This window comes from Mesorhizobium sp. CU3, assembly GCF_006442965.1.
Taxonomy (GTDB): Bacteria; Pseudomonadota; Alphaproteobacteria; order Rhizobiales; family Rhizobiaceae; genus Mesorhizobium.
This window is the reverse complement of record NZ_VFWX01000004.1, coordinates 1-57,671: the sequence shown is the minus strand read 5'-3', so window position 1 is coordinate 57,671 and position 57,671 is coordinate 1. Positions and strand designations below refer to the sequence as shown.

Sequence of the window (57,671 nt, the reverse complement as noted above, 5' to 3'; positions counted from 1 at the left end):
GCGGATGCTCGGCCGGCAGCGGCTCGGTCGCGAAGACATCGAGCGCGGCGCCCTTTATCCGTCCGGCGTCGAGCGCGGCCAGAAGCGCTTTCTCCTCGACGACGCCGCCGCGCGAAATGTCGATGAGCACGGCGCTTGGCTTCATCGCGGCGAAGGCCGCCTCGCCGAGCAGGCCGCGCGTGGTCGGCAGCAAAGGCACGCAGCAGACGATGAAATCGGCGCGGGCAATCAGCGGCAATAGCGCGTCGACGCCATGGACCTCGTCGAGGCATGGAGTCGGTTTCGGCCGCGCGCGGATGCCCAGCGTGTGCAGGCCCATCGCCTGCGCTCGCCGTGCGACGGCCTCGCCGGTCTTGCCGAGGCCGACGATGAGGACGGTCTTGCCTTCGATCGGCTCGACGCGGCCGCCGCCCCACTGCCTGGCCTGCTGGCGGCGCTCGAAGCCGCGCAGGTCGAGCGAGAAGGAGAGCATGGCGCCGAGCGCATATTCCGCCAGCATGCCGGCCGCGACGCCGGCCGAGTTGGTCACCGTCACATGCGCCGGATCCCAGCGTCCGAGATGATCGGTGCCGGAGCCGCCGATCGACACCCACTTCACTGTTGCGCTCTCGGTGAGCGCCTGGCGCGGATAGCGCGGCGTGCCGTCGAAGCGGATCGAATAGACCACCTCCGCGCCGGTCTGCTCGATCAGCGCGGGAAGGCCAGCATAGGTCTCGCAGGCATGGACTTCGAGGTCCGGATGCGTCTCGGCCAGCAGGGCAAGCGCGCCGGCTGGCTTGTCGGTGTGCAGGATGACGATCGGGCGGGCCGACATCGGGGCCTCAGCCGTGGCCGATATGGTCGGCGGCGCTGCCCAGCGCCGCAATCAGCGCCTTGCCGTTTTCCAGTGTTGCATTTTCATGCGGCGCGCGCAGGTTCAGCCAGCGCCGGTCGCCGGATTTGACCGCGAGCACCGCCTTCATCGCCTGGATCAGCCCGGCATCCTGGATCACCTTGCGGAACGCCTTGATGGCGGCGTCCGCGTCCGTGACGTCATCGCCGTTGCGTGCCGCTTCATAGAGCCGGCGGATGGCGGCGGCGTTGAGATTGACGGTCGCCGAGATGCAGCCCGCGGCGCCGCTGGCGAGGCCCTTGGTGAGCTGCGCCTCCGAGCTCGGGAAGACGGAGATATCGGGCGCGGCGGCGATGACGGCGGCGGTGTTGTTCCAATCGCCGGCGCTGTCCTTGTAGGCGACGACGGTGTCCGGGAACGCCTTGCTCAGCCGCGCCGTCAGAGCGGGGCTGACCGGCACGCCCGAGTTCTGCGGGATGTGGTAGAGGATCACGCGCAGCTTGGGGTTCGCCACCTTCTCGATCAGCTCGCTGTAGTAGCGCGCCTGACCATTGTCTCCGGCGCCGGTGTAGAAGAAGGACGGCAGCACCATCACGGCGGCGCAGCCGAGGCCGACAGCGTGCTTGGATAGCTCGACCGTCTCAGGTAGCGCGGTAACGCCGGTGCCGGGCATCATGCGGTCCGCTGCAATGCCTGCCTCGACCAGCCATTCCAATGCTTGCATGCGTTCGCGCAATGAAACCGACAGCGCTTCGCCCGTGGTGCCGAAGGGGGAGAGAAAATGCGCGCCCTGATCGAGCACCCATTTGGCGTGGGAGACCCAGAGATCGCGCGCGATGCGGCCATCGTCCTCGAAGGGCGTCAGGATCGGGGCGATGGTTCCTTGCGGGCGGGTCATGATGGTCCTTTATGCATGATGCTGGTCTGCGCGCTGTCTTGCCATCGTTGCCACGGCCTGTCGCAAAGCGGCACTCAGTCCTGAGTCTGGGGCGGATCGTAGAGCAACGCGGCGAGATCCGAGAAGCGGCTGTCGCGATCGTCGAGCGAGAGCACTGCGTCGCGGATCGCCGCGGCGCGGTCGGTTCCGAGCACGGGCGCCGCGAACTCCATATATTTGGCCTCGACGTCCTGCAGGCTCATCGGCGCTTCCGGGCCGCCACGCGCATGCACGTCGCCGGACGCCAGCACGCGCCCATCGTTGGTGGTGATGACGACGTCGGCCCAGCGGCCGGCCGGGAAGCGGGCGCTGTGGCGTTCGCTTTCGGTGATCGTGATGCGGGCGAGCAGGTCGGCGACGGCCGCGTCCTTGAGCCCGGCACCGGAAATATGCTCCAGCCCGATGCGACCATGGATGACGTAGGTCGCGACGGCGAAGCGCAGGCTGTATTGCGCCTTCGAGGTGGTGTCCGGCATGCCGTCGAACAGCGTCGCCGCGTAGTGGAAGCTGTTGACCTGAACACTCGCGATGTCTGAGGCGCCGAGGTTATGCGCAAGGCAGAGCCCGCGCACGGCGTCGATCGCGGCATGCGCCCAGCGGCAGATGGGATAGGGTTTCACGTATTGGTGCAGCGACTGCCAGAAGACGCCGAGATCGCGCCAATACTCAGTGACTTCCGGCGCCTCGACGGTGATCGCCGGCGCGCCGGTGAAGCCGCGCTCGGCAAGCACCGCCGCCGAGAGGCCGACAAGGGCGCCCATGCCGGAGCCGTCATGCAGCATGGTCGGCGTCGCGATCTCGCGCATCATCTGGCTGCGCGGTCCATGATATTCGGCGATGCCTAGCGCCTCGCGCAACTGCGTTTCGTTCAACCGCCGCAGCCGCGCCGCGACCGCCGCCACGCCCAATGCGTTCCAGGCGCCTGAGGTGTGGTAGTCGCTCACCGTCGCATGCAGGGCGATGGCGGCGCGGCCTGCGACTTCATAGCCGATCACCAGCGAGGCCAGCGCTTCCGGTCCGGTGAGGTCCGGCCTTGCTTCGGCAAGTGCCGCGAGCGCCGGCACCACCGCGACGCCGATATGGCCCTTGGTCGGGCTGTAACCATCATGGCCGTCGAGATTGTCGGTCTGCGTGGCGACGGCGTAGGCCGCACCCGCGATGCTGGCGCGGCGGCCGTCGAAGAGCATGCGCGCCGCATGCTGCGGATCGCTGGAGCCGTAGAGCAGGACGGCGACGTCGCGAGCGATTTTCCCTGCTTCCATCGGCCCGGCCGCGATGGCGATGCCCAGCGTATCCAGGAGAAGATAGCGCGCCTGCTCCAGCACCGGCTGGGGGAAGACGGAGGCAGGGCGCCGCAGCACGAAATCGGCGAGGCGCGCGAACGTATCGGAATTGACGACAGGCCCTTCACGCCGATGCGACGGCACAGTCACTTGGCGTATCTCCCCTTCTGCTCACATCATCAATAAATTGGGTTCATCGCGCAGGCACGCGATTAGTTTGGCGGCTTTGACCAAAAATATTGATGCCATGTCGCCTGTCTGCGATTGAATGCCTGTTTGCCCATGCGATAGCTATGGCTGCTATGTAGCAGGAGACCGGGATGAAGCCGCCACCCCCCTTGAACTATATCCGCTCGTTCGAGAGCTCGGCCAGGCATCTGAGCTTCACTCTCGCCGCCAAGGAGCTGGGCTACACGCAGGCCGCCGTCAGCACGCATGTGCGCGCGCTCGAGCATTATATCGGTCGGCAACTGTTCATCCGCTATCCGCGCAGCCTGAAGCTGACCGAGATGGGCGAGGCCTTCCTGCCGACATTGCGCCAGGCGCTCGACCAGATCGATCAGGCGACCGAGGCGATCGTCGCTTCCTCGCGCAACCGCACCGTGGTCGTCTCATGTCCGATGAGCCTTGCGGAGAACTGGCTGGCGGGCTGCATGGCGGCTTTCCGCAAGAAGCACCCCGAGATCGAGATCGTGCTGCACGGCACGATCTGGGAAGATATCAGCGAACAGATCGCCGACATCACCATTTCGACGCGCCGGTTCGACGACCGGCCGCCGGCGGCGATCCCGCTGTGGAACGACGAGTTGGTGCTGCTTTGCGCCCCCGGCATGCTCGAAGGCGAGCACGCGCTGAAGACGCCGCAGGACATGCTCAAGGTCGACTGGATCTTCGTGCATGGCCGCCAGGAATACTGGCAGGTGGTCGCCGACGCGCTCGGCGTCGACCTCGAGGAGCACGACAAGGGCCTGTCGACCAATGCCTCCAACATCGCGCTCGAACTGGCGGCGATGGGGGCCGGTCTGGTCGCCACGCAACGCTCTCTCTCGCACGCCTATATGGATCGCGGGCTGCTCGTCGAGCCGTTTCCTGTGCGGCCGCCAAGTCCCTGGAATTACTATCTGACCGAGAGCCAGCTCTCGAAGGGAAACATCGCGCGCACGGTCAGGGAATGGATCCTTTCCAGGGCCAGGGAAGACGCGGCCAGGCCATAGCTCCAGCGCCCCCTTCAAAAATTTGACGAGCCAATGGCATCGTTTTTTTAGGCCTTAAGGGCCGGTTTTCTGCGGTTTGTGACCGTTCGAGCCCTTCCGGGATTTTTGCATCGCCCCTAACATGCGAAGCCGCAAGGGGAATGTAACGGGCAAAAAGCCCTGAACCGGAGAACAACGATGACAATGTTCAAAAGCAACGGTGACCGCGTCCCAACGGTCATCGAAAGCTACGCAGCCGAAGTCAAAGGCGGCAAAATGGACCGCCGCGAATTCCTGGCCATGGCCAGCGTGATGGGCGCTTCGACGGCGCTCGCCTATTCGATGGCGGGCCTCGAGCCGGCCAAGGCTGCGGCGATCGTGCCCGGCAAGAAGGGCGGCATTCTCAGGATGCAGATGATCATCAAGGACATGAAGGACCCGCGCTCCTGGGACTGGTCCGAGATCGCCAACGTCATGCGCCAGTGCAACGACTACATGATCCGCTACACCACCGATTTCACCTTCGAGGGTCATCTGGTCGAGAGCTGGGAAGTCAGCGACGACGCCACCGAATACACGCTGCATCTTCGCAAGGGCGTGAAGTGGTCGAACGGCGACGACTTCAACGCCGACGACATCGTCCACAACATCACCCGCTGGTGCGACAAGGCGGCCGAGGGCAATTCGATGGCCGGGCGCATGAGCTCGCTGATCGACGCCGCCACCAAGAAGGCGGCCGCCGGCGCCATCACCAAGGTCGACGACCATACGGTGAAGCTGAAATGCAATCAGTCCGACGTCACCATCATTCCGGGTTTCTCCGATTATCCGGCGGTCATCGTCCACCGCGACTTCGACAAGAACGGCGCCGACATGCTGAAGACGCCGGGCACCGGTCCGTATGAGCTGATCTCCTACAAGGTCGGTGAATCGGCCTCTGTGCGGCGGCGCAAGGACTTCACCTGGTTCGGCGGCGAGCCCTATCTCGATGGCGTCGACTGGACCGACTATGGGTCGGACGCCTCCAACCCGGCGATCGCCAGTGCCTTCGAGGCAGGGGAGATCGATTGCAACTATCAAACCGTCGGCGGCACGGTCGACCTCTATGACAGCATGGGACTGATCAAGGAACCGGTCGTCACCGCTGGCACCATCGTGCTGCGCACCAACGTGACCAACAAGCCCTATGACGACAAGCGCGTGCGCAACGCGATCCAGCTCGCGGTCGACAACGAGACGGTGCTGAAACTCGGCTACAGTGGCCTGGGGCAGGTGGCGGAGAACCACCATGTCTGCCCGATCCATCCGGAATATTACGCGCTGCCGAAAGTGCCGCGCGATCTCGCCAAGGCCAAGGCGCTGATGGCCGAGGCCGGCCTGACGGATCACGAGTTCGAGCTGATCTCCTACGACGCCGACTATGTGAAGGACCCGGCCGACGTTGTCGCGGCGCAGATGCGCGACGCCGGTTTCAAGGTCAAGCGTACCATCATTCCAGGCTCGTCCTTCTGGAACGACTGGACGAAATATCCGTGGTCGACCACCGATTGGGGCATGCGGCCGCTCGGCGTCCAGGTGCTGGCGATCGCCTATCGCAGCGGCGAGGCCTGGAACGAGTCCGGCTACGCCAATCCGGACTTCGACAAGAAGCTCAACGAGGCGATGGCCATCGCCGACCCCGCCAAGCGCAAGGAGCTGATGAAGGAGGTCGAGTTCATCCTGCAGGATTCCGGCATTCTGGTTCAGGCCTTCTGGCGCTCGCTCTACCGTCACCACGCCGCTTACGTGAAGAACCTCGGCATGCATCAGACCTTCGAGCTGCAGCTCGATAAGGTCTGGCTGGACAAGGCATAGGCTGGATCGATCGCGACAAGTATCTCAGGGGCGCGGCTCGCGCCCCTGAATTCACCGGCGACTGCGATTGATCGGTCAGCTAAACAAAATCCCATAGCGCTTGGAAAATGCGCGGAAACGAAGTCGCCGAACCAAGGGAAGAAACATGCGTACTCATGCACAAGCCGTTGTCATCGGCGGCGGTCTGATCGGCTGCTCGATCCTCTATCACCTCGCCAAGTTCGGCTGGACGGATGTCGTGCTTCTGGAACGCAGCGAGCTGACCTCCGGTTCGACATGGCACGCGGCCGCCAACATCCACGGCCTGCATGATTCCACCAACATCAGCCGGCTGCAGCACTACACGATGGCTTTGTACAAGGAGCTGGAGGCCGAGACCGGGCAGGGCTGCGGCATCTTCCAGCCGGGCTCGCTCTATCTCGCCCAGACCGAGGCGCGCGAGCATCAGCTCAGGCTCCAGGAAGCCAAGGCGCGTCGCTACAAGATGAATTTCTACGAGGTCGGCCGCGATGAGGCGGAGCGGCTGCATCCGCTGGTCGATTTCGACGGCATTCGCTGCATCATGTACGAGCCGGAAGGCGGCAATGTCGATCCGTCGGGTGTGACGGCGGCCTATGCCGCCGGCGCGCGCCAGCGCGGCGCGGAAATCCATCGCTTCACGCCGGTCACCGCGACCGAGGCGCAAGCCGACGGCAGCTGGATCGTGCGCACGCCGAAGGGCGACATCCGCACGCAATGGGTGGTCAACGCCGCCGGCCTCTGGGGCAGGGAGGTCGCCGCCATGGCCGGCCTGCAACTGCCGCTGATCCCGACCGAGCACCAGTATTTCGTCACCGAGACCATTCCGGAAATCGCCTCGATGGGCCGCCGTCTGCCCTCGGTAGCCGATCGCGACGGCGAATATTACCTGCGCCAGGAAGGCCTAGGCCTGCTCATCGGCGCCTATGAGCGCAACATGAAGTTCTGGGCCGAGGAAGGAACGCCGCTGGATTTCGGCCACGAGCTGTTTCCCGACGATCTCGACCGCATCGAGGAAAACATGATGCGCGCCGTCCAGCGCGTTCCGGCCGCCGCCACCGCCGGCGTCAAGAAGGTGATCAACGGCCCGATGATCTGGTCGCCGGACAGCGCGGTGCTGTTCGGCCCGGCGCCGGAGCTCAGCAATTATTTCTGCTGCAACGGCATCATCCCCGGCTTCTCGCAGTCGGGCGGCATGGGCAAGCTCGCCGCCGAATGGATGATCGAGGGGGAGCCGACGCTCGACATGTTCGGCTGGGACATGGCGCGCTTCGGCCACTGGGCCGGCAAGGCCTTCACCAAGGCGCGCGTGCAGGACCAGTACAGCCACCGTTTCAAGATCCATTTCCCCAACGAGGAGCGCGCCGCCGGTCGTCCGGTGCGCACCCGGCCGGTCTATGAAATGCAGAAGGAGATGGGCGCCGTGTTCGGGCTCAATTTCGGCTGGGAGCATCCGCTGTGGTTCGCTGCCGCCGGCGAGCCGCGCGAGGAGACGATCGGCTTCACCCGCCAGAACTGGTGGGGACCGGTCGGCCGCGAGGCGCGCATGCTGCGCGAGCACGCCGGCATCATAGACATCTCCAACTTCGCCAAATACGAGGTGAAAGGTCCGGGCGCCGAAGCCTGGCTGAACGCGCTCTTCGCCAACCGCATGCCGACGAAGGTCGGCAATTCCTGTCTGACGCCGCTGATCGGCAAGCGCGGCGGCATTGCCGGCGACTTCACCGTGACCAGGCTGGCGGATGACGAGTTCATGGTGATCGGCTCCGGCATGGCCGAGCGTTTTCATCAGCGCTTCTTCAAATCGGTGCCGCTGCCCGAAGGCACGACCTTCCGCTCGCGCACCGAGGAACTCGGCGGCTTCAACGTCGCTGGGCCGAAATCGCGCGAGCTCTTGCAGCGGCTCACCAATGACGACCTGTCGAATGAGGCGTTTCCGTTCATGCGCTCGCGCCACATCACGGTCGCCGGCGTCGATGTGGTGGCGCTCAGGGTTTCCTTCACCGGCGATCTCGGCTGGGAGCTGCACTGCAAGGCCGCCGATCAGGTCGAGCTCTACCGCGCGCTGCTCAAGGCAGGCGCGGAAGTCGGCGCTGGGCCGGTCGGCTCGCGCGCGCTGATGTCGCTGCGCGTCGAGAAGGGTTACGGCAGCTGGAGCCGCGAATATTCGCCGGAATACTGGCCGCAGGAGGTCAAGCTCGATCGGCTGATCAAGACCGACAAGGACTTCCTCAACCGCGATGCCTATCTCGCCGTCGCCGACAAACCGCCGCGGGACGAGCTGATCATGCTGTCGGTCTCGGCCAAGGATGCCGACGCGACCGGCGGTGAGCCGATCTTCCTGCCGGACGGCACGCCGATCGGCCAGGTCTCGTCCGGCGCCTATGGCTACTTCGTCGATCAGTCGCTGGCGATGGGCTATGTCAAGGCGGGAACCGCCAAGGCTGGCGACAAGGTGACCGTCGCCATCCTTGGACAGCCGCACGATGCGGTGTTGCTGCCGCATCCGCCCTTCGATCCGGATGGCAAACGGTTGCGCTCCTAGCCGCCATCCAGGACCGGACATTCAGATTCAAAGAAGGACTTCAAGCAACTCAAAACAAAGGGGAATCGCATGATCAAACGGCATTTGCTGGGCACGATGCTTGCCCTTACGCTCACGCCCCTCGCGCAGGCGGCCGACGTCAAAGTGGTCAACAATGACGCGTGGTTCGCCGAAGGTCCGATCTGGTATCAGGACAAGCTGTTCTACGTGGAGTATGGCCGCGGCTCCGTGGACGTGTGGGACGGCAAGAAGAACGCGATCTTCTGGAAGATGGATGGCTGCGGTCCATCGGCCGTGCTGCCGACGACATCAGGCGAGTTCCTCGTCACCTGCTACGACAACAACACGATTGGGCGCATCTCGGCCGACGGCAAGACGCTGCCGGCCTATGACAAGGACACCGACGGCAAGCCGTTCAGCGGCCCGAACGATTTCGCGCCCGACAAGGATGGCGGCATCTATTTCACCGGTTCCGGCAAGGGCGGCCCGCTGATCGATGCCTCGGCTTACTACATCGGCAAGGACGGCAGCGTGAAGAAGGTCGCCGGCGACCTGCACAATGCCAACGGTCTCGTCATGTCGAATGACGGAAAGGTCCTCTATCTGGTCGAGACCGAGGACAACCGGATCATCGAATTCGACGTCGCGTCCGACCACACCTTGAGCAACCGCCGCGTCTTCCTGCGGCTCGACGATCTGTTCCCTAACCAGCCGCATATCTGGCCGGACGGCATCAAGATGGACAAGGAAGGCGAGATGTATATCGGTCAGAGCCCGCGCTCGCTCGATGCTCCGGGCAAGATCCTCGTCGTCGACAAGGACGCCAAGCTCTTGCGTACGCTTTCGGTGCCGTCGCCATCGATGCCGAACTTCGCCTTCGGACCGGACGAGAAGGAGCTTTACGTGATGGCGCTCGACCAGATCGATGCCGCGCCCTGGCACGGCAAGGTGTACGAAGTGCCGAACAAGTAACGTAGACGGGATAGAGGTTCGGCGGCTCTCTCTGTTTTGACGCAATTTCGGACGGAAAACCGCTTCGCACTTTTCCTGGAATTGCTCTAGCCGCCAAACCGACCGAGCCAGTGCCGCGCGAGGTCGGAGCGGCGGCAGACCCAGATGTCGGGATTGGCGGTGATCTTGTCGAGGAACCGCTCCAGCCCGATCATGCGGCCGGGGCGCGCCGCCAGCCGGCAGTGAAGCGACACCGTCATCATGCGCGGCGTCCTTTCGCCTTCCTTCAGCAGCCAGTCGACGCCGTCGCTGACATATTCGAAGAACTGGCTGCCGGTCTCCAGGCCCGAACCGCGCGAAAAACGGCTGTCGTTGTTGTCGAAAGAGTGCGGCACGACCAAATGCCGCCTGCCGTCGACATCGACGAAATAGGGCAGGTCGTCATTGTAGTCGTCGCAGTCGAACAGGAAGCCGCCATGCTCGACGACCAGGCGACGCGTGTTGAGGCTCGGCCGTCCGGTGTACCATCCGGCCGGATCGATACCCGTCATGCGCTTGATGGTGTCCACGGTCATGGCGATGTGCTGGCGCTCTTCCTCCTCGCTTAGCGGGGCGTAGTCGATCCAGCGCCAGCCATGACAGACGATGTCGCTGCCGAGCGCCGCGATCGCCTTGCCGGCGGCCGGATTGAGCTCCAGCGCGCGCCCGACGACATAGAAGGTCGGGATGACGCCCTTGTCCTTGAACAGCGAGGCGAGCCGCCAGACGCCGACGCGCGAGCCGTATTCGTAGAGCGATTCCATGTTGCGGTTGCGCAGGCCGGGCACGGCCGGCGACACGGCAAGGTCGGAGAGGATCGCTTCGGAAACGCCGTCGCCTTCGCCGATCGAGTATTCCGCGCCTTCCTCGTAGTTGACGACGATGTTGAGCGCCAGCTTGGCGCCGCCGGGCCATTCGGCGAGAGGCGGCTTTTCGCCATAGCCGATGAAATCCCGGGCGGGCAGATAAGGCGTATCCGATGTCACTTGATTCCCCTCAGTCAGCCGTCACCAGCAGCGTCTTCCGCGCATGCTTGTCAGAATCTGCAGCGTGCGGCCCATGATCTCTTGCGGACCGATCGTGACGCGCAGGCAATCGGTCAGGCCGTAGCCGTTCAGACCGCGCACGACGATACCGGCGCCGCGCAAGGTCTTGTCGGCGGTCTCGACGGCGGCCGCGTCGGGGAAGCGGACCAGCACGAAGTTCGTGCGGCTCTCAGGCACCGCATAGCCGGCGGCCCTCAAATCGCGCACGAAGCGGTCGCGGATCTCCGCCGTGCGCGCCACGGTGGCGCGCATATAGGCCTGGTCCTCGACCGCGGCGAGCGCCATGGCGAGGCTGACCGTCGAGACCTGGTTGGAGTTCTGCATCTTGCGCAGCTCGGCGGCGATGCGCGGCGAAAACAGGCCCCAGCCGACGCGCGCGCCGGCCAGCCCATAGGCTTTCGACAGGCTGCGCAGCACGATGGTGTCGCCGCGGCCGGCCAGCGCGAAGACCGGCTCGGGGTCCTGGTCGTCGAACTCGCCATAGGCCTGGTCGATGACCAGAAGCACGTTTCCCGGCAGCGCCGCGCGCAGGCGCAGCAATTCGGCATTGCGGATGAGGGTGCCGGTCGGGTTGCCGGGATTGCAGACGAACACGATGCGCGTCGCCGGCGTCAGCGTAGCCAGGATGGCGTCGATCGAAACGGTGAAGTCGCGCTCCGGCGCCTTGACGTAGGTCGCACCGACGCGCGCGGCGGCTGAGGCGATGAAATTATAGGCGTAAGCCGTGCCCAGGACCTCGTCGCCCGGACCGGCAAAGGCGGCGATGGTGCAGGCGATCAGGTCCATCGAGCCGGCGCCGCACAGGATCAGGCCGCGCTCGACGCGATAAATAAGGGCAATCGCATCCTTGAGCAGCGTCCAGTCCGGATCGGGATAGAGATGGCTGCGCGCCACGGCATCGCGGCCGGCCTCGATCGCCTGGGGGCTGGGCGGAAAAGCGCTCTCGTTCTGGGCCAGCGTCGCCTGGTCGTAGCCGCCGAAATTGGCAAGCGCGAAAGCGGACATGGCCTCGATATGGGCGTTGGCTTTCGGGGTCATGGTCGGTCCATAGAGATCCGGCAGTCAGGCATCCTCGCCGAAGGCAGGCTAAGGCACGCCAGCAGCGGCACAAAGCAAAATCTAGCCGCGCAATGACCTCGAAAATCTGGCCCATGAGAGGTTCGCTAGAGCGTTTCACCGTGTCATGGAAACGGCGATCCGCTCTATCCTTTTTGTTTTGACGCAATTCCGGACGGAAAACCGCACACACTTTTCCTGGAATTGCTCTAGCCCGCGATGATCCGCGTGACCTCATCAGCTATCGCCAGGCTGGAGGTGAGCCCGGGGCTTTCGATGCCGAACAGATTGACGACGCCCGGGGTGCCGTGGGTCGCGGGGCCTTGGATGACAAAATCGGCATTGGCCTCGCCCTTGCCTGAGATTTTCGGTCTTATGCCGCTATAGGCGGGCTGCAGGGTGCCGTCGGCAAGCGCCGGCCAGTATTTGCGGATTTCCGCGTAGAAGCGATCGCCGCGCGCCGGGTCGACGCTGTAGTCGAGCGTGTCCGTCCATTCGACGTCAGGCCCGAAACGCGCCGTGCCGCCGAGATCGAGCGTGAGGTGGACGCCGAGCCCGCCCGGTTCCGGCACCGGATAGACAAGGTGCGAGAACGGCGCGCGGCCGGCCACCGAAAAATAGTTGCCTTTGGCGTAATGGAGCTTTGGCAGGAACCGCCGGTCGAAGCCTTCGAGGGCGTCGGCCAACGCGACCCCGCCGAGACCGGCGGCGTTGATGAGGCGCGACGTCGCGATCTCGAATTGTCCGCCAGTCGCCGTGTCGGTCGTCTGGAGCACGATGCGTCCCGCCTCGACGCGGCCCGCGACGATGCGGGTGTTGAGCGAAAGCATCGCGCCGTTCTCTTCGGCATCGCCGAGCAAAGCAAGCATCAGCGCGTGGCTGTCGATGATGCCGGTCGACGGCGAGAGCAGTGCGGCCGTGCAGTGGAGCGCCGGTTCCAGCGCCAGCGCTTCATTCGCCGAGAGGAAGCGCAGATCCTCGACACCGCAGGCCGCGGCGTTGGCGCGGATCGAGGCCAGAACCGGCTCCTGCGCGGCATCGGTCGCCACGGTCAGCTTGCCGGAGCGGCGGTGCGGGACCGCGTGCTCGGCGCAATAGCGGTAGAGCATATCGCGCCCGGCGACGCAGAGCCGGGCCTTCAGCGAGCCCGGCGGATAGTGGAGGCCGGCATGGATGACTTCCGAGTTGCGGGAACTGGTCTCGGTGCCGATGGCATCGGCCGCCTCGAGGATCAGCGTTTCGAGACCCCGCGCGGCCAATGCGCGCGCAATCGCCAGACCAATCACGCCGGCGCCGGCGACGATACAATCGACCTGTTCCATGCTTCAATCCATCTCTTGCTCCAGCCGCCGCGACCACCGCGGGCGAGGTTGTGGAGCTATCGATCCCGACATTGCGGCCCTTGCTATCAGCAAGCGCGATGGGGCATCAACCGCGACAATGCAAAGCCGGAATGTCGACCTCCCTGACAGGAGTGCGGTTTCCGCCTTGGACACCTGCACTCAGGAGCTGCCCCATGGACGCCACACCGAATTCCCCCGAAGCCCGCGACATCCGCTACCATATGCATGCCTACACCAACGCCCGCAAGCATCAGGAAACCGGGCCGCTGGTGATCGAGAAGGGCGACGGCGTCTATGTCGAGGACATCGCCGGCAACCGCTATATCGAGGCGATGGCCGGCCTGTGGAGCGTCGCCGTCGGTTTTTCGGAAAAGCGGCTGGTCGAGGCCGCGACGCGGCAGATGTCGAAGCTGCCCTTTTATCACGAATTCGGCTCCAAGGCGCATGTGCCGCTGATCGATCTCGCCGAAAAACTGGTGCAGATGGCGCCGGTGCCGATGAGCAAGGCCTATTTCACCAATTCCGGCTCCGAGGCCAACGACACGGCGATCAAGATGATCTGGTACCGGTCGAACGCGCTTGGACAGCCGGCGCGCAAGAAGATCATCAGCCGCAAGCGCGGCTATCACGGCGTCACCATCGCTTCGGCGAGCCTGACCGGCCTGCCCACCAATCATCTGTCCTTCGACCTACCGATCGCCAACATTCTGCACACCTCGACGCCGCATCACTGGCGCGACGCCGAGCCCGGCGAAAGCGAGGAGCAGTTTTCCGCCCGGCTCGCCGACGATCTGGAAAGGCTCATCCTCGCCGAGGGGCCTGAAACCATCGCTGCCTTCATCGGCGAGCCGATCATGGGCGCCGGCGGCGTCGTCGTGCCGCCGCCCGGCTATTGGGAAAAGATCCAGGCGGTGCTGGCGAAGTACGACATACTGCTGGTGGCCGACGAGGTGATCTGCGGCTTCGGCCGTACAGGCGAGATGTTCGGTTCGCAGACTTTCGGCATGCGTCCCGACATCATGGTGCTGTCGAAGCAGATTTCCTCCTCCTACCTGCCGATCTCGGCGCTGCTGATCAACGATCGCGTGTTCGAGCCGATCGCCGACGAGAGCAATCGCATCGGCACGTTCGGCCACGGCTTCACCGGCGGCGGCCATCCGGCCGCCGCGGCCGTGGCGCTGGAAAACCTCAAGTTGATCGAGGAGCGCGACCTCGTCGGCAATGCGCGCAAGGTCGGCGCGCATCTGCAGGCGCGGCTGCGCAAGCTCGCCTCGCATCCGCTGGTCGGCGAGGTGCGCGGCGTCGGCCTCATCGCCGCTGTCGAGTTAGTTGAGGACAAGGCGAGCAAGGCGCCTTGGGGCAAACCGGCGGCGCTCGGCGCTTTGGTCAACGGCCTCCTGCAGCAGAACGGCGTCATCTCGCGCAACATGGGCGATGCGATCGCCTTCTGTCCGCCGCTGATCATCACCGAGGCGCAGATCGACGCCTTGGTCGATGCGTTCGAAAGGTCGCTCGAAGCAGCATTGCCGCAGGTTCATCCGCAGGGCTGAACGGCCGGTCGAGACAGGCCCAGGATTCAATCACTACTGATGGCGAAACGACTTGGCTCAGTGCCAGTCGCGCGCATGGTTGAGATGCACATCGGTCAGGCCGTTGCGGAAGAAGCGCTGGTAGTACTCGATCTCGACATGATGCACCTGCAGCCAGATGCCGGGCACGTGGATCGCGTCGCAATGCGCCGGGAAGCGGCCGTGGGTCTCGTAGATATAGGTGCAGATGTCGCGCACGCAGTCGATGACGTCCTGCGTGTAGACGGCGGCTTCGCTGAGATAGCGATGGCCGTAATCGCCCTTGTAGATTTCGGCGAAGAGTTTTTCGTCCGAGAACACGCCATTCTTGCCGAATTTTTCCTCGACCACTTCGGCGACGGCGTCGGCCATACTGTCGTAATAGGGCGGCGACATGCCCTTGATCAGATGCTCACCCTTGAAGCGTAGGCCGATCGGATTGCTGCGCAGGTTGGAGTATTTCGGCAGCGGGACCTGCCAGCGCAGGATGTCGATCAACCGCCAGCGCGGCACCTGGACGTCGAAGCCAAGCATCGGGCCGTAGGTCTTCGAGAATTTCGGATCGCCGACGAGCACCGGCGGGCTGATCGAGCCGTGAATCCAGGCGCCGAGGCCCATGGCGTCGGCGACGAGGAAGAGGTTCTGCACCAGAAGGTCGGCCTCGATCTGCGTGCGCAGCGAACCGATGGCGCCGAGCGGGACCTTGAGGTCCTTGTTGAGGAAGCCGTTCTTGACCCAGCGCTTGACGCCGGCCGAGCGGTAGAAGTTGCGGTCGTCGACGATGTTTGGGCGCGCGCCGTCCGGCTGCGTCAAAAGATACATCATGCCGTTGATGTACTGGCGCGAGAGGTCGACGACGGGAAGCAGGATCGTCGTGCCCGGCAGGTTGGACAGGAAGCGGTTGGAATCGAGATAGGCCGGAAAATCGCGCAGGCCCTCGGCGACGTCGAGCCGCCTGTCGAGAATGCGCACCTTGGCCTCCTGCGCGCGCTCGATCAGCCGTTCCGGCGTGAAGGCCGTGTTGCCGTCGGCGGGTGGTGGCAGCTTGCGCAAAAAGTAGGTGCCGGTGTCGTTGATCAGGAAGAAATGCGTGCCTTGCGCATTGTCGGGACTGCCGGCGGTGCGGCCGGCCATGGTCAAATTGGGTTTGGCCATGATCGGCTTCTTGGTCGCCGGGTCCTCGAAGGGGCGGTCGGGCATGGTCAGGCCGGTGCAGCCGGTCATGGCGATCAGCACCGCTTCCTCGAGCTCCGACAGCGGCTCGCGCGGCTGGTCGGAGACGTAGCTCATGCTGCCGGCAAGCACCGAGCTGCCCTGGCTGACGCGATGGGTGCGGCGACGGAAGATCGTCTCGACCAGCGGCCGCTTCAAAAGCTGATCGAGCCCGGACGCGATGCTGTCGTTTACTGCGGGGACTGGCTTGACGGGCGCCGTCATGACTTTGCTCCCGCCATGGCCGGATCGGTCGATGCGGGCACGATCGGCCGCCAGGGCGCGAAGGCGCTCTGCGTCCTCGGCAGCACCGAGGCAAGGTCGGGACAGTGGCGCAGGATCAGGCTGGTCATGCCGTTGTTGGCGATCCAGTCTATGCCGAAAGGCGAATAGATCTCCGGCCGATAATCGACGGTCAGGAAGCGGTCGCTTTGCAGCCGCCGCGACGCCATCAGGATAAAGATGCGGAAAGCGGTGTCGCTGAAGCCGAAGCCGGCCGGGGCCGGCTCGGAGAGCAGGCCGACCACGGTGTCGATTTTGTCGACATCGCCATAGAGTTCCTTGAGCAGCCGCGCGTCGTCGGGGCTGGTCGTGACCTCCTCGAAGCTCCTGATGCGCGGCCGATGCAGGCCGGCGCGGAAATCATTGTAGCGCGGTACGCCGCGCCGTCTGGTGCGTACGATATCGACGACCGAGAGATCGATGATCTCGTTGTCGCGCTCGAGCTTGAGCAGCGATTTCGGGAAGTTGTGTAGCGCTATGGCGCCCGGATGGGCGATGCCGAAGGAATAGAGCGTGTTGCGCAGGCCGAAATTGCGCATGATATCGTCGGCGCCGGCGCCCTGGATCTCGAGGAAGCCCTTTTCCGCGATCTTCTCTCCCGACCTGTGGTGATAGAAACAGTAGTCGTCCGGCAAGAGCGGATGCATGCGGTAGACGGTGGTGAAATCCTCGGTCAGCGAATAGGGCGCGGCATGGTGGTCGGGCATCGTCTTCGGGATGCCGACCGAGGCATGCTCGTCGAGCAGCCACAGGCCGAATTTGGTCACCCAGTCATTGGCCGGCGGGCCGTTCCAGTTGCTGGACAGGCCAACCTCGATGGCGCGGGTGGCGAGGATCGCCGGCGTCCATTCCACCGTGTGGATCTTTGCGATCAGCGCCGACACGATGAGCCGCGCGGTCTGGTAGATGCGCTCGTCGTCCCAATTCTTGTAGCGCAGCCTGAGCTCGTCGCAGAGCAGATTGTGCTCGCGGGCGAACAGCGTGTGCATGGCGCTGAGGCCCAGCCACCAGCTCTCGTTGAAACCGGTCACTTCGAAGCCGTGGATGTCGGTGGGCAGATGGTTGTCGACCAGCCTGATCTTTGCGCCTTCGCGCAGCATGTTGGCCTTGGTGCTGTCAGGACCGTAGACCTCCGAGCCGTCCCACCAGTGCGAGGCGGCGTTGCCGAAATAGATCGGCGGCTGGCCGGGGCCGCGGTCGAGCGCCTGGTTGCCGGCGATGCGCATCACGTCTTCCGGCTTGCCGCCGACGGCGTTGGTCCACTTCATGCCTTGAGGCAGCGGCACCTTGATATCGTCGGTGCCAAGCGGATTGCGCGCGTGGTTCACCCAGTCATGCACCTGGAACTGGATCCAGGCGGCGGCGAGGATGTTGAGCGAGCGCGCTGGGATGAAGGTCTCGCGATGCAGAAGCTTCTGCGCCACCTCGACGGCGTTCGGTGTATCGAACATATCGGGCTTGTAGACCGGCATCAGGTTGCGGCCGAAGGTTGCGCCGACCGCGCCCATCTTCGGCACCGACAGGTCGTTGTAGCTGCCGTCATAGGTGCGGGTCTGGCGGACCTCTTCGGCAATCGGCGATTGCGGCTCGGGCCGCGCCTTCGGCGGCTCTTCGACGACTTCCGTGCCGATCAGGTTCTTCTCCCGCAGCACATAGCGGAAGGCGTCGAGATTAAGCAGGCTCATCCGCAGCGGCAGCTTGTGCCATTCGATGCGGCGGTTGATCACCATGAAGGCCTGGCGCGCGATGGCGCTGAGCAGGCGGTTGCGCAGCGGTGCTTCAGAGCGCCAGCGATAGGCGAGGCGGTGCGCGGCGCTGGCGTCATAGACGACCTTGCGCGCCCGGTTGAGATTGCCGAGCGGCTTGAATTCTTCCGTCGTGTTCCATGGATTGAAGGCGAGCTCGTCGATCACCCTGGTGTTGGTGAAGGCTTCCGAGGTGCCGGCCGATGGCTGGGTGATGGTCAGCTCCGCCACCTTGATGGGCGGCGAGGCGGTTTCGGTCCATTCGATCGCGGTGTCCTCGATCGGTGTTACGCGCTCGTCGACGAAAGGCTGGATGCAGAGCTCGAAACGGACGTCGCCGGCCGCCAGCCGCGCGGCGAACTCGTTCGCCAGATAGCTCGCATCCGTCGTTGACGGCTCAGGCGCGGGCGCGGCGCTCGGCACCGGCCGCACAAGGTAGCGCACTGCGTTTGCCTTGCCCCAGCATATGGCGCCGCGGCTCCAGAACGTTTCCAGCGCGACGCTACGAACCTTGCGATTGCGCCCCGTGGAGACGTTCTTCAGCATGCGGATCACTTCGCGGGGACCGAAGCGGAAGGCCAGCCCGATGAGGCCGACGATCTTGCCGATCGTACCGCCGGCGGTGGCCTTGGCGAAGGCGACGAATTGCCTGGCGTCGCGGGCGTGCGAGACCGGGAAGTTGGTGGCGAGAAGGTCGTGCTGCTCCTTGTCGGAGACCTTGATGCGCAGCGCGACGCCGCGCAAGTCGGGCTTGTAATCGGCCTGGCCCGAGCCGTTGGCGTTGGAGAAGCGCACGATCGCCGGATAGGATTTGCCGGCCTGCGCGAAGCCGGCGCGGAATTCGGCGGGCAGGTCGTCGTTGAAGCGCAATGTCGCGTCGATCGAGGCGAAGATCGGCTTGGCATGGAAGGCGCGCTGGATGCCGGCCGCCTTGGCGCGCTGTTTCGTTTTCAACTGGACATGCATCATGTCCTGCGCCAGCTGCTCGAACAGCTTGCGTTCCTGCTCGTCCGAGCCTTGCGCTATCTCGCGCCACTTTGTCTGCTTGTCAGGTTGCATCAACACCTTGAGCCTCCCTGTTCTTTGTTCCATGCAATTGCGGACGGGTACCTCCCAGGCGGTCTCCTGGAAGTGCTCAGTCCTAGCCGATGCGTTTTTCGATCATCTCCTCGATGCCCTTGAGAAGGCCTTCGGGCGAGGGGCTGTAATGCGGCAGCGCCAGCCGCGTGATGTGAGCATCGATGACGGCCGGCTTGCCGAGCGCCAGCGCCTCCTCAAGCGCGGCTTCGAATTCCTCCAGCGTGTCGACGCGATAGCCCTTGGCGCCACATGCCTGGGCGAAGCCGACATAGTCGGGGTTGTCGAAGTCGACCAGGCCGTATTCCTGGTAGGATTGCAGCTGATAGAGCTTGATCAGCTGGAATTCGTTGTTGTTGAAGACGATCCAGATCACCGGAATGTCGTATTGCACGGCGGTGAGCAGCTCGAAGCCGGAGAGCAGGTAGCAGCCGTCGCCGCAGCCGACGATCACCGGGCGGTCAGGATGGGCGAGCTTGACGCCGAGCGCGCCGTTGACGCTGCCCGCCATCGGGCCGAAACCGCCCGGCTTGCGGAAATTCTGCCCCGGCGCGATCTGCAAATAGTAGCCGAGCCAGGCGAGATGCGCGCCCGCGTCGGCAAGCACGATGGCATCGTCCGGCAGGCGCTTCGACAGCGATTGCGCCATCTGTCCGGGATGGATCTTGCCGGTGAGGTGCAGGATGTGCTCGTCGCTGTAGTCGGTCGCTTCGCGGTCCACCAGCTCGCTCGGCTCCAGCATATCCGACATCTTGTTGAACAGAGCGCCGACGGCGAGTTTCGCATCGCCGATGATGGCGCCGTCGGCCTTGTAGACCTTGTCGATCTCGTTGATGTCGATGTTGATGTGGATGAGCTTTCGCTCCGCGAACAGGTCGTCGCGAAAGCCGAAGGTGGCATGCTGGGCGAAGGAGTTGCCCACTGCGAGAATGATGTCGGCTTCGAGGAACGCCTTCCAGGCGGCGCTGTGGCCGCTGTCGCAGAACACGCCGACGCTTAAAGGGTGACGCTCGGCGATGATGCCCTTGCCGTCCAGCGTCGTGGCGAAGGGGATCTGATAGCGCTCGACGAGCTGCTTCAGCTCGTGATGAGCGCCGCTCTTCACCGCGCCGAAGCCGATCAAGCCGAGAATTTTCTTGCCTTTCTCCAGCGCGGCCACCAGCGTCTCGGCGACATCCTGAACCCGTGAAGGGTCCGGCAGGACGGGTTTGACCTGAAGATCGATCGGGCGGAAATTGTCGACCGAGACGTCATGCTCGGTGAGGTCCTCCGGCACGTGGATGTGCACCGGACCGGGCCTGCCTTCGAAGGCGATGTTGACGGCCTCTTCCAGCACGTCGCAGGTTTTCGCCGCGTCGGCGAGCAGGAAGGATTTCTTGGCCGTTGCGGCAAACATCTTTTGCGAGTCCGGCGTGCGGCTGACGCCGGAGGTCTCGTTGAGCGCGCCCTTGCCGGTCCATTTGCGCGAGGCGAAGCCGGAGATCGCGAGCACCGGATAGGAATCCGACATGGCGACCGCGAGGCCCGAAAACAGGTTGAAGGCACCGGGGCCGGCGGTGGCGAAGCAGACGCCGAGCTGTCCGGAATACATGGCATAGCCGCAGGCCATGAAGGAGGCGGCCTGCTCGTGCCGGGTGATCACCGGCCGGATCGACTTGGAATGTTTCAGCGCCAGCATCAGCCCGGCGGCATTCTCGCCGGCGCCACCGAACGCGGCGCCAACGCCAATGCCTTCCAGGCCCTTCACGATCGCCTCGTAGACCCTCATCGGCAATGTCCCCCGGACTGCGCTTCAGGCCTGCCGTCGAAAAGCGCGATGTTGCGAGGTGCAACGGGTAGAAAGTACTTACGAATGATATCGACAGATGACGGTAATCTGAACGGTGTCGGAAGATTTGACTGTGAAATGTCTAACATTGCCGAGGCGGCGGAACTATCAACGATATCTTTGATGTATTTCTTGTTTTTTCGCCGCGCTGTATCTGCGGAATTGTTTATCCTTTCTGGAATTTTCTTGACATTGGGCTATGACCGGATGGAATAGTTAGCGGAGGAAGCTTGGGCGGCGCGCAGTGGTTGACGAGCGTGATAACGGGACAGTCGAGTTCAAACGGGTTCTTGAACGCGAACGCGACGTAATCAACTCACGACGTCAAAGTTTCACTTCCAGTGGTTCTTCCTTGGGTGAAAGCGCTTGGAAAGTAACCTCCGTCGATGGGCCCGGCGATGAGCTCGGCCAGCCGGCGACGCGGCTGCGGAGCCGGATGGAGCTTACCGGCCTCGCCCTCTCCGGGGGTGGGATCAGATCGGCGGCATTCTGCCTCGGCGTTCTGCAGGGCCTCGACGCGTCAATCCCGGACAAAGACGGGCGCCGCACCCTGGACAATTTCGACTATCTCTCGACGGTCTCCGGCGGCACATATATCGGTGCGTCAACCGTGGCCGGGATGTTCCACGACAAAGACGGGAGGTTTCCCTACAAGAGTTCGCTCGACCAGGCCGAGACGATCGAGACGCAGCATCTTCGCGACTTTGCCAACTATCTGGTGCCCGGTGGTGTCTGGGATGCGCTGGCTGGCATTATGGTGTTGGTCAGAGGACTGCTCGTCAACGCGGTGATGCTGCTTTGCATTGTTTTTGGCGCCGCCGCCTTCACGGTCTGGCGAAATCCGAACGAGGCCGATCTGAGGATATCGCAGCCAACTTTCATGGCCGGCAAGTTGGGTATTTTCGGATGGGTGATCCTCATCGGGACTGTGTTCGTTGTCGTCCAAGTTGCTTACGTCATCCTGTCGAACAGGCCTCGGGAATGGATCAGGACGACCCTTGCGCAGCGCGAGGCCGGTGGGGCTGTTCTTGCCGCCTTTGCGGTCCTTTGCGGTCTCGTCGCCCTGCTGGATCTGCAGGCATTTGTCCTCGTTGGCCTGTTCGACGCGGCGCATCTCAACCGATATCCAACCGATACCGGGGAAGCGGGTTGGTTGGGCGTTTTCCTGCACAGCTACAGCGTTCAGTACTCAAGCGTATGGAGCTTTCTTGGCGCGGCCGTCGGCGCATTCGGAATATTCGGGTCCAAGCTGCTCAAGGTCGCTCAAGCGACACTTGGCGACAATAGCTGGACCGGGTTCCTCAAGCATTGGGGCAGCCGCTTGGCGGTCTATGTCGGAGCGCTGCTTGTGCCCGTCGCTATATGGGCTTGTTACATCCTGCTCGCTTATGTTGCGATACAGTGGGATGACCGGGGAGGGAAGGCTCGCGAAACTGGATGCACCCCCGCCATCGCTGCGCCGGCATGTGTTGCAACACCATTGTGTAGCGATCAATCCTGCAGGCCCATGGCGGTTTGCACGGCGGCTTCTGCGGTACCGGCAACCGCCCCCCAATGCGACAGCAATGCGCACACGCCGGAGTGGCTGGAGACACTCGCAGGCGGGAAAGGCAGCATAGTGTACTTGTACCTTGCCGCCTTCATTGCATTGCTGGCGATTTCACTCCTTGTCACTCCAAACGCCAATAGCCTGCACAGTTACTACAGGGATAGGTTGAGCCGGTCCTTCCTGTGGTTGAAGACCGCCCTGGAAAAGGATGCCCATGATCGCAGGATGGGCAGATACAGTGCGCTGGCCGCGCTTCTGAACGCATTCCGTGTTGGACGTTCAAAGGCCGATCCGGACACTCTGAAACTAAGTCAGCTCAGAGCCGTGACCCATGCGCCTTACCTACTGGTCAACACGGCAGTCAATCTGGAGGCGTCGAAGTTCCTGAACCGTCGCGGTCGCAATGCGGACTCTTTCATATTCAGTCCTCTCTACACCGGCAGCGAGGCTACCGGTTATGCCGACACACTTGAAATCGAAAGAGTGGATCGGCATGTCAATCTGGCCACGGCCATGGCTATTTCGGGCGCAGCCGCCTCGGCGAATATGGGCGCCAGCACGATCAAACCGCTGACGTTCAGCCTGGCCGTCCTGAACATCCGGCTCGGCTACTGGCTTCCCAACCCGCGCTGCCTGCCCTTGTTCGGGACATGGCGCGGTAGTGGCGCGCGCATCGGCCCCTACTACTTCGCCAAGGAAGCTTTTGGTCTGCTCGATGAATGGACGAGGAACGTATATCTGACCGATGGGGGACACTTCGACAATCTCGGTCTCTATCAACTGATCAAGCGCCGCTGCAAGGTGATCGTGATTGCCGATGCGGAGGAAGACCCTGGAATGAACTTCGAGTCCTTCATCAGGCTCCAGCAATACATACGCATCGATCTGGGCGTCCGCATAGATTTGCCCTGGGAAGAAATCAGCCGCTGGAGTCGACGCATTACTCCAGAGACCCCACACGGACCTGACGACAATGTGGGGGAATGCGCCGGGCCGCACATTGCCGTAGGCAAGATCGAGTATGGCGGTACCGAGACGCCCGAACCTGGCGTGCTCATCTACATAAAAGCCAGTATGACCGGCGACGAGAACGACTTGATACGCGACTACCGCAGGGTCAATCCTACCTTTCCGCAGGAAACCACCCTCGACCAGTTTTTCACCGAGGAGCAGTTCGAGGTTTATCGGGCCCTCGGCTTCCACGCGACGAAGGGCTTTTTCAGCGGCAATGACAAGTACGCATTGCGTGCAGGCGCCACGGAGGAAGGCTGGCCTGATCTTGTCGAGCAAGCTCTCACTCGGCTCAATCTCACGCCGGAAGCAACGGCCAAGATAATGGCGCGCCAGCGTACCGCATCCCGGGGCCATGCCGGATTATAGTGATATCGACCATCCAACTGAATGCTTGAGCCAGCCGACGCCAAGGACGGCATTCGGGGATGTCTCGGAAAAGTCGGTGACTGGCGTCGCTGCTCAGCGGAAACGCGCGGCGGCGAAATCGGCTGCCGACGGCATGGCACAGTCGGCAATGAAGCCGGCGACCCAGCGCGCTGTTATCGGAGCCAAGGTTAATCCCAGATGGCCGTGGCCGAAGGCGTATATCACGTTTGGTGACTTTGCCGACGGCCCGATGAGCGGGCGCGAGTCCGGCAGGGAGGGGCGGAAGCCCAGCCATTGCGAGGACGGGTGGCCGAGATCGGGGAAGAATTGCCGCACGCCGCGGTCGAGCAGCGCCAGCCGGCGCGGATTGGGCGGCGCCTTGAGGCCGCCCAACTCGACGGTGCCGGCAACCCGCAGCCGGCCATCCATCGGCGTCATGTAGAAGCCGAGATCGACGGGGCAGACCGGGCGGTTGAGCAAGGGCGCCGAGGTCTGGAATTCGAGATGGTAGCCGCGCTCGGTTTCGAGCGGGATCCGGTCGCCGGCCTGTGCGGCAAGCGGTCGGGACCGCGCTCCGGCCGCGATCACCACTTTCTGCGCCGTGACGGCGAGGCCCGGGCCGCTCAGCTGTACGCCGCCGGCACTTGTAGCGAGACCGGTGACGCTCGTGCGGATGAACTGAGTGCCCCTGGCAACAGCGGCGGCAGCCAGCCGCGCCATCACCGCCTTGGGATCGCTCACATTGATCGAATCCGGGAAATAGAGGCCTTTGGTCTCGAACTGCGCAAGCCGTGGCTCCAGCGCGGCTACCTGCTCGGCGCTCAGAACCTGCTGGTGGACGCCGAGTTCGGCGCGCAAGGCCCGAGCGCCCGCGGAGGCGGCGAAATCGCTGTCGCGGCGATAGACATAGAGGCAGCCGTTGCGGCGCATCAGGTCCTGAAGCGCAGCCTCCTGCACCATCTCGCCCCAGGCCGGCAGGGCTTCGGCAAGCAGGCCGGCAAGCGCCAGCGCATTGGCGCGGGTGGCCGCCGGCAGCGACTGGCGGGCAAAGCGGATGAGCCATGGCGCGAGCTGGAAAAGCGCTGCCCAACGCAACGAGAACGGGCTGTCGGGATCGAGCAGCAGCGTCGGCAGCGCGCGCAGCACGCCGGGATTGCCGACCGGCATACAGGCATATTCGGCTATTGTCCCGGCATTGCCGAACGAGGCGCCAGAGCCCGGTTCGTTCGGGTCGATGAGCAGTACCTCGCGGCCTGCGCCGGCAAGCCGCAACGCTGTCGCGAGGCCGACGACGCCGGCGCCGACGATGGCGATCTCGACCGATTTCGGCGCGACTGTCGAGGTCATGACTTTCAGACGAAACCGGGCAGTTGCAGATGACCGGCCGAAAGCAGGTCGGCCATGGTGGTCAGCGCCGAACGCAGATCCTCCTGCGACCGGGCCGCGCCGACATTGATGCGCACGCCATGCTGCACCGGTTCGCGGCCGACGGCGAAGGCATCGCCCGGTAGCAAGGCGACGCCGCGCTCCAGGCAGGTGCGGGCAAAGCCGGCGCCGCGCCACGGCTCGGGCAGGCGCAGCCAGGCATGCGTCGAGGTCGGATGGCTCTGGATGTCGAAGCGGCCGAGGATTTCGGAGAGGATCGCCTGGCGCTGGCGCAGTTCCTGTTTCTGGATGTCGATGATGCGTGCGGCGGCACCTTCCTCGATCAGTCTGGCGCCGATCAGCGCCGTCAGCGGGCTGATGCTCCAGCAATTGATGCGCAGCGCCGCGGCGACCTGTCCGGCGATCGGGCGCGGCGCGATGACGAAGCCGAGGCGCAGGCCGGGCGCCAGGCATTTCGACAGCGCGCCGAGATGGATCGTCAGCTCCGGTTCCAGGCTGGCGAAGGAAGGCGGCGGATCGTCGGCCAAAGGACGGTAGACGTCGTCCTCGATGATCAGCACGTTGTGGCGGCGGGCAACCGCGGCTAGCTCGCGCCGGCGCTCCGAGCTCAGCGTGATCGTGGTCGGGTTGTGCAGCGTCGGCACCAGGAAGACGGCCCTTGGCCGAAGCTGCAGGCAGGCGGCCTCGAACGCGTCGGGGCGCATGCCGCCGCGATCCATGGCGACGCCGCGCAGGTCCAACCCGTGCACGCGGCAGAGCGCGTTGATGCCCTGGTAGGTGACTTCGTCGGCGAGCACGACTTCGCCCTGCCTTGTCACCGCGCCGAGCACGCCGTCCAGTCCGTGCTGGGCGCCGGCGGCGAGCACGACTCGGCCCGGGTCGCCGTCGCCGGCGACTGATTTGAACCAGTCGGCGACGGCAACGCGCGCCCAGAGCGGTCCCTCCGGCGGATGATAGTCCTGCAGCGCGAGATAATGCTTGTCTCGCGGCAGGCGCGGCAGGAGTGCCGCGACCGCATCGAGATAGGCCGACGTCGGCGGCCGGTTGACCGAGAGATCGATGATGCCGGTCTCGTCGCTCGGCGCGGAGACGAAGCCTGGACGTTCGCCCTGTTCGCGGGCGGCGACGGTGGTGCCGCGCCCCGGCCGTGCCTCGAGCAGGCCGCGCTCCTGCAGCGTCGACAGCGCGCGCGTCACGGTGGTGACGTTGATGCCCAGCGCCCGCGCGATCTCGCGCTGCGGCGGCAGTCTTTCGCCGACGGCTAGGCTGCCGGCGGCGATGCGCTCGGCGATCGCGTCGGCAAGACGGCGATAGACCGGATTTTCGTCCTCGGTGAGGCGGAGATCTTCGAGCATTCGGACGGATTCGGCTGTGGCTTTCGTCAGGCTCTAGCACAAGACATTGTTCCGGACAATACTGCTTGTGTGATCACACATTGAGCGGTATTGGTGAAAATTTATCACACAATCGCGACAGAAACCGGCTTGACGAGCAAACTTGTATGCATCTATGGTCAAATTCAGATCAATTGTGTGAGCATACAAGTTTCGGCGGCCGGCTAAGATGACCGGCTGCCGGAGGGATGGAGACATGCATCACAAGCCGCATACAGCTTCAGCCGGCCGCATCAGCGGAGCGCATCGGGATTGTGCACGATGAGCGCCGTTCAGACCGCACCGGCGTCCGCGAAGTCGGCGCCACTCGCCGGCCAGGGCTTCGTCGAGTTCGCCGATGTCGAGAAGTCCTATGACGGCCGCAGCTTCGCGGTGACGCGAATGAACCTCTCGGTGGCAAGCGGCGAATTCCTGACGCTGCTCGGGCCATCCGGCTCCGGCAAGACGACGACGCTCAACATGCTGGCCGGCTTCGAGCGGCCGACGCATGGCACGATCACGCTGGAAGGGCAGCCGGTCGACCGGCTGCCTCCCTACCAGCGCAATATCGGCATGGTGTTCCAGAACTATGCGCTGTTCCCGCATATGACGGTCGAGGAGAATGTCGGCTTCCCGCTCTCCGTCCGTCAGGTGAGCAAGGCCGACATCGCGGCCCGCGTCGGCCGCGCGCTCGACATGGTGCGGCTCAAGCAGTTCGGCGATCGCCGTCCGACGCAGCTTTCCGGCGGCCAACAGCAGCGCGTGGCGCTGGCGCGCGCGCTGGTGTTCCAGCCGAGCCTGGTGCTGATGGACGAGCCGCTCGGCGCGCTCGACAAGAAATTGCGCGAGCACATGCAGCTTGAGATCAAGCAGATCCACACCATGCTCGGCGTCACCATCGTCTATGTGACGCATGACCAGAGCGAGGCGCTGACGATGTCGGACCGCGTCGCCGTGTTCAACCAGGGCGGCATCGCCCAGCTCGGCTCGCCCGACGATCTCTACAACACGCCGCAAAGCTCGTTTGTCGCAAGCTTCATCGGCGAGAACAACACGCTGGAAGGCGTGGTCGACCGCGTCTCGGGTGGAGAGTGCCGCGTCCGCCTAAATGGCGGCGGCGAGATCTCCGCGCTGGCAGTCGGCGTGACGCAAGGCAGCCCCTGCCATGTCGCCGTGCGGCCCGAGCGGCTGACCCTATCGGCGACCGCCAATGGCGGCAACGCGTTATCCGCGACCGTGGATGGACGGATCTATCTCGGCGATCACCTGCGACTTCTGGCCAGGCTCGCCAACGACCAGGTGCTGACCGTCAAGGTCGGCCCCGAAGCGACGATGGCGAATGGCGAGACCGTGACGGTCTCCTGCGCGCCCAACGATTGCCGCGCCTTTCCGGCCGATGCCGGAACGGGCGGCGCCATTCCAAAACAGGGGAAAACGAAATGACACAGTTGAGGAAGACTTTTCTTGCGCTCGCGGCCGCTACGGCTTTCGTGACCATCGCCGGCGCCGCCTTTGCCGACGAATTGTCGATCATGGCGAGCGGCGGCGCCTGGCAGGACGCGCAGCGCAAGGCCTGGTTCGAGCCGTTCAGCAAGGAGACCGGCGCGAAGATCCTGGAGCAGGAATATCTCGGCGATCTCGGCAAGGTCAAAGCCATGGTCGAGACCGGCAATGTGCCGATCGACCTGGTGACGGTCGAGACCGCCACCGTGCTGCAGGGCTGCGACGCGGGCATCCTCGAACGTCTGGACTATTCCAAGATCGGTCCGCGCGACAAATTCATCGAAGGTTCGGCGCTGGATTGCGGAGTCGGTCTCGATGCTTACGGCGATATCCTCGCCTATGACCCGACCGTGCTGAAGGAAGCGCCGACCTCGGTGCTCGACCTGTTCGATACGACGAAATTCCCGGGCAAGCGCGCCATGCGCAAGTTCCCGGCGCAGAACCTCGAATGGGCATTGATGGCCGACGGCGTGGCGCCCGCCGACGTCTACAAGGTGCTTGCCACGCCGGAAGGCGTCGACCGCGCCTTCAAGAAGCTCGACACGATCAAGAAGGACATCGTCTGGTGGGATGCCGGCGCGCAGCCGGCGCAGCTTCTGGCCTCCAAGGAAGTGGTGATGACCACCGCCTGGAACGGCCGCATCCAGAACGCCATCGACACCGACAAGAAGCCGTTCAAGATCGTCTGGAACAACCAGATCCTCGAATACGACATGATCGCCATCCCGAAGGGCGCGCGCAATCCGGAGCTGGCCTACAAGTACCTAGCCTATATCAGCAAGCCCGAGAACAACGCAAAGCTCGCCAGCTACATCACCTACGGGCCGGTGCGCACCGACGCGGCCTCTTTCGTCGCGGCGGACGCGCTGCCGAAGCTGCCTAACGCTCCCGATCATCTGGCCGGCGCTTATCTGGTCGCCGATACCGAGTTCTGGGGCGACTATGGCGAGGACCTCGTCAAGCGCTTCAACGCCTGGCTGGCTCAGTAGGAGAGGGCATGTCGGCGCTCCAGCCCAGCGAACTCGACCGGCCGACGCTGGCCCGCGACCGGTCAGCCGCCGACGCGGATCTGAAGTCCGTGTCGGCGGCGCTCCGGCGCGCCGAATTCGGCGACCGGATGCGCTCGCTGCTGTTGGCGGCGCCGCTGCTCGTGCTTCTGGCGCTGAGCTTCGGCATCCCGATCGTGCTTTTGCTCTCGCGCGCCGTCTACGACCCGACAATCGCGGATGCCTTGCCCAAGACGACCGTGGCCCTGGCCGGCTGGAACGGCCAGGGCCTGCCAGGCGACGATGCCTTCGCCGCACTGGCGGCGGACCTCAAGGACAACCAGGCCAAGGGCACGGCCTATGAATTGGCCAAGAGCCTCAACGCCCGCCTGCCGGGCGCGCGCAGCCAACTGTTGAAGACGGTGCGCAAGCTCGAAAACGCCGACGGTCAGGCCGCGCTCGACGCGGTGAAATCGGTGCCGTTCTGGTCGGCGCCGACGACATGGCCGGCGATCCGGAGCGGCACAAACAGCCTCACCTCGTTTTACCTGCTCAGCGCACTCGACCTGCGCTGGAACGCCGACGGCGGCGTCGAAAGGGTGCCGCCTGAGCAGGCGATATTCATCCAGGTGTTTTTGCGCACCTTCTTCGTTGCGGCGTCGGTGACGCTGGCGACGCTGATCCTCGCCTTTCCGCTCGCCTATCTCATCGCCAATGTGCCGAAGGGGCTGGCCGCCATCCTGATCGTCGCGGTGCTTCTGCCGTTCTGGACATCGATCCTGGTGCGCACCGCGGCCTGGACGGTGCTTCTGCAGAAATTCGGTCTGGTCAACGACTTCCTGCTGCTGATCGGCGTCACCAGTGACCGGCTCGACCTGATGTACAGCCGCATCGGCCTGATCATCGCCATGACGCATATCCAGCTGCCGTTCACACTGCTGCCGATCTACAGCGTCATGCGCACTATCCCGCCCTCGCAGATGAAGGCTGCCTATTCGCTGGGCGCCAGGCCTTTCACCGCCTTCCGGCGCATTTACATTCCGCAGGTGTTCCCGGGTGTGATGGCCGGTTGCATGCTCACCTTCATCCTGTGTCTCGGCTATTACATCACGCCGGCGCTGATCGGTGGGGCGAGCGATCAACTGATCAGCAATTTCATCGCCAACTACGTCAATGTCGAACTGAACTGGGAGATGGCGGCAGCACTGTCCTTCATCCTGCTGGTGTTCACGCTGGCGCTGTTCGGCATCTTTGCCCGCGTCCTCGGCCTCGACCGCCTGAAGCTGGTGTAGCCATGCTGTTGTCCCCTTACCCTACAACCGGCGAACGCATCCGCATCACGCTGCTGTGGATCTGGTGCGGGCTGGTGATCCTGTTCCTGCTGGTGCCGATCCTGATCCCGGTGCCGCTCTCCTTCAACAGCGGCGCCTTCTTCATCTTCCCGCTAGAAGGCCTGTCGACGCGATGGTACGAGGTGGTGCTCGGCACGCAGCGCTGGCAGTCGGCGATCGGCAACAGCCTGATCGTCGCCTTCGGCACGACGCTGATCGCAACCACGCTCGGCACGCTGACGGCGATCGCGCTGTCCGACGAGAAGTTTCCCGGCCGCCGCATCATCATGCCGCTGCTTTTGTCGCCGCTGATCGTGCCGGTGGTGATCACCGCCGTCGGCTCTTATTTGTTCTACGCTCGCGTCGGGCTCGCCAGCACCTATGCCGGCATCATCCTGGCGCACACGGCCTTGGCCAGCCCCTTTGTGGTGGTGACGGTCGGCGCCAGCCTGACCGGCTTCGACCGCAATCTGATGCGGGCCGCCGCGATCTCCGGGGCAAGGCCGCTGACCTCCTTCTTCCGGGTGATGCTGCCGCTGATCCTGCCCGGCGTGCTGTCAGGCGCCGCCTTCGCCTTCGTCACCTCCTTCGACGAGGTGGTGGTGGTGCAGTTCCTGGCCAGCGCCGGCCAGCGCACCATGCCGCTCGAAATGTTCATCGGCCTGCGCGAAAAGCTCAGCCCGGCGATCACCGCGGCGGCGACGCTGATGATGGGGCTGTCGATCCTGCTCTTGCTGGTCGCGAACCTTCTGGCGCGGCGCGGCCGCAAGGCGCCGGCTTAAACCGCGACCAATTGGGCAGGAACGATCTCGGCGCTGACGCATTTGCTTCGCGTCAACAGCCGAGGGATTTCATGCGCATTGCCCATGTCGCGCCGCTTTATGAATCTGTGCCGCCGAAACTCTATGGCGGAACGGAGCGGATCGTTTTCTACATCACCGAAGCGCTGGCCGAACTCGGCCACGATGTGACGCTGTTCGCGAGTGGCGACAGCGAGACGTCGGCCAGGCTGGTGCCCGGGCGCGACCGGGCGATACGTCTCGACGCGCGGCCGAAGAAATCCGAGATCGCCGCGCATCTCGCCATGCTTGCCGATGTGCGCGAACGCGCCGGCGAATTCGACGTCATCCACTTCCATCTCAGCCACTTCCTGCATTTCCCGTTCTTCGAGCAGATCGCGGGGCGAACAGTCACGACGCCGCATGGCCGGCTCGACTATGTCGACCTGGCGCCGGCCTATAAACGCTTCCCGCGCTTCCCGATGATCTCCATTTCGCACAGCCAGAAGCGCGGCTTGCCGGATGCCAACTGGCTGGCGACCATCCATCACGGCTTGCCGCTCGATGCCTATCGGCCGACCTTCGAGCCGCAGGCGGAGGAGCCGTATCTCGCCTTTCTCGGACGCCTGTCGCGCGACAAGCGGCCGGACCGCGCCATCGAGATCGCCCGGCGCTCCGGGTTGAAGCTGAAGCTGGCGGCCAAGATCGGCGACGACGACCGTGCCTATTTCCACGATGAGATCGAGGCGCTGATCGACGGAAAGCAGATCGAGTATGTCGGCGAGATCACCGAAGACGAGAAGGCAGCATTTCTCGGCAATGCCGCCGGTCTCTTGTTTCCCATCGACTGGCCGGAGCCGTTCGGCCTCGTCGCGATCGAGGCCATGGCCTGCGGCACGCCGGTGATCGCCTGGAATTGCGGCGCCTTGCCGGAGATCGTCGACAACGGCATCACTGGTTTCGTCGTGGATTCGGTGGACGCTGCGGTGGCAGCGGTGCCGTCGCTTCTGCGGCTTGACAGGCGGCAGGTGAGGGGGGTGTTCGAGAAGCGGTTTTCGGCGACAAGGATGGCGCGAGATTACCTTGCCGCCTATATGCGCCTTACTGGCATGCCGGAGGCTAAAGCCTCCTGACCTTCACTGGCTCTAGGGCGGGCAAGCGAAGAGGTGACGAATGACGGAGCTCGACGAGCGCAAGCTCGATCCCGCCGTAGCCCTTGCTTCGATGGACGATACAGCGCCGCGCGAACCGCACCGGCTCTATGCCCTGAAGCAAGGCGATTGCTTCGCCGTTGCCGACGCCTATGGCGACATCAGGGGCTCCGGAGACGGCTTCTTTCGCGACGACACGCGCGTGCTCTCGGAGTTCCGGTTGACTGTCGGCGGGCGGCAGATGTCGCTGCTCGGCGCCTCGCTCAGCCAGGACAATGTGCTGTTCACCTCGAACCTGACCAATCTGCCGATCCAGAGTGCTGCCGGCCGCGACATCCCGCAAGGCGCCATCCATATCGAGCGCGTCAGGCTGCTGTGGCAGGACAGGCTGTTCGAGCGCATCACGCTTTCCAACTACAGCCGCGAGCACTCGACCATCACCGTCTCGCTGCATTTTTCCGCCGATTTCCGCGACATGTTCGAGGTGCGCGGCTCGACCAGGCCGAAGCGCGGCACGACGCATGTCGCCAAGACCGACAAGACTTCGGTGCTGCTCGGCTATGACGGTCTCGACGGCCTGCCGCGCCTGTCGGCGATTTCGTTTTCGCAAGCACCCGACCAATTGAGCGACAACCGCGCCGATTTCCTGATCGCGGTAACCAAGCGCAGCCAGAAGGTGCTCTATGTCGAGGTGGGTCCCGAGGTTGCCGATACGCCCGACAGCGAGCGTTTTCGCGCGGCGGCGGCGCGTGCCCGCTTCGGCATGCGCGCCAAGCGCCGGCATGGCGCCACCATGCACAGCTCGGGCCGCGTCTTCAACGATTGGGTCGAGCGGGCGCGGGCCGATGTGGCGCTGCTCACCACCGAGCTGCCGACCGGGCCTTATCCCTATGCCGGCATCCCCTGGTTCTCGACGGCGTTCGGGCGCGACGGGGTAATCTCGAGCCTGCAGATGCTGTGGCTCAATCCCGGGCTGGCGCGCGGCGTGCTGGCCTTTCTTGCCGAGCACCAGGCGACGGAGACGTCGCCCTTCAGCGATTCCCAGCCGGGCAAGATCATGCATGAGACGCGAAAAGGCGAAATGGCGGCGCTGCGCGAGCTGCCCTTCGGCCGCTACTATGGCGGCGTCGACACCACGCCGCTCTACATTCATCTCGCCGCGGCCTATGCCGAGCGTACTGGCGACATGGCCTTCATCGACAGGCTGTGGCCGTCGCTGAAAGCGGCCGCCGAATGGACGGAGGAGGCGAGCCGCGCCACCGGCTTCGTCACCTATCAGCGCGCGGCGGAGTCCGGTCTCGCCAACCAGGGCTGGAAGGACAGTTTCGACTCGGTCTTCCATGCCGACGGCCGCATCCCCAAGGGGCCGATCGCGCTGGTCGAGGTGCAGGGTTATGTCTTTGCTGCCTTCCGTGGCCTGGCCGCGCTCGCGCGTCGGCGCGGCGAGTATGCCGACGCCGAACATTGGGAAAACCGCGCCGAGGAGATGCGCGTCGCCGTCGAGCGCGACTTCTGGCTGGACGACTTGAATTTCTACGCCCTGGCAATCGATGGCGAGGGCGAGCTGTGCAAGGTCCGTACCTCCAATGCCGGGCACCTGCTTTTCGTCGGGCTGCCGCAGGCGGAACGGGCAAAGCTCGTCGCGGAACAGCTGCTGTCGGCTTCCTTCCATTCCGGCTGGGGGTTGCGGACGCTTGCCGACGACGCGGTGTTCTTCAATCCGATGTCGTACCACAACGGCTCGATCTGGCCGCATGACACGGCGCTTTGCGGCATGGGGCTGGCGCGTTACGGCGAGCGCGACAGCGTGGTGCGGCTGATGAGCGGCACATTCGAGTCCGCCGTGCATTTCAACATGCGGCTGCCAGAACTGTTTTGCGGCTTCACCCGCGCACCGGGCGAGGCGCCGATCGCCTATCCGGTGGCATGCCTGCCGCAGGCCTGGTCGGCGGGCTCGGCCTTCATGCTGCTGCAGGCCTGCCTCGGCCTGGAGATCGACGGCTGGGAAGGCGAACTGCATGTGACCAGCCCACGCCTGCCCATCGGTATCGACACGCTGACGCTCCGGCATCTCAATGTCGGCGAAAAGGCGGTCGATCTGACATTCCAACGGGTTGGCGATCGCGTCGTCGCCTTCCTGTCCGACCGTCACGAGGGCCAGGTGCCGCTGATCGTGCGGACTTGAACAGATCGCGGTAACCGGCAGTTCAACAATCACTAATGTCGGAACCGTGGGTCTGGTTGTGCGTTGCACACTCGAACCGGTCCACCGGTCCGCAGCCGGCAAGAACGAAAAACAAAAACGCGGACAGCCGGAGGCAACCTGGCTTTTCAATGACACAACACGGCGTCGACCTGCTTTTGGTCCTTATTCTCGCAAGCCTCGGGCTCTCCGCTCTCGCGATCTTCCTTTCGATGTCACGGCATCGCCGTCAGCACGCGCCATCGGCGATGCCGCCCAGCGATGACGTGGCTTCGGAAGCAGCGCGAAAAGTGCTGCGCGAATTCGAGAAGAACGGGCAGTCGGTCGACGCGGCTTTGGTCACCTGGTCACCGGAGACTTTGCGCAAGATCCTCGCCGACGAACTGCCGGATGCGCAGGTCATCGTCGTCTCCAACCGCGAGCCTTATATCCACAACGAGACCAAGGATGGCGGCGTCGAGCTCGTCGTGCCGGCAAGCGGGCTGGTCTCGGCGCTGGAGCCGATCACGCGGGCCTGCGCCGGCACCTGGATCGCCTATGGCGGCGGCAGCGCCGATCGCCGGATGGCCGACAGGAACGACCGCGTGCAGGTCCCGCCGGGCAATCCGTCCTACACGCTGCGCCGCGTCTGGCTGAGCGACGACGAATATCAGGGCTATTATCTCGGCTTCGCCAATGAGGGGCTTTGGCCGCTTTGCCATATCGCCTTCACGCGGCCGATCTTTCGCGAGTCCGACTGGGAAGCCTATGAGGCGGCCAACCGCAAGTTCGCCGAAACGGTGGTGGCCGAGGCGCGCAACGAGCGGCCGATCGTGCTGGTCCAGGACTATCACTTCGCGCTTCTGCCGCGCATGATCCGCGAGCGGCTGCCCGAGGCGATCGTCATCACTTTCTGGCACATCCCATGGCCGAACTCGGAAGTGTTCAGCATCTGTCCGTGGCGCGAGCGCATCCTCGACGGCCTGCTCGGCAGCTCGATCATCGGCTTCCACACGCAGTTCCATGCCAACAACTTCACCGAGAGCGTCGACCGCTTCATGGAAAGCCGTATCGAGCGCGCCGATGCCGCCATTTCCTATGGCGGACAGATGACGCTGGTGCATGCCTATCCGATCTCTATCGAATGGCCGGTGGAGCTTCTGGAGAGCCTGCCCGGCGTCGAGGAATGCCGCACGCGTACCCGCGAACGCTTCGGCATTCCGGGCGAGGCCAAGCTCTGCATCGGTGTTGAACGCCTTGACTACACCAAGGGCGTTCTCGATCGCTTCCATGCGCTGGAGGAGCTGTTCAAGCGGCATCCGGAAACGGTTGGCAAGGTGGTGTTCCTGCAGATCGCCGCGCCCAGCCGGGGCACGCTGCCGGCTTACAAGCAACTGCACGAGGAGTGCTTGCATCTCGCCGACGAGATCAACCAACGCTATGGCAGCGACGACTACAAACCTGTCGTGATGGTGGCCGAGCATCACAAGCAGGCCGATATTTACGAACTCTATCGCGCGGCCGATATCTGCCTTGTCACCAGCCTGCATGACGGCATGAACCTCGTCGCCAAGGAGTTCGTGGCGTCGCGCGACGACGAGCAGGGCGTGCTTATCCTCAGCACCTTCGCCGGCGCGTCGCGAGAATTGCTGGAGGCGCTGATCGTCAATCCTTACGACGCGGCGATGACGAGCGATGCCATGCTGCAAGCGATAACCATGGGGGCGGACGAGCAGCGCGAACGAATGCGGCGCATGCGCGAAATCGTGCGCGACAACAATGTCTATCGCTGGGCCGGCAGCATGCTGCTCGACGCGGCGCGGCTGAGGAAGCGCGGCGAGCTCGACCGGGTCACCGTCTCCGATCAGCCGTCGGCTCCCACCGGCGAAAATGTCGTCTCCATGTTCGAACGCAAACAGGCGGTAGGATTTCGATGAACAGTCAATCAGGTCTCATTCCACGGCTCCCGGAAGGCCGCTGGGCGCTTTTCCTCGACATTGACGGCACTTTGCTGGAGCACGCGGCGCATCCTGACGCGGTATCGGTCAGCGAGGAGTTGCGAGTTCTTCTGGAGAGGATCGAGCGCCGTCTCGACGGCGCGCTCGCCTTCATCACCGGGCGCTCGATCGCCGCCGTCGATCACCTGTTCGATCCGTTGAAATTGCGCATCGCCGGGCTCTACGGGCTGGAGCACAGACTTTTGCCGAACGGGCAGGTCGAGGCTGCCGACGAGCCGGCGGATATGGCAGCGCTTGCCGACGAGATCGAGTTGGAGCTGGCGAGCAAGGCCGTCTATGTCGAGCGCAAGGGCCCAGTGCTGGCGATCCATACGAGAGCAGCCCCGCAGCTTCTCAAGCGGGCGACGGAGCTGGTCGGTGCGGCACTTGCCCGCCTGCCGAAAGGCTACCGCGTCATCGCCGGCAATGCCGGCGTCGAGCTCATGCCGCTGGAAGCGGCCAAGGGTGCCGCGATCCGACGGTTTATGCAGCTCGATCCGTTCTCCGGCAGACGCCCGGTGTTCCTCGGCGACGATACGTCGGACGAGAACGGCTTCGACACGGTCAATGCCCTCGGCGGCATCTCGATCCGGGTGAAGCCGCAGGGCGAGACCGCGGCCCGCTTCGCCATCGAAGATGTCGCCGGGGCGATCGCCTGGCTCGGGGCTAATTTCGGCGATCCCGCCGGAGCTGCTTTGCCGTTGCGCGCCTTGTCCGCCTGATTGTTCGGCTAGCGCGTCGCAATTCTTGATGGAAAACCGCTCACGAATTGCTCGGTGGCCTACTCGGCCGCCAGCTTGCGCCGGGCAAGGCTGACCTCGTCAAGTGGGAGTTCCGGCTCGTCATGGCTCTCGTCCTCGTGCTTGCCGAACGAGCTCAGCCAATGCGACAGGTCGTCGAGGTAGAGATAGATCACCGGCGTGGTGAAGAGCGTCAGCGCCTGGCTGACCAGCAGGCCGCCGAACATGGTGTAGCCGAGCGGCTGGCGGATCTCCGCGCCGGTGCCGTTCTCCAGCATCAGCGGCAGCGCGCCGAGCATCGAGACCATGGTGGTCATCATGATGGGGCGGAACCTGAGCAGGCAGGCCTGGCGGATCGATTCCAGCGAACTGAGGTTCTGGTCGCGTTCGGCCGCGATGGCGAAGTCGACCATCATGATGCCGTTCTTCTTGACGATGCCGATGAGCAGGATGACGCCGATCAGGCCGATCAGGTTGAACTCCATGTGGAAGACGAGCAGCGTGCCCAGCGCGCCGAGCCCGGCCGAGGGCAGGGTGGAGAGAATCGTCAGCGGGTGGATGTAGCTTTCATAGAGGATGCCGAGGATCAGGTAGACCACGACCAGGGCGCCGAGGATAAGCACCGGTACCGAGGACAGCGACTGCTGGAAGGCCTGCGCCGTACCCGTATAGTTGGTCGCGATGGTCGCCGGCAGGCGCATCTCGGCGGCGGCTCGGTCGATCGCGGCGGTGGCTTGTCCGAGTGCCACGTTGGGCGCCAGGTTGAAGCTGATCGTCACCGACGGGAACTGGCCTTCGTGGTTGATGACCAGCGGCTGCACGGGTTTTGTCGTCCATTTGGCGATGGCCGAAAGCGGCACCTGCGAGCCGCTCGACGTCGTCAGATAGATCTGGTCGAGCGCCTTGAGGTTGCCGCGCAATGACGGCAGCACTTCGAGGATCACGTCATAGGTCGAGAGCTGGGTAAAATACTGCGCGATCTGGCGCTGGCCGAAGGCGTCGTTCAGCGTGTTGTCGACGTCGTTCGCCGTCAGGCCGTAGCGAGCGGCCTGGTCGCGATCGACCTGCAGCGTCAGTGTCGTGCCCGAGCTCATCTGGTCGGTCGAGACGTCGCGCAGCTCGGGGAGGCGCTGCAAGGCGGTCAGCAGTTTCGGCGCCCAACTGTCGAGCGTGTCGAGATCGGCGCTTTCCAGCACATACTGGTACTGTGACGCCGACAGCTTGCCGCCGACGCGCACGTCCTGCGAGGCCTGCATGAACAGGCGCGCGCCCTGGATGACCGAGAGCTTCGGCTGCAGCCGCCGGATCACCTGGTCGGCCGAGGCGTCACGCTGGTCGCGCGGCTTCAACTGGATGAACATGCGGCCGGTGTTCTGCGTGTTGCCGCTGCCGCCCGTCGAGGCCGCGAAATGAGCCACCGCCGAATCCTTGGAGACGATCCCGGCAAATTGCGCCATATAGGATTGCATCTGGCCGGCGGAGACATCCTGGCCGGCGATCACCTGGCCGAAGATCAGGCCGGTGTCCTGCTGCGGGAAGAAGCCGCTCGGGACGATCGTGAAGAGATAGCCGGTAAGCCCGACGCAGGTCAGAAACACGACCAGTGTGATGAAGCGATGTCTCAGCGCCTGGTCCAGCCCACGCTCATAAGCGCGCAGCATGCCGTCGAAGACGCGCTCGCTCCACTGGTAGAGCCTGCCGTGATGCTCTTCGGCCGCCGGCTTGATGAAGCGCGAGGCGAGCATCGGGGTAAGCGTCAGCGCAACGCAGGCCGAAACCAGGATGGTCATGGCGAGCGTGACCGCGAACTCCTTGAACAGGCGGCCGATGATGCCGCTCATCAGGAGCAGCGGGATCAGCACGGCCACCAGCGAAATCGAGATCGACATGATGGTGAAGCCGATCTCGCTGGCGCCGCGGATCGCGGCATGCATCGGCTTTTCGCCATGCTCGATATAGCGGACGATGTTTTCCAGCATGACGATGGCGTCGTCGACGACGAAGCCGATGGAGATGGTCAGCGCCATCAGCGACAGATTGTCGATCGAATAGCCGGCGGCCCACATCAGCGCGCAGGCGCCGAGCAGGGCCAAAGGCACCGTGAAGGCCGGTATTGCCGTTGCCCAGACATTGCGCAGGAACAGGAAGATCACCATCACCACCAGCCCGATGGTGAGCATCAGCGTGAACTGCACATCCGCCACCGAGGCGCGGATGGTTTGCGTGCGGTCGGAAAGCACCTGCAGCTTCAGCGAAGCCGGCATCGAAGCGGTCAGCATCGGCAGCTCGGCCTTGATCTTGTCGACCGTGTCGATGATGTTGGCGCCGGGCTCCTTGAAGATGACGAGCACGACGCCGCGTGTCGTGTCGGCCCATCCAGCCTGGGTGTAGTCCTGCGCGTCGAGCACCGCACGGCCGACATCCTTGACCCGCACCGGCGCGCCGTCGCGATAGGCGATGATGGCGTTGTTCCAGTCATCGGCGGCGGTCATCTGGTCGTTGGAGAAGATGGTGAAGGAGCGCACTTCGCCCTGGATGTTTCCCTTGGGCAGGTCGACCGTGCCGATCGACAGCGGCGTGCGAACGGCTTCCAGCGATAGGCCCCTTGCCGCTAATTTGGCCGGGTCGAGCTGGACCCGGATCGAGGGCGTCTGCTGGCCGCCGACCAGCACCTGGCCGACGCCGTCGACATGGCTGATCACCTGGGCAAGCTTGGTGTAGACGTCGTCGCTCAGTGTCGTCAGCGGCAGGTCGGTCGAACTCGCGCCGATGAGCATGATCGGCGAATCCGTCGGATTGACCTCCCTGTAGGTGGGAGGATTGGGTAGGTTCTTCGGCAATTGTCCGCCGGCGGCGTTGATGGCCGATTGCACCAGACCGGCGGCCGATGCGATGTCGACGTCGAGAGCGAATTGCAGCGTGATCTGGCTTGAGCCGGACAGGCTGCTCGACGTCATCTCGGCAATGCCGGGGATCTGCGCGAACTGCGTCTCGAGCGGCTGGGTCACCGACGAGGCGATGGTGATCGGGTCGGCGCCCGGCAGGCTGGTCGACACCTGGATCGTCGGGAAGTCGACATTCGGCATCGGCGCGACCGGCAGGTTGAGATAAGCGACAATGCCGACGAACAGCACGCCGACCATCAACAGCGACGTGGCGATAGGGTAGCGGATGAAGGGCGTGGAAACACCGATCGCGGCCATCAGCTTGCCCCTCCGGCATTGCCTTGCGTCTGTCCGGCGGCGGAAGCCGTGGCGGCGTCGACGCTGGCGCCGTCAACCACGCGATATTGGCCGGCGACAACAACACGCTGTCCCTGGCTCAAGCCGTCGGTGACGACCGTCTCGCCGCCATCCGAAGGACCGGTCTTGACGGTTTGGCGATGCACCTTACCGTCGTCGCCGACGACATAGGCGAAGAGCCCGTCGGGGCCATGCTGGACGGCTTCGTCCGGCACCACCAGCGCGCCGGCCATGGTGCCGATGCGGATGCGCGTGTTGACGGAAAGGCCCGGCCACAACGCATTGTCCTGATTGGCGAATGTGGCCTTGAGCGAGATCGTGCCGGAAGCTTGGTCTACCTGGTTCTGGACCGCCTCGAGCTTGCCGCTGGCCAGCACGGTCTTGAGATCCGCGCCAAGCGTGTCGATCGCAACCGGGCCGGCCGCGAACACCTTGTTGATGGTTGTCACCTCGTCCTGCGGCTGCGTGAACGAGACATAGATCGGCTGTAGCTGCACAACGGTGAAAAGCCCCGGGGTCTGGCCTGCCTGGACGATGTTGCCGGGGTCGATGGTGCGGAAGCTCGTCTTGCCGGCCAGCGGCGCCGTGATCCGGGTGAAGTCGAGGTTGAGCTGGGCTGCCTCGATGGCCGCCTTGTCGCCTTCGATCGAAGCGGCGGTGGTGTTCACCACTGCCTGCTGGTTGTCGACATCCTGCTGGGTTTCGAAGGTCTTTTGCAGGAGCGTGGAGAGGCGTTTGAGGACGACCTCCGCATTCGCGAGCGTTGCCTCGTCCTCCGCCTGCTTGGCCTTGGCCTGGTCGAGCACCGCCTGATAGGGGCGGGGGTCGATCTCGGCCAGCAGATCGCCCTGCTTGACCATCTGGCCCTGCTCGACCGGAACCTGGTCGACGACGCCGGCGACGCGGCTCGAAATGCTGACGCTGTTGAGCGGCGTGACCGTGCCCAGCCCATAGAGGTAAAGCGGGAAATCGGTCTTCTGCACGGTCGCCACGGTGACCGGGACCTTTGGCGCGGGCTGCGCCGCCGCCGCTGTTGCCGCTGCCTTTGCCTGGGCGCTGTGATTGCGCCACAGGCCATAACCGCCGCCGAGCAGGATGAGTATGGCCAGAAGCACGATGCTGCGCGAGCGCTTCGGCCGGCTGTGAGTGGCTTGTCGTGTTGATGAAATGCTCATGGTGCCGTCCACCTGGCGGGCAAGATTATCAAGCCTTTTCAGGGTGGTTGGAGGTTAGGATCGATCTTCATCGATCGGCGCGACGATAGTCCCGTCGGCCCCAGGCTGTCAGCTTACAGATCGGTCATGTTGCGCTGCGGCATTCAACGATGCGTGAAGCCGCCTTGAGCGAACCATCGCGACAAAATCAAATTTTGTTCAGCATACAGTTCGGTCCGACGCGAGAAATCGCCTGTCGAAAGCGCTCAGGCGGGAAACAGGAAAGCCGCCCCCGGATCGAAAAACACGGGACGGTGGCGTGTTTCGACATCCTGCGTTGCCAGCGTCGCGGAGGTCGGCCGAATGTCGATTTCCTGCCCGGCGCCGGTGCGTGCGACGATGCGCCGGCGTTCGCCGTAGAAGGCGACGTCGACGATCTCGACTGCAAGCTCGGCGCCGGTCGAACCCTGGTCCAGCCGAAAGGCCTCGGGCCTGATCATTAGCCTGGCCTTCTGCCCGCGCTGGAAGCTGCCATTGGCATTGATGCCGGAAATCAGCGAGCCGTCGCCGAGACGCACGGTCGCCGCGCCATTGACAGTCTCCAGATGCTCGGCGGCAAGGAAATTCGAGTTGCCGATAAAGCCGGCGACGAAATCGGTGGCGGGCCGGAGATAAAGATCCTCGCCGGTGCCGATCTGCTCGATGCGGCCGTCCCTGAAGAGTGCGATGCGATCGGACAGATGCAGCGCTTCTTCCTGGTCGTGCGTGACATAGAGGATGGTGACGCCGGTCTCGCGATGGATGCGGCGGATCTCGGTCTGGATCTCCTCGCGCAATTTCTTGTCCAGCGCCGACAGCGGCTCGTCCATCAGAAGGATCGGCGGATCATAGGCCAGCGCGCGAGCGAGCGCGACGCGCTGCTGCTGGCCGCCCGACAAAGCGCCGGGCAGGCGCTCGGCGAAGCTCTCCAGCCGCACCAATGCCAGCATGTCGGCAACCTTGCGCTTGACCTCGGCGTCAGGCCGGCGGCGGACGCGCAGCGGGAAGGCGACGTTCTCGGCGACGCTGAGGTGCGGGAACAGCGTGTAGCGCTGGAAGACCATGCCGATGTTGCGCTTGTGCGAGGGCACCGACAGCAGCGACTTGCCTTGCAGCAGCACGTCGCCCGAGGTGGGGTCCTGGAAGCCGGCGATGGCGTAGAGCGTGGTCGACTTGCCAGAGCCGGACGGGCCGAGGAAGGTCAGGAATTCGCCTTTCGGAATATCCAGCGTCACGTCATGGACGGCGGTGAAGGCGCCGAAGGCCTTGCGCAATTTGCGGATCGAGAGAAAGGGCTCGGTCATGTCTGCAACTTTCGGCGCAGGAGGGCAGTCACCACCATCAAGGCGAGCGTGAGCGCGACCAGCAGGCTGGAGGCGGCGGCGATGACGGGCGTGAGGTCGGATCTCAGGCTGCCCCAGATCTTGACTGGCAAGGTCTGCAAGGTCGGGCTCGCCATGAAGATCGCCACCACCACCTCGTCCCAAGAGGCCAGGAAGGAAAAGATCGCGGCGGAGAAGATGCCGATGCGGATCGACGGCAAGGTGATGCGGAGCTTGGCTTGCAGCGGGCTCGCGCCGCAGACGATGGCCGCGTCCTCGATCGACTTGTCGAAGCCTTCCAGCGCGGTGGCGATCGGGATGATGGCGAAGGGCAGCGCCAATACGGTGTGGGCGATGACGAAGCCGAGCGTGGTGCCGCCGAGACCCATGCGCAGGAAGAAGGCGTAGATGGCGATGGCGAAGACCACGACCGGCAGCACCATCGGCGTGAGCAGCAGGCCGCGCAAAATCTCGCGGCCGCGGAAGGTGCCGCGCACCAGGGCGAAGGAGGCGAGCAGGCCGATGGCGACGGCGAGGATCGCCGTCATCGTGGCGATGCGCGCGCTGGTCAGCGCCGCCTCGATCCAGGACGGATCGGCGAACAGCTCCTGATACCATTTCAGCGTCCAGCCGGGCGGCGGGAAGGCCAGCCAGCGCGACGAGCCGAAGGAGAGCAGGACGATGAAGACCACGGGCAAGAGCAGGAAGGCGGCGACCATCGCCGTGAACGCGAGCAGGACGACTTTAAGCCAGCCGAGGCGGTCATAGTCGAGCAGCATCTCAGGCGCCTCCCGCGGCGCGCCTTGCGCCGACAAGCCTGATCTGCAGCGCATAGAGCGCCATGGTCACGACGAGCAGGATGAAGGCTGCGGCGCTTCCCAGTCCCCAGTTGAGCAGCGACTGGATCATCTGCGCGATCATTTCGGCGAGCATCATGTTCGATGTGCCGCCGAGCAGCGCCGGGGTGACGAAATAGCCGAGCGACATGACGAAGACCATCAGCCCGCCGGCGGCGATGCCGGGCAGCGACAGCGGCAACAGAATGCGGCGGAAAGCAGCGAGCGGGCTCGCGCCGCAAAGGGCGGCGGCGCGCAGCGTCATCGGGTCGATGGCGCGAAGCGTGCCGACCAGCGGCAGGATCATGAAAGGCAGCATGATGTAGACCATGCCGATGGTCACGCCTGTGAGGTTGTTGATGAGCGGCAAAGGCTGATCGATGATGCCGGCGCCCATCAGGGCGCGGTTGATGACGCCGGTGCGCTGCAGCAGCACCATCCAGGCATAGGTGCGGGTCAAGAGATTGGTCCACATCGACAGGATGATGATGCCGAACAAAACGGAGGCCAGTGCCGGCGGCATGATCGCCAGCATCCAGGCGACCGGAAAGGCGACGAGCACAGTGACGATGGTGACGACAGCGGCCACGAGGAAGGTGTTGAAGAACACGCGCGCATAGGTGCCGTCGCCGAGCAGCGCCGCATAATTCTGCAGACCGGGAGCAGGATCGGTGACGCTGCGCAGCAGGAGCGCCAGCACCGGCACGACGAAAAAGAGGCCGATCAGGGTCAACGCAGGCAGCAGGCCGCCGAGGCCTGCCGGGATGCGCTTGCTTGCGATGCCTTGCTGTGCTTCCACCGACATGGCGGTTCCCGGGTTGCGGATCGGGACGGCTTGAGCCGCCCCGATCCTTCTCACGAAGGACGTTTACTTCGCCTGCCAGGCGTACCAGCGCGTGGCGATCTCGTCGCGGTGCTCGGCCCAGTAGTTCATGTCGAGGTTGATCTGGCCGTCGATATGGGCGTCGGGCAGACCCTTGACCACGTCGGCGGGCATTTCGGCCTTGGCCTTGGTGTTGATCGGCGCGTAGCCGCTGGCTTCGGCGAATTTGGCCTGGCCGGTCGGGCTGGTGGCAGTGGCGAGGAACTTCATCGCCGCGTCCTTGTTCTTTGCGCCCTTCGGCACCACCAGCACGTCGGCGGCGGTGAGGTTCTGGTTCCAGGACACGCCGACATCGGCGCCGTCCTTCTCCAGCGCGAAGACGCGGCCGTTCCAGAGCTGGCCGAACGCTGCCTCGCCCGACGCGATCAACTGCTGCGATTCAGCGCCGCCGCCCCACCAGACGATGTCCGACTTGATGGTGTCGAGCTTCTTGAAGGCGCGGTCGAGATCGAGCGGATAGAGCTTGTCGGCCGGCACGCCGTCGGCGAGCAGCGCGATCTCGATCACGCCCGGCGCCGACCATTTGTAGAAGGTGCGCTTTCCGGGAAACTTCTTGGTGTCGAACATGTCGGCCCAGCCGGCAGGTTCGCCGGCGACGGCGCCCTTGTTCCAGGCGAGCACGAAGGAATAATAGAAGCTGCCAACCGCGTTCTCATTCGAGAAGCGCGGGTCGAGATCGGCCTTCGGCACGACGGCGAAATCGATCGGCTCGAGCAACCCGTCCTTGGCCGCCTTGATGGCGAAATCCATCTCGACGTCGACGACGTCCCAGGTGACGTTCTTGGCGTCGACCATGGCCTTCAGCTTGCCGTAGTCGGTCGGCCCGTCCTGCAGCACCTTGATGCCGGACGACGCGGCGAAGGGTTCGGCCCAGGATTTGGTCTGGGCTTCCTGCGTGGTCCCGCCCCAACTGGTGAAGACCATTTCGTCGGCCTTGGCGGCGGTGGTTGTTATCAGTCCGGCAAGGATGCCGGCGAAAATCAGTTTCATATCATTCTCCTCTGATTGGTTATTCCGTTTCTTGTTCTTGTCAGTACAACCTTCGCCATGTCGTCTCAGCGCATGACGAAGGGATCTGGGATCGGGTCGTCCGAGGTGCGGATCCACACCGATTTCGAGCGCGTGTAGTCGCGGATGGCGTCGAGTCCGCCCTCCCGACCGAGGCCGGAGAGGCCGTAACCGCCGAAGGGAACCAGCGGCGAGACGGCGCGGTAGGTGTTGACCCAGACGACGCCGGCATGGATGCCGCGCGCCATGCGGTGCGCCCTGGTGAGATTGGAGGTGAAGACGCCGGAGGCGAGGCCGAAGCGGGTGTCGTTGGCCAAAGCCAGGGCCTCGGCCTCGCTGTCGAAGGCGAGCGCGCTCAACACCGGTCCGAACAGCTCCTCGCGCACGCAGGCGAGCGATTGATCCTGCGCCTCGATGATGGTCGGCGCGTAGTAGAAGCCGTCGGCCTTGTCCTTGGGCCGTGTGCCGCCGGTGACCAGCCGGCCACCCGCCGCGAGGCTTTCGGCAACGATCGTCTCGATGTGCTCGCGCTGCCGCAGGGTGGCGAGCGGCCCCATCTCGGTGGCGGGATCCTGCGGATCGCCGATGACGATGGCTTCGGCCTTGCACTTCAGCCGAGCAAGGAAATCGTCCTTGACGGAGCGCTCGACCAGGAGGCGCGAGCCGGCGACGCAGCTCTGGCCGGTCGCCGCGAAGATGCCGGCGACGACGGCGTTGGCGGCGCTGTCGAGATCGGCGTCGGCAAAGACGACGACCGGGCTTTTGCCGCCGAGCTCAAGCGTGGTGTAGGCAAGGTTCTCGGCCGTGTTGGCGACGATCCGCCGCGCGGTCGAAGGGCCGCCGGTGAAGGCGACGCGGGAGACCAGCGGATGGCTGGTCAGGCGATGCCCGCAATCATGGCCGAAGCCGGTGATGATGTTGACCACGCCGGCTGGAAAGCCGGCTCCGCTAACCAACTCGGCAAAGGCGAGCAGCGGCGCAGGACCATCCTCGGAAGCCTTGAGCACGATGGTGCAGCCGGCGGCCAAGGCCGGGCCGAGTTTGACCGCCGACAGGAAGAGCTGCGAATTCCACGGCACGACCGCGGCGACGACGCCGATCGGCTCCGGCCGCAGCGTCACTTCCATGTCGGGTTTATCGATCGGGATGAAGGCGCCTTCATGCTTGTCAGCCAGTCCGCCATAATAGCGGTAGTAATCGCCGACATAGGCGATCTGGGCGCGTGTCTCGCGGATGATCTTGCCGGTGTCGCGCGTTTCCAGCTCGGCAAGCCGTCCGGCATTGGCGGCCACCAGATCGCCGAGCTTCACCAAAAGCTTGCCGCGCGCGGTCGCGGTCATCGCGGCCCACGGACCGGAGCGCAGCGCCCGGTGCGCGGCCTCGACCGCGCGGTCGACATCGGCAACGCTCGCGGCAGGCATCGTCGCCCACGGCTTGCCTGTCGAAGGGTCGATGCTTTCGAAGCTTGCCGAAGCATCGACGAAGCCGCCGTCTATGTAGTTCTCGAAGACGGCGCTGCTCATCGCGACCCCGTCTGGAAGGCCGGCATCACCTTGTCGATGAAGAGCTGCAGCGATTTCTTCTTGCGCTCATGCGTAAGCCCGCTGTCGATCCAGATCGAGTACTGGTCGTAGCCCTGCGCTTCATAGGTCTTGAGCCTGGCGATCACTTCGTCCGGTTCGCCGATGACGAGGTTTTCGCGGATCTTGTCCGGCGCGTATTGCGGCATGGCCGCGATTTCTTCGTCGGTCAGCGGCTCGAGAATGCCCTGGCGCACCGGCTTCTTGTTCTGGAACCAGGCGCCGAACTGGCAGTAGAATTGCGACAGGTCCTGCGTCAGCCGGTCGGCATCGGCCGCGTCCTCGGCCACGAAAGTGTGCATCAACAGCATGATTTCCGGCCGCGCGATATCCGGATGGGCCGCGCAAGCCGCGTTGAAGCGCTCCATCAGGCTCGCCACCTCGCCATCGCCGGAAGCGAGCGGCGTCACCTGGACATTGCATTCGTTGGCGACGGCGAAGTCGTGCGAGTTGGGATCGCGCGCTGCAACCCAGATCGGCGGGTAAGGTTTCTGCAGCGGCTTGGGGGAGGAGGTGGTCGCGGGGAACTGCCAGAACTCGCCGGAATGTTCGTAGTCGCCATCCCAGAGGCCGCGGATCGCCGGAATGATCTCGCGCATGCGCTGGCCGGCGCCCCAGGCGTCGAGCCCGGGAAAGAGGCGCTGATACTCATAGCTGTAGGCGCCGCGCGCGATGCCGACATCCAGCCTGCCGCCGGAGATGACGTCGGCCATCGCCGCCTCGCCGGCGAGTTTGATGGGATGCCAGAAGGGCGCGATGATGGTGCCGGTGCCGAGGCGGATCGTGCTTGTCTTGGCGGCGAGATAGGCGATATTGATGAACGGGTTCGGCGAGATGGTGAATTCCATGCCGTGATGTTCGCCGATCCAGGCCGTCTCGAAACCGGCCCGCTCGGCGAGCGCCACGAGTTCTCCCAGCTCCGCCACGAGCTCTGAATGCGGCTTGCCGAGATCCGTGCGCTCCATATGGACGAAAAGCGAAAACTTCATCGGTCTCACCGCTGGCCGGGATGGATTGGCGTCGACTCCGCCGGCTTGGCGAGCGGCCGGACTTCGCCTTCGACCTCATTGCCGACATAGACGCCGAACGTGTCTTCCGTGCGCTCGCGCGCATAGCGGGCGAGCATCGAACGCACTGCAGGATCGGCGATCTTCAACTCGGTGATCCGCTCGATCTCGACGAAGCGGATCTGGCCGTCGCCCGAGAGGGGCGAGTCCACCGTGCCGCGATAATAGACATGGGTGCGCGCGGCGTCCGTCGCATCGTCCCAGACAGCGTAGAGGAAGCCGAGATCGGCCTCGATCGCCTTGGCCGCGAGTTTTCCCTTGAGGCTCCGGGGATCGTTCGCGGCGCCGAGGCCGCGACCGGCCGGCAGTTGGCACGAGCCGTCGGCGGCCTCGAAGAAGAGCACGCGGCCTTCGTTCTCGAGAATGGCGCCGACTTCGGTTCCGGGCGGGGCGGCCGCCAGCGCCTCCTGGCTGAGGCCGGGCGTGACATAGGCGCCGCGGCAGTAGCCGAGCGGTTGGGCGCCGCTGTGGGTGAAATGCTGGACGCGGCCGATGAGGATCGAATGGTCGCCGGCGTCGACCAATTGCGCCATGGAGCAATCGAACACGGCGACCGAACCCTCGATCAGCGGATTGCCGGTCCTGCCGCTCTGCCAGGCCACGGAAGCGAATTTGTCGGCGGCCTTGGAGGCGAAGATGCCGGACGCCGCCTTCTGCTCCTCCGACAGGATGTTGACGGCAAAGCCCCTGGAGGTCGAGAAGGCCTGATGTCCCAACGCTTTCTTGGCGATGCAGACCAGCACCAGCGGCGGATCGAGCGAGACCGAGGTGAAGGAGTTGGCGGTGAAGCCGCGCGCATCGCCTGTTTCGTCGACCGTGGTGACGATGGTGACGCCGGTCAGGAACGAGCCCAGCGCGCGCCGGAATTCCATGGCGTCGAATGCGGGACCGGCTGTGGCTTCATCGGAAGCGTCCGCCACCCGATCGAGGAACGCGGTGATGTGCTGAGTCACTTCCTTTGGCGAAGCGATTGTCATCATGTGCTTTTCGCCGTTCAGCACCAGGCATTGACCCGCAGGCGCCAGCCGCGCCATCGCAGCCGACATGGCGGGTGTGGAATTGCGGTCGTCCGATCCCGTCATGAACAGCGCCGGCGCCGAGAGCCCGGCCAGGCGATCGACATGCGCAGTGTCGGCGCTGGCGAAAAGCCGATAGGTGCGGGCATAGCCCTCGGCATCGACGCTTTCGAGCGCCGCGCGGGCTTTTGCCGCCGCCCCGGCCAGGGCAGGCGGAACCGGGTCGCCGAACCAGCGGGCGACGGTCGCCGCGATGGCCGAAGGGTCGCCATGATCGCCAAGCGCGGCAGCCCGTGCGCGCACCGCCTCGGCAAGTTGCGCCGGCCGGCGGAAGACCGCGTTGAGGCAGACGATTGCGTTGACGCGCGAGGGCGCGCGCAATGCGATCTCCTGCGCGACCAGCGCGCCCATGGAATGGCCGACGACCGCCACACGGTCGAGGCCGAGATGATCTAGCAGGCGGATCGCCTGATCGGCGTAGTCGGAAAGCTCTGCATTCTGCGGCGGCAAGGGCGAGGCGCCATGTCCCAGCATGTCGATGGCGATCAGGTCGAAACGGTCCCGCATCAAGTCGATCTGCGGCTGCCAGATCGCAGCATCCATGCCGACGCCGTGGATGAACAGAACCGGCGCGCCGGCGCCGGCGCGGATGAAGCCGGTGCCGTCGGGAGCCTTGCTGCGGACCAGTGCGGCGTCAGCCATGCAGGTCTCCGAGTTCCTTCAAGTCCTGGTAGCGGTCGCCGATGCGGTGGTGCGGACGGCCGCCGATCGAGGCGCCGAGTGCCACCACCAGCTCGTCCGGGGCCGGCGCATCGCCGATCTGGAAATGGACAGTCAGATAATGCGAGCGACGGCCTTCGTCGTTCTTGTCCATCAGCGGAATCATGATCGGCGTGTTCGGTCCGCCGCGCAGATTGGTGAAAGCCAGATAGGTCTTGGCGCCGACGGCGCGGCGATAGTGGTTGCCGAAATGCAGCGTGTGGATCAGCGCCGAGGCATGCTCGACTTCACCCGACGTGCCGCAGATAGCGGCCTTGCCGTAGCCTTCGATCGCTTCGCCCGAACCGGCGATGCCGATGATTTCGTTGGTCAGCGTTTCGCCAAGCACCGGCGCGAAGGCGCGGATTTCAGGCGAAAGATCCTCGGTGAAGCCTTTGCCGGCCCAGGGATTGGTCAGCACAGCGGCGACGCCGATCAGGCGCAGCGGCTTGGGCGCCGCCTTGCCGCCTTCGATCAGCGTGTTCTCGGTATAGGTCACGATCTTGCGGATGGCCGGCTGCATGAAATTCTCCGGATGAAGCCGCTTGCGGCGACATCGATTTCCATATCGTCTTATGGTATACCATGCTATGGAGTGCCGCGTACCTTGTCAACCGATCATGGAATCTGTTTTCGTGTGGCGGCTCTTTGTCGAAGCAGTTCCGGACGGAAAACCGCTTCATGGTTTTCCCGGAATTGCTTCGTGGGCGGAGGAAAAATGGCTGACGACACGCTTCGTATCGACCGCTCGGCCAAGACGCTGAGGACGCTGGCGCTAGAGCGCATGCGCGAGGCGATCATGAGCTTTCATTTCCAGCCCGGCGAAAGGCTGGTCGAGCGGCCGCTCTGCGACCAGCTCGGCGTCAGCCGGTCGGTGGTGCGCGAGGTGCTGCGGCAGCTTGAGACCGAAGGCCTGGTGCAAATGGTGCCGGGCCACGGACCGGCGGTGGCTAGGCCCGATCTCGGCCGCACCGACGAGATCTATGAATTGCGCGCGCTGCTCGAAGGCATTGCGGCGCGGGACTGTGCCAAGGCCGCCACCGACGACCAGATCGCCTCGCTGGACGCCGCACTGGCAAAGCTTCTCGACGCCTGGGCGTCGGGCGTGCCGGTCGAGGTGATGCGGGCGACGGCGAAATTCTACGAGGTGCTGTTCGAGGCGGCCGACAAGCGCATCGCCTGGGAGATCGTCACCGGCCTCAATGTCCGCATCAACCAGTTGCGCTCAATGACGATCGCCTCGCAGAACCGCCGCGACGCGGCGATCGCGGAGATGCACGCGATCATGAACGCGATCCGCGCGCGCAGGCCGGAAGAAGCGGAGGCGGCGGCAAGGCGGCATGTAGAGACGGCTTGGCGGATCGCCCGCGACACGCTGCGCCTGGATTAGCTGCGAGCTAGTTTCGGTCGACCGGCTTCGATCGCATCCGCGATACCGTCTCGCGCTCCGCCCGCTTGGAGCGCAGCGGCGGCAGACCGCGGTCGACGAGGTCCATATCCTCCAGCACCATGTCGCCCATGCGCTTGAAGGCGATGTCGAGGGCGCCGGCGCGGTGCGCGGAACGCAGGAACCCGGGGAGGGTCCGGACAGGATGGTTCTTGGCCAGCGGCTCCTCGGGGAAGACGTCGCTAGAGGCAACGATGTGGCCGCTCTTCACCGCCGCCATCAATGCTGCGAAATCGACGACGCCGGCGCGGCTGAGCAGGATGAAGGCTGCGCCCTTGCGCATTTTGGCGAAGGAGTCCGCGCCGAGAAAACCCTGGTTCTCGCTGGTCACCGAAGCGACGACGAAAACGAAATCGCTTTGCGACAGCACCTCGTCAAGCGAGGCCGGCTCGACGCCGTTGTCGATCAGGATCGAGGGCGGCAGCCACGGATCATAGACCCTGGTGCGGGTGCGGAAGCCGGTCAGCAGGCGGTTGAGCGCGCGGCCGAGATCGCCGAAGCCGACGATGCCGACATCGGCGCCCGACAAGAGCCGTGCCGTTTGGTTGCCGTCGCCGCCCCACAGCTCCTCGCCTTGCCGGAAAGCGAGATCGGCGTCGACGATGTTGCGTGCCAAATTGAGCGCCATGGCAAGGCCTAGCTCGGCGACCGGCTCGGCAAAGACCAGGCCGGTGGTGACGACGTGGATGCCGCGCGCGAACAGCGTCTCGTAAGGCATGTTGTTGAGGAGATTGGTCTCGACGTTGAAGATGCAACGCAGCGCCTGCAGTTTGTCGAGCGTCTCCGGAGCGATGGCGGGCTGGCCGATGATGTAGCGCGCCTCCGCCAGCACCTCGGCGGGCAGGGCGGCGAACTCCTCCGGCGTCGTCTCGACGATGCGATAGTTTTGGCGCAAGCGGGCCAATTGCGGCGGCGTGAAGATCAGCTCAAGCGTGCGCGGTTCGGGCACGCTGATCGCCAGCGGCAAGGTTTTTTCCGCCATCTTTTCCTCCCGGCGCGATTTGATCGAGTCAATCACATCTTTCAGTCTTACTCCCGATGAAACGATTTACAATAGTGAAAAATCGATTTATCCATTGTGTCAGCGAGGCAGCACGCGGCTGCCTGCCCTCGGGAGGAGGTCCATGGCGCAACACGAAGCCCAGCAGCGGCGTCCGTCGATCCACGACGTGGCAAGCCATGCCGGCGTGTCCGCGGCCACCGTCTCCAAGGTGCTGGCCGGCGTCACCACGGTGAAGCCGGAGAACGCCCAGCGCGTCATCGACGCCGTCGAATTGCTCGGCTACCGCGTCGATCCGCTGGCGTCGGACATGCGCCGCGCCAAGCGCCGCATCGTCGGCGCCATCATGCCCGAATTCGAGAGTGAGTTCTTCGGCCAGATGGTTACAGAACTCGAAGGACTGGCCGAGCAGCGCGGCTACACGCTGGTGGCCGCCTCGAGCCGCGAATCGGAAGCACGGGAAAAGGAAATCCTTGCCCGCATGCATGACTGGCGTGTCGCCGGCGTGGTGCTGGCGCCGGTGCGCAACGAGCACGGGCCGGCGGCCGATTTCATGAAGACGAACGGCATGACCGGTGTGCTGATCGACCGTGTGCTTTCCGACGATGCCTTCGACACGGTATCGGCCGACAGCGTCGCGGCCAGCGCCGAGGTGGCGAAGATGCTGGTCGGTCGGGGCCATAAGCATATCGTGATCATCGGCCTCGCCGAAGGCGCTGCGACCGTGCGGGCCCGCCTCGACGGTTTTCGCGCGCAGGCCCTGGCGCTCGATCCGTCGGTGCGCATCGACGTCATCACCTCGGAAGTCAGCGTCGAGCCGTTGAGAACGTCGCTGCGCGATTACTTTGCCAAGGGCGAGCGGCCGACCGCCGTCTATTCGCTGCTGCTCAAGGGCACGCTTGTGGCGCTGTCGGAGTTCCGCCGGCGCGGCTGGCACTGCCCGGACGACATCTCGTTGGTCGGCTTCGACGATGCCGAATGGATGCAGGTGACATGGCCGGCCATCGCTGCCGTCGTGCAGCCGGTGCGGCGGATCGCCGGCGAGGCGATGAGCCTTTTGTTTCGCAGGATCGACGGCGCCGAGGGCCCACCCACGGCGCGGCTCGAGCCCTGCCAGGTTTTGATGCGGGAATCCGTTGGCTCGCCAGGCAGCGGCCCGCATTCCGGGGGAGGAGACCGACAACAGCCCCCATTGTCGTGAACGGAAGCAAAGCGCCGGCCCTGGCCCAGGCACCGGCGGAAGGATCAAACGGAGGATCGAATGACATCGCATTTCCTGAAAATAAATCGATTTACGCTAGCCATGGGTGCGGCGCTAGCGTTTTCCGCTGTTGGCGCGGCCAAGGCGGAGGATGGCGAATATGGCGTGCTGATGAAGACGCTGGCCAACCCGTTCTGGGGCGCGATGGCGCAGGGCGTCGAGGACGGCGCCAAGGAAGCCGGCGTCAAGTACTTCCAGCAGGCGGCCGAAAGCGACCAGGCGGCCGAGCCGCAGCTGAACCTGTGCAACACGATGCTGGAGCGCAAGCCGGCGGCGATGATCACCGCGGCGATCAACTCAACCAATCTTCTGCCTTGCCTGAAGTCGGCGCAGGAGGCCGGTATCAAGATCGTCGACCTCGACAACAATCTCGACCAGGCGGTGCTCGACAAGGAAGGCGTCAAGGTCACCTTCCACATCGGCTCCGACAACATCGCCGCCGGCGCGCAAGGGGCGGAATATCTCGTCTCCAAGCTCGGCAAGGACGCCAAGGGTCCGGTGCTGGTGATCGAAGGCCTGTCGGGCAACATCACCGGCGAGAAGCGCGCCAAGGGCTTTGCCGACAAGCTGAAGGAACTGGCGCCGGGCTTGGAGATCGTCGCCTCGCTGCCGGGCGACTGGGACCGCGGCAAGGCCGCCTCGATCGCCACCGACACGCTGACCGCGCATCCCGACCTCGTCGCCATCTTCTGCGCCAATGACGGCATGGCGCTGGGCGCGGTGGAATCCGTCTATGCGGCCGGCAAGGGCCCGCAAGTGACGATCATCGGCGTCGACGGCAATTCGGACGCGGTGAAGTCGATCAAGGAAGGCCGCCTCAATGCCTCGGTGGCGCAGCTTCCCTATCTGGTCGGCAAGCAGGCGGTCGAAAACGTCAAGAAGGCTTTGGCCGGCGACAAGGTCGAGGACAGCATCGCGGTGCCGACGCTGGTGCTGACCAAGGACGTGATCGATGCCGGCAAGGAGCCGATGCTGCAATATGTGAAGTAGTGAAAGGAAGGGAGTAGGGGGAGTAAGGCAGTAGAGGAGTAGGGCAAGCGGCGGTTTGCGCTTCGTCGGCTTAGTCGAGCCGCCTTCTTTCCCCACTCCCCTACTGACCTACTGACCTACTCCCTTATTCCCCTACCCGAAGGGTCAAAAATGGCTTCCGAAACGACGCAGCCCGGCTTCTGGGCTCGGGTGCAGCGCGCATCCGTCGAAAGGCTCCACATCAGGCTGGAGTCGCTTGTGGTGCTCTTGGCGCTGAGCACCGCGATGGCGCTCCTGTCGCCCTACTTCCTGTCGCTCAGCAATTTCCTCAACATCCTGCTCGCGACCTCGACGATCGGCGTGCTGGCGATCGCCGCCACTTTCGTCATCGGTTCGGGCGGGCTCGACCTGTCGCTGGGCTCCGTGATGGGGCTGGCGGGCGTTGCCGGCGCTTTCGTCGCCGTCAATCTCGGCTGGCCGTCGGTGTTCGCGGTCGTTGCCTGCATCCTTGCGGGCGCGATTGCCGGCAACATCAACGGACAGCTTGTGACTCGCGCCTTCGTGCCGGCCTTCATCGTCACCCTCGGCATGCTGGGGCTGGCGCGCGGGTTGGCGCTGGTCATCTCGCAGGGCAGGGCGATCTACGGCCTGCCGCCCGAGATCGTCTATATTGGCCAAGGCAGGCCGTTCGGTATTCCGATGCCGGTCATCATCTTCGTGCTGACGGCGATCGTCGCACACGCGGTGCTCGCCTATACGCGCTTTGGCCGCCACACGCTGGCGCTGGGTGACAGCGAGGGCGCTGCCCGCGCGGCCGGCATCCGCGTCGAGCATCACCGCCGCATCATCTACACGCTGTCTGGCGCGCTTGCGGGCCTCGCCGGTCTGCTCTTCACCGCCCGTGTGAACGCCGGCGATCCGACCGCCGGCATCAACTACGAACTCACCGCAATCACCGCGGCGATCATCGGCGGCACCAATCTGTTCGGCGGCCGCGCCTCGATCCTCGGCACCATGATCGGCGCGCTGATCATGGGCGTCCTGCAGAACGGGCTGACGCTGCTTGCGGTGCAGTCCTACTACCAGCAGATGGCGATCGGCGCGGTGCTGATCCTCGCCGTCTTCATCGACCAGTACCAGGTGCGGAAGGAGTCACGCGTATGACCCTGCTTTCGCTTCGTGGCATCCGCAAAAGTTTTGGCGCCGTCGACGTGCTGCATGGCGTCGACCTCTCGGTCGCAGCCGGCGAGGTGGTCGGGCTGGTCGGCGACAACGGCGCCGGCAAGTCGACGCTGATGAAGACCATCACCGGCATCTACCGTGCCGACTCGGGCTCGATCGAATTCGACGGCAAGGACATCCTTGCCCTCGACCCCGGACAGCGCCGCCAGCTCGGCATCGAGATGATCTACCAGGACCTGTCGCTGGCCAAGCAGCAGGACGTGGCATCCAACATCTTCCTCGGGCGGGAGCCGACGAAAAGGCTGTTCGGCCTGTTCCCCGGCTTTGTCGACAAAGGCGAGATGGACCGACAGGCGGCGAAGATGATCGAGCGGCTCGGTGCCCACCTGCCGTCGATCAACCGCTCGGTCGGCTCCTTCTCCGGCGGCCAGCAGCAGACGGTGGCGATCGCGCGCGCGCTCACTTTCAACCCGAAGCTCGTCATCATGGACGAGCCGACGGCCGCACTTGCCGTGCGCGAGGTGCAGAGCGTGCTCGACCTCATACGGCGTCTGCGCTCGGAAGGCATCGCCGTCATCCTGATCTCGCACCGGCTGAACGACGTGCTGTCGGTGACCGACCGCATCGTCGTGCTGCGGCATGGCAGGGCCGATGCCGATCTCGTCACCGCCAAAACCAACATGAACGAAGTCGTCAGCCGCATCGTCGGCGGCGGCGACATTGCCGCAGCGGCGGCGCATGAGCAACGAGGCTGACATGAACACTTTTGGACTGCACACTTTCGCCATCGCCCCGGTCTGGGACCTCGCCCGCATCGAGCCGCAGATGGACCGGCTGAAGGAGCTTGGTATCGGCCTGATGGAAATCCCGCTGCTGCGCCCCGAGGAGATCGACACCAAGCGCACGCGCGGCTTCGCAAACCACTATGGCGTCCAGCTCATCCCGTCGCTCGGCCTGCCGCGCGCGCTCGATGTCGTCGAGCGGCCGGACGAGGCGCTCGACTTCCTGCAGCCGGCTTTCAAGGTCTGCAACGAAGTCGGCGCCGAGGCGCTCGGCGGGGTCACCTATGGCACGATCGGCAAGACCACCGGACGGGCGCCGACGCAGAGAGAGATCGACGGCATGTGCCGCTTCCTCGAACGGGCGGCGAAGTCGGCGAAGTCGCGCAGCCTGAAGCTCGGCATCGAACCATGCAACCGCTACGAGACGCATCTGATCAACCGCGGCATCGACGCGGCGAAGATCATCGAGCGCGTCGGCGCCGACAACATCTTCATCCATCTCGACACCTACCACATGCATATCGAGGAGGAGAGCTTTGCTGCCGGCTTCGAGGCGGCCGCACCCTATCTCGGCTATGTGCATGTGTCGGAGGCCAATCGCGGCGTACCGGGGCGCGGCATGCTCAACTGGGCGGCCTGCATGAAGGCGATCGCCGACATCGGCTATCAGGGCGCGATCACGCTCGAAAGCATGAATCACGTCGATGTCGACATCGCCGGCGGGCTTGCCGTGTGGCGGCCGGTGGCGGAAGATCCGCGCGACGTCATCGAGGTCGGCCTGCCGTTCCTGCGCGAGGAAGCGAAGAAGGCCGGGCTGACGCTAGGGTGAGCATATTTCTTCCTTCCCCCTTGTGGGGGAAGGTGGCCGAGCGAAGCTCGGTCGGATGAGCAACTGTGTTTGTCAGAACCTGTTTGGATTCCAAGGTTCGTTGTTTCGGATCATTGCACTGAGGATGGT

Annotated in this window: 42 protein-coding genes (1 of these 42 running past the window's edge); 20 read left to right on the top strand and 22 right to left on the bottom strand. The window is 64.4% G+C overall.

The features are described 5' to 3' along the window. The 3 genes from FJ988_RS08040 to FJ988_RS08030 form a co-directional block, all read right to left on the bottom strand. On the bottom strand, positions 1–814 hold the 5' portion of the coding sequence (locus FJ988_RS08040; RefSeq protein ID WP_140816244.1) for a D-2-hydroxyacid dehydrogenase. The gene continues 155 nt to the left of window position 1, outside the view; 814 of the gene's 969 nt are visible here — the first part of the coding sequence; it begins with the start codon at positions 812–814; the stop codon falls past the left edge of the window. A 7-nt stretch (positions 815–821) separates the two neighbouring features. Continuing rightward, on the bottom strand, positions 822–1,730 hold the full coding sequence (locus FJ988_RS08035; RefSeq protein WP_140816242.1) for a dihydrodipicolinate synthase family protein: 909 nt from the start codon (positions 1,728–1,730) through the stop codon (positions 822–824). 74 nt (positions 1,731–1,804) lie between these two features. After that, complete coding sequence (locus FJ988_RS08030; protein WP_246688470.1) at positions 1,805–3,202, bottom strand: MmgE/PrpD family protein; 1,398 nt, start codon at positions 3,200–3,202, stop codon at positions 1,805–1,807. A 170-nt stretch (positions 3,203–3,372) separates the two neighbouring features. Here FJ988_RS08030 and FJ988_RS08025 point away from each other — a divergent pair, with 170 nt between their 5' ends. The 4 genes from FJ988_RS08025 to FJ988_RS08010 all read left to right on the top strand — a co-directional run bounded on the left by FJ988_RS08025 (position 3,373) and on the right by FJ988_RS08010 (position 9,634). After that, positions 3,373–4,266, top strand: coding sequence for a LysR substrate-binding domain-containing protein (locus FJ988_RS08025; RefSeq protein ID WP_140816240.1), 894 nt, complete (start codon positions 3,373–3,375; stop codon positions 4,264–4,266). Positions 4,267–4,443: 177 nt separating this feature from the next. After that, positions 4,444–6,099, top strand: coding sequence for an ABC transporter substrate-binding protein (locus FJ988_RS08020; protein ID WP_140816238.1), 1,656 nt, complete (start codon positions 4,444–4,446; stop codon positions 6,097–6,099). Between the two features lie 145 nt (positions 6,100–6,244). Next, positions 6,245–8,662, top strand: a complete 2,418-nt coding sequence (locus tag FJ988_RS08015) for an FAD-dependent oxidoreductase (RefSeq protein ID WP_140816236.1) — start codon at positions 6,245–6,247, stop codon at positions 8,660–8,662. A 69-nt stretch (positions 8,663–8,731) separates the two neighbouring features. Next, positions 8,732–9,634, top strand: a complete 903-nt coding sequence (locus tag FJ988_RS08010; protein ID WP_140816234.1) for an SMP-30/gluconolactonase/LRE family protein — start codon at positions 8,732–8,734, stop codon at positions 9,632–9,634. An 86-nt stretch (positions 9,635–9,720) separates the two neighbouring features. Here FJ988_RS08010 and FJ988_RS08005 read toward each other — a convergent pair whose 3' ends face one another. The 3 genes from FJ988_RS08005 to FJ988_RS07995 all read right to left on the bottom strand — a co-directional run bounded on the left by FJ988_RS08005 (position 9,721) and on the right by FJ988_RS07995 (position 13,076). Then, a complete protein-coding gene (locus tag FJ988_RS08005) occupies positions 9,721–10,638 on the bottom strand; it encodes an allantoinase PuuE (protein ID WP_140816232.1) in 918 nt (305 codons plus the stop codon). 21 nt (positions 10,639–10,659) lie between these two features. Next, positions 10,660–11,736 carry a histidinol-phosphate transaminase gene (locus FJ988_RS08000; RefSeq protein WP_246688469.1) on the bottom strand — a complete coding sequence of 359 codons (1,077 nt, stop codon included), beginning with the start codon at positions 11,734–11,736 and terminating at the stop codon, positions 10,660–10,662. A 227-nt stretch (positions 11,737–11,963) separates the two neighbouring features. After that, positions 11,964–13,076, bottom strand: coding sequence for an NAD(P)/FAD-dependent oxidoreductase (locus FJ988_RS07995; protein ID WP_140816230.1), 1,113 nt, complete (start codon positions 13,074–13,076; stop codon positions 11,964–11,966). 194 nt (positions 13,077–13,270) lie between these two features. On the opposite strand from FJ988_RS07995, the gene FJ988_RS07990 reads away from it, so the two are divergent. Then, positions 13,271–14,647, top strand: coding sequence for an aspartate aminotransferase family protein (locus FJ988_RS07990; protein WP_140816228.1), 1,377 nt, complete (start codon positions 13,271–13,273; stop codon positions 14,645–14,647). A 57-nt stretch (positions 14,648–14,704) separates the two neighbouring features. Here FJ988_RS07990 and FJ988_RS07985 read toward each other — a convergent pair whose 3' ends face one another. The 3 genes from FJ988_RS07985 to FJ988_RS07975 form a co-directional block, all read right to left on the bottom strand. Beyond that, positions 14,705–16,102, bottom strand: coding sequence for a hypothetical protein (locus FJ988_RS07985; protein WP_140816226.1), 1,398 nt, complete (start codon positions 16,100–16,102; stop codon positions 14,705–14,707). Next, positions 16,099–18,963 (bottom strand): peroxidase family protein, encoded by a 2,865-nt coding sequence (locus FJ988_RS07980; RefSeq protein WP_140816731.1) that lies wholly within the window; start codon positions 18,961–18,963, stop codon positions 16,099–16,101. The genes FJ988_RS07985 and FJ988_RS07980 overlap by 4 nt, the downstream gene beginning before the upstream one ends. Before the next feature lie 82 nt (positions 18,964–19,045). Next, positions 19,046–20,749, bottom strand: coding sequence for a thiamine pyrophosphate-binding protein (locus FJ988_RS07975; RefSeq protein WP_140816224.1), 1,704 nt, complete (start codon positions 20,747–20,749; stop codon positions 19,046–19,048). Between the two features lie 304 nt (positions 20,750–21,053). Here FJ988_RS07975 and FJ988_RS07970 point away from each other — a divergent pair, with 304 nt between their 5' ends. Continuing rightward, positions 21,054–23,738 carry a patatin-like phospholipase family protein gene (locus FJ988_RS07970; RefSeq protein WP_181183459.1) on the top strand — a complete coding sequence of 895 codons (2,685 nt, stop codon included), beginning with the start codon at positions 21,054–21,056 and terminating at the stop codon, positions 23,736–23,738. 93 nt (positions 23,739–23,831) lie between these two features. Here the strand turns inward: FJ988_RS07970 and FJ988_RS07965 are convergent, their stop codons facing one another. Both FJ988_RS07965 and FJ988_RS07960 read right to left on the bottom strand, forming a co-directional pair. Next, the gene (locus tag FJ988_RS07965) at positions 23,832–25,085 is read right to left on the bottom strand and encodes an FAD-binding oxidoreductase (RefSeq protein WP_140816222.1); all 1,254 of its coding nucleotides are present in this window, start codon (positions 25,083–25,085) and stop codon (positions 23,832–23,834) included. A 5-nt stretch (positions 25,086–25,090) separates the two neighbouring features. Next, entirely contained in the window at positions 25,091–26,479 is a 1,389-nt protein-coding gene (locus FJ988_RS07960; protein ID WP_140816220.1) for a PLP-dependent aminotransferase family protein, read from the bottom strand. 300 nt (positions 26,480–26,779) lie between these two features. Here FJ988_RS07960 and FJ988_RS07955 point away from each other — a divergent pair, with 300 nt between their 5' ends. The 8 genes from FJ988_RS07955 (at position 26,780) to otsB (ending at position 37,148) form a co-directional block, all read left to right on the top strand. Further along, positions 26,780–27,940 (top strand): ABC transporter ATP-binding protein, encoded by a 1,161-nt coding sequence (locus FJ988_RS07955; RefSeq protein WP_140816218.1) that lies wholly within the window; start codon positions 26,780–26,782, stop codon positions 27,938–27,940. Further along, the gene (locus FJ988_RS07950; protein WP_140816216.1) at positions 27,937–28,989 is read left to right on the top strand and encodes an ABC transporter substrate-binding protein; all 1,053 of its coding nucleotides are present in this window, start codon (positions 27,937–27,939) and stop codon (positions 28,987–28,989) included. The genes FJ988_RS07955 and FJ988_RS07950 overlap by 4 nt, the downstream gene beginning before the upstream one ends. Positions 28,990–28,997: 8 nt before the next feature. After that, on the top strand, positions 28,998–30,278 hold the full coding sequence (locus tag FJ988_RS07945; RefSeq protein WP_140816214.1) for an ABC transporter permease: 1,281 nt from the start codon (positions 28,998–29,000) through the stop codon (positions 30,276–30,278). Between the two features lie 2 nt (positions 30,279–30,280). Continuing rightward, positions 30,281–31,099: an ABC transporter permease gene (locus FJ988_RS07940; RefSeq protein ID WP_140816212.1), complete on the top strand. Its 819-nt coding sequence runs from the start codon at positions 30,281–30,283 to the stop codon at positions 31,097–31,099. Between the two features lie 71 nt (positions 31,100–31,170). Then, positions 31,171–32,229: a glycosyltransferase family 4 protein gene (locus tag FJ988_RS07935; RefSeq protein WP_140816210.1), complete on the top strand. Its 1,059-nt coding sequence runs from the start codon at positions 31,171–31,173 to the stop codon at positions 32,227–32,229. Positions 32,230–32,269: 40 nt separating this feature from the next. Next, the gene (locus FJ988_RS07930) at positions 32,270–34,432 is read left to right on the top strand and encodes an amylo-alpha-1,6-glucosidase (protein ID WP_140816208.1); all 2,163 of its coding nucleotides are present in this window, start codon (positions 32,270–32,272) and stop codon (positions 34,430–34,432) included. Between the two features lie 149 nt (positions 34,433–34,581). Further along, the gene (locus FJ988_RS07925; RefSeq protein ID WP_140816206.1) at positions 34,582–36,366 is read left to right on the top strand and encodes a trehalose-6-phosphate synthase; all 1,785 of its coding nucleotides are present in this window, start codon (positions 34,582–34,584) and stop codon (positions 36,364–36,366) included. Continuing rightward, positions 36,363–37,148: a trehalose-phosphatase gene (otsB, locus tag FJ988_RS07920; protein ID WP_140816204.1), complete on the top strand. Its 786-nt coding sequence runs from the start codon at positions 36,363–36,365 to the stop codon at positions 37,146–37,148. Before FJ988_RS07925 ends, otsB begins: the two co-directional genes overlap by 4 nt. 59 nt (positions 37,149–37,207) lie before the next feature. Here otsB and FJ988_RS07915 read toward each other — a convergent pair whose 3' ends face one another. The 10 genes from FJ988_RS07915 to FJ988_RS07870 all read right to left on the bottom strand — a co-directional run bounded on the left by FJ988_RS07915 (position 37,208) and on the right by FJ988_RS07870 (position 50,595). After that, on the bottom strand, positions 37,208–40,369 hold the full coding sequence (locus FJ988_RS07915; RefSeq protein ID WP_140816197.1) for an efflux RND transporter permease subunit: 3,162 nt from the start codon (positions 40,367–40,369) through the stop codon (positions 37,208–37,210). Beyond that, positions 40,369–41,583 (bottom strand): efflux RND transporter periplasmic adaptor subunit, encoded by a 1,215-nt coding sequence (locus FJ988_RS07910; protein ID WP_140816196.1) that lies wholly within the window; start codon positions 41,581–41,583, stop codon positions 40,369–40,371. The genes FJ988_RS07915 and FJ988_RS07910 overlap by 1 nt, the downstream gene beginning before the upstream one ends. A gap of 245 nt (positions 41,584–41,828) precedes the next feature. Beyond that, positions 41,829–42,905, bottom strand: a complete 1,077-nt coding sequence (locus tag FJ988_RS07905; RefSeq protein ID WP_140816195.1) for an ABC transporter ATP-binding protein — start codon at positions 42,903–42,905, stop codon at positions 41,829–41,831. Continuing rightward, entirely contained in the window at positions 42,902–43,702 is an 801-nt protein-coding gene (locus tag FJ988_RS07900; protein ID WP_140816194.1) for an ABC transporter permease, read from the bottom strand. The genes FJ988_RS07905 and FJ988_RS07900 overlap by 4 nt, the downstream gene beginning before the upstream one ends. Position 43,703: 1 nt before the next feature. Continuing rightward, positions 43,704–44,564, bottom strand: a complete 861-nt coding sequence (locus FJ988_RS07895; protein WP_140816193.1) for an ABC transporter permease — start codon at positions 44,562–44,564, stop codon at positions 43,704–43,706. Between the two features lie 63 nt (positions 44,565–44,627). Further along, positions 44,628–45,632: an ABC transporter substrate-binding protein gene (locus tag FJ988_RS07890; protein ID WP_140816192.1), complete on the bottom strand. Its 1,005-nt coding sequence runs from the start codon at positions 45,630–45,632 to the stop codon at positions 44,628–44,630. A gap of 65 nt (positions 45,633–45,697) precedes the next feature. Continuing rightward, a complete protein-coding gene (locus tag FJ988_RS07885) occupies positions 45,698–47,173 on the bottom strand; it encodes an aldehyde dehydrogenase (RefSeq protein ID WP_140816191.1) in 1,476 nt (491 codons plus the stop codon). Continuing rightward, positions 47,170–48,219 carry an LLM class flavin-dependent oxidoreductase gene (locus FJ988_RS07880; RefSeq protein WP_140816190.1) on the bottom strand — a complete coding sequence of 350 codons (1,050 nt, stop codon included), beginning with the start codon at positions 48,217–48,219 and terminating at the stop codon, positions 47,170–47,172. The genes FJ988_RS07885 and FJ988_RS07880 overlap by 4 nt, the downstream gene beginning before the upstream one ends. 5 nt (positions 48,220–48,224) lie before the next feature. Further along, positions 48,225–50,015 (bottom strand): alpha/beta fold hydrolase, encoded by a 1,791-nt coding sequence (locus FJ988_RS07875; protein ID WP_140816189.1) that lies wholly within the window; start codon positions 50,013–50,015, stop codon positions 48,225–48,227. Next, positions 50,008–50,595 (bottom strand): amino acid synthesis family protein, encoded by a 588-nt coding sequence (locus tag FJ988_RS07870; protein WP_140816188.1) that lies wholly within the window; start codon positions 50,593–50,595, stop codon positions 50,008–50,010. The genes FJ988_RS07875 and FJ988_RS07870 overlap by 8 nt, the downstream gene beginning before the upstream one ends. Positions 50,596–50,790: 195 nt before the next feature. Between FJ988_RS07870 and FJ988_RS07865 the strand changes: the two genes are divergently transcribed. Then, positions 50,791–51,462: a GntR family transcriptional regulator gene (locus FJ988_RS07865; protein ID WP_140816187.1), complete on the top strand. Its 672-nt coding sequence runs from the start codon at positions 50,791–50,793 to the stop codon at positions 51,460–51,462. A 7-nt stretch (positions 51,463–51,469) separates the two neighbouring features. Here FJ988_RS07865 and FJ988_RS07860 read toward each other — a convergent pair whose 3' ends face one another. Then, positions 51,470–52,501, bottom strand: coding sequence for a hydroxyacid dehydrogenase (locus tag FJ988_RS07860; RefSeq protein WP_140816186.1), 1,032 nt, complete (start codon positions 52,499–52,501; stop codon positions 51,470–51,472). Between the two features lie 142 nt (positions 52,502–52,643). On the opposite strand from FJ988_RS07860, the gene FJ988_RS07855 reads away from it, so the two are divergent. From FJ988_RS07855 to FJ988_RS07835, 5 genes are all read left to right on the top strand, one after another. Continuing rightward, entirely contained in the window at positions 52,644–53,720 is a 1,077-nt protein-coding gene (locus FJ988_RS07855; RefSeq protein WP_140816185.1) for a LacI family DNA-binding transcriptional regulator, read from the top strand. A 60-nt stretch (positions 53,721–53,780) separates the two neighbouring features. Then, positions 53,781–54,770, top strand: coding sequence for a substrate-binding domain-containing protein (locus FJ988_RS07850; protein WP_246688468.1), 990 nt, complete (start codon positions 53,781–53,783; stop codon positions 54,768–54,770). A 150-nt stretch (positions 54,771–54,920) separates the two neighbouring features. Then, complete coding sequence (locus tag FJ988_RS07845) at positions 54,921–55,913, top strand: ABC transporter permease (protein ID WP_140816184.1); 993 nt, start codon at positions 54,921–54,923, stop codon at positions 55,911–55,913. Next, positions 55,910–56,686 (top strand): ATP-binding cassette domain-containing protein, encoded by a 777-nt coding sequence (locus tag FJ988_RS07840; protein ID WP_140816183.1) that lies wholly within the window; start codon positions 55,910–55,912, stop codon positions 56,684–56,686. The genes FJ988_RS07845 and FJ988_RS07840 overlap by 4 nt, the downstream gene beginning before the upstream one ends. Position 56,687: 1 nt before the next feature. Next, entirely contained in the window at positions 56,688–57,542 is an 855-nt protein-coding gene (locus tag FJ988_RS07835; RefSeq protein ID WP_140816182.1) for a sugar phosphate isomerase/epimerase, read from the top strand. Positions 57,543–57,671: the final 129 nt, after the last annotated feature.

Coding starts and splice junctions, on each gene's coding strand:
- FJ988_RS08025 (WP_140816240.1), top strand. CDS start 3,373: ATGAAGCCGCCACCCCCCTTGAACTATATCCGCTCGTTCGAGAGCTCG.
- FJ988_RS07860 (WP_140816186.1), bottom strand. CDS start 52,501: ATGGCGGAAAAAACCTTGCCGCTGGCGATCAGCGTGCCCGAACCGCGC.
- FJ988_RS08015 (WP_140816236.1), top strand. CDS start 6,245: ATGCGTACTCATGCACAAGCCGTTGTCATCGGCGGCGGTCTGATCGGC.
- FJ988_RS07865 (WP_140816187.1), top strand. CDS start 50,791: ATGGCTGACGACACGCTTCGTATCGACCGCTCGGCCAAGACGCTGAGG.
- FJ988_RS07840 (WP_140816183.1), top strand. CDS start 55,910: ATGACCCTGCTTTCGCTTCGTGGCATCCGCAAAAGTTTTGGCGCCGTC.
- FJ988_RS07945 (WP_140816214.1), top strand. CDS start 28,998: ATGTCGGCGCTCCAGCCCAGCGAACTCGACCGGCCGACGCTGGCCCGC.
- FJ988_RS07885 (WP_140816191.1), bottom strand. CDS start 47,173: ATGAGCAGCGCCGTCTTCGAGAACTACATAGACGGCGGCTTCGTCGAT.
- FJ988_RS07990 (WP_140816228.1), top strand. CDS start 13,271: ATGGACGCCACACCGAATTCCCCCGAAGCCCGCGACATCCGCTACCAT.
- FJ988_RS08010 (WP_140816234.1), top strand. CDS start 8,732: ATGATCAAACGGCATTTGCTGGGCACGATGCTTGCCCTTACGCTCACG.
- FJ988_RS07835 (WP_140816182.1), top strand. CDS start 56,688: ATGAACACTTTTGGACTGCACACTTTCGCCATCGCCCCGGTCTGGGAC.
- FJ988_RS07875 (WP_140816189.1), bottom strand. CDS start 50,015: ATGGCTGACGCCGCACTGGTCCGCAGCAAGGCTCCCGACGGCACCGGC.
- FJ988_RS07900 (WP_140816194.1), bottom strand. CDS start 43,702: ATGCTGCTCGACTATGACCGCCTCGGCTGGCTTAAAGTCGTCCTGCTC.
- FJ988_RS07995 (WP_140816230.1), bottom strand. CDS start 13,076: ATGGAACAGGTCGATTGTATCGTCGCCGGCGCCGGCGTGATTGGTCTG.
- FJ988_RS07985 (WP_140816226.1), bottom strand. CDS start 16,102: ATGACGGCGCCCGTCAAGCCAGTCCCCGCAGTAAACGACAGCATCGCG.
- FJ988_RS07940 (WP_140816212.1), top strand. CDS start 30,281: ATGCTGTTGTCCCCTTACCCTACAACCGGCGAACGCATCCGCATCACG.
- FJ988_RS07935 (WP_140816210.1), top strand. CDS start 31,171: ATGCGCATTGCCCATGTCGCGCCGCTTTATGAATCTGTGCCGCCGAAA.
- otsB (WP_140816204.1), top strand. CDS start 36,363: ATGAACAGTCAATCAGGTCTCATTCCACGGCTCCCGGAAGGCCGCTGG.
- FJ988_RS07870 (WP_140816188.1), bottom strand. CDS start 50,595: ATGCAGCCGGCCATCCGCAAGATCGTGACCTATACCGAGAACACGCTG.
- FJ988_RS07930 (WP_140816208.1), top strand. CDS start 32,270: ATGACGGAGCTCGACGAGCGCAAGCTCGATCCCGCCGTAGCCCTTGCT.
- FJ988_RS07905 (WP_140816195.1), bottom strand. CDS start 42,905: ATGACCGAGCCCTTTCTCTCGATCCGCAAATTGCGCAAGGCCTTCGGC.
- FJ988_RS07955 (WP_140816218.1), top strand. CDS start 26,780: ATGAGCGCCGTTCAGACCGCACCGGCGTCCGCGAAGTCGGCGCCACTC.
- FJ988_RS07915 (WP_140816197.1), bottom strand. CDS start 40,369: ATGGCCGCGATCGGTGTTTCCACGCCCTTCATCCGCTACCCTATCGCC.
- FJ988_RS07980 (WP_140816731.1), bottom strand. CDS start 18,963: ATGCAACCTGACAAGCAGACAAAGTGGCGCGAGATAGCGCAAGGCTCG.
- FJ988_RS07965 (WP_140816222.1), bottom strand. CDS start 25,085: ATGACCTCGACAGTCGCGCCGAAATCGGTCGAGATCGCCATCGTCGGC.
- FJ988_RS07925 (WP_140816206.1), top strand. CDS start 34,582: ATGACACAACACGGCGTCGACCTGCTTTTGGTCCTTATTCTCGCAAGC.
- FJ988_RS08000 (WP_246688469.1), bottom strand. CDS start 11,736: ATGACCCCGAAAGCCAACGCCCATATCGAGGCCATGTCCGCTTTCGCG.
- FJ988_RS07880 (WP_140816190.1), bottom strand. CDS start 48,219: ATGAAGTTTTCGCTTTTCGTCCATATGGAGCGCACGGATCTCGGCAAG.
- FJ988_RS07855 (WP_140816185.1), top strand. CDS start 52,644: ATGGCGCAACACGAAGCCCAGCAGCGGCGTCCGTCGATCCACGACGTG.
- FJ988_RS07975 (WP_140816224.1), bottom strand. CDS start 20,749: ATGAGGGTCTACGAGGCGATCGTGAAGGGCCTGGAAGGCATTGGCGTT.
- FJ988_RS07890 (WP_140816192.1), bottom strand. CDS start 45,632: ATGAAACTGATTTTCGCCGGCATCCTTGCCGGACTGATAACAACCACC.
- FJ988_RS07895 (WP_140816193.1), bottom strand. CDS start 44,564: ATGTCGGTGGAAGCACAGCAAGGCATCGCAAGCAAGCGCATCCCGGCA.
- FJ988_RS07910 (WP_140816196.1), bottom strand. CDS start 41,583: ATGAGCATTTCATCAACACGACAAGCCACTCACAGCCGGCCGAAGCGC.
- FJ988_RS07850 (WP_246688468.1), top strand. CDS start 53,781: ATGACATCGCATTTCCTGAAAATAAATCGATTTACGCTAGCCATGGGT.
- FJ988_RS08020 (WP_140816238.1), top strand. CDS start 4,444: ATGACAATGTTCAAAAGCAACGGTGACCGCGTCCCAACGGTCATCGAA.
- FJ988_RS07950 (WP_140816216.1), top strand. CDS start 27,937: ATGACACAGTTGAGGAAGACTTTTCTTGCGCTCGCGGCCGCTACGGCT.
- FJ988_RS07845 (WP_140816184.1), top strand. CDS start 54,921: ATGGCTTCCGAAACGACGCAGCCCGGCTTCTGGGCTCGGGTGCAGCGC.
- FJ988_RS07960 (WP_140816220.1), bottom strand. CDS start 26,479: ATGCTCGAAGATCTCCGCCTCACCGAGGACGAAAATCCGGTCTATCGC.
- FJ988_RS08035 (WP_140816242.1), bottom strand. CDS start 1,730: ATGACCCGCCCGCAAGGAACCATCGCCCCGATCCTGACGCCCTTCGAG.